47 protein-coding genes (2 of these 47 running past the window's edge) are annotated in these 57671 nt (G+C 59.9%); 37 read left to right on the top strand and 10 right to left on the bottom strand.

Annotated features, from left to right (window positions below; genetic code table 11):
• Together gdhA and MTP36_RS06520 are read right to left on the bottom strand one after the other, a co-directional pair.
• Nucleotides 1-1107: the 5' portion of an NADP-specific glutamate dehydrogenase gene (gene gdhA / locus MTP36_RS06515; RefSeq protein ID WP_249254200.1), read on the bottom strand. It extends 246 nt beyond the left edge of the window; 1107 of the gene's 1353 nt are visible here — the first part of the coding sequence; it begins with the start codon at nt 1105-1107; its stop codon lies off the left edge, out of view.
• Between the two features lie 393 nt (nt 1108-1500).
• A complete protein-coding gene (locus tag MTP36_RS06520) occupies nt 1501-2334 on the bottom strand; it encodes an Mrp/NBP35 family ATP-binding protein (protein WP_015537868.1) in 834 nt (277 codons plus the stop codon).
• Between the two features lie 209 nt (nt 2335-2543).
• Here MTP36_RS06520 and MTP36_RS06525 point away from each other — a divergent pair, with 209 nt between their 5' ends.
• The 4 genes from MTP36_RS06525 to MTP36_RS06540 all read left to right on the top strand — a co-directional run bounded on the left by MTP36_RS06525 (nt 2544) and on the right by MTP36_RS06540 (nt 7950).
• Nucleotides 2544-4109, top strand: a complete 1566-nt coding sequence (locus MTP36_RS06525) for an oligosaccharide flippase family protein (RefSeq protein ID WP_249254201.1) — start codon at nt 2544-2546, stop codon at nt 4107-4109.
• 147 nt (nt 4110-4256) lie between these two features.
• The gene (locus MTP36_RS06530; RefSeq protein WP_249254202.1) at nt 4257-6155 is read left to right on the top strand and encodes a polysaccharide biosynthesis protein; all 1899 of its coding nucleotides are present in this window, start codon (nt 4257-4259) and stop codon (nt 6153-6155) included.
• An 84-nt stretch (nt 6156-6239) separates the two neighbouring features.
• The gene (locus MTP36_RS06535) at nt 6240-7526 is read left to right on the top strand and encodes a diaminopimelate decarboxylase (RefSeq protein ID WP_249254203.1); all 1287 of its coding nucleotides are present in this window, start codon (nt 6240-6242) and stop codon (nt 7524-7526) included.
• Between the two features lie 25 nt (nt 7527-7551).
• Nucleotides 7552-7950 carry a hypothetical protein gene (locus tag MTP36_RS06540; RefSeq protein WP_249254204.1) on the top strand — a complete coding sequence of 133 codons (399 nt, stop codon included), beginning with the start codon at nt 7552-7554 and terminating at the stop codon, nt 7948-7950.
• 89 nt (nt 7951-8039) lie between these two features.
• Here MTP36_RS06540 and MTP36_RS06545 read toward each other — a convergent pair whose 3' ends face one another.
• From MTP36_RS06545 to MTP36_RS06560, 4 genes are all read right to left on the bottom strand, one after another.
• Nucleotides 8040-8945, bottom strand: a complete 906-nt coding sequence (locus MTP36_RS06545) for an SPFH domain-containing protein (protein ID WP_005923470.1) — start codon at nt 8943-8945, stop codon at nt 8040-8042.
• A gap of 15 nt (nt 8946-8960) precedes the next feature.
• Nucleotides 8961-9422 carry an NfeD family protein gene (locus MTP36_RS06550; protein WP_055185021.1) on the bottom strand — a complete coding sequence of 154 codons (462 nt, stop codon included), beginning with the start codon at nt 9420-9422 and terminating at the stop codon, nt 8961-8963.
• A gap of 171 nt (nt 9423-9593) precedes the next feature.
• Entirely contained in the window at nt 9594-11450 is a 1857-nt protein-coding gene (locus tag MTP36_RS06555) for a glycoside hydrolase family 13 protein (RefSeq protein ID WP_249254206.1), read from the bottom strand.
• 74 nt (nt 11451-11524) lie between these two features.
• Entirely contained in the window at nt 11525-13930 is a 2406-nt protein-coding gene (locus tag MTP36_RS06560) for a glycogen/starch/alpha-glucan phosphorylase (RefSeq protein WP_249254207.1), read from the bottom strand.
• Between the two features lie 426 nt (nt 13931-14356).
• On the opposite strand from MTP36_RS06560, the gene MTP36_RS06565 reads away from it, so the two are divergent.
• From MTP36_RS06565 to mgsA, 9 genes are all read left to right on the top strand, one after another.
• Nucleotides 14357-14821: a cell division protein ZapA gene (locus MTP36_RS06565; protein ID WP_055185026.1), complete on the top strand. Its 465-nt coding sequence runs from the start codon at nt 14357-14359 to the stop codon at nt 14819-14821.
• Nucleotides 14822-14857: 36 nt separating this feature from the next.
• Entirely contained in the window at nt 14858-16927 is a 2070-nt protein-coding gene (locus tag MTP36_RS06570) for a U32 family peptidase (RefSeq protein WP_249254208.1), read from the top strand.
• 24 nt (nt 16928-16951) lie between these two features.
• The gene (gene dut / locus MTP36_RS06575) at nt 16952-17398 is read left to right on the top strand and encodes a dUTP diphosphatase (protein ID WP_055185030.1); all 447 of its coding nucleotides are present in this window, start codon (nt 16952-16954) and stop codon (nt 17396-17398) included.
• A 19-nt stretch (nt 17399-17417) separates the two neighbouring features.
• The gene (locus MTP36_RS06580) at nt 17418-17981 is read left to right on the top strand and encodes a Maf family protein (RefSeq protein WP_249254209.1); all 564 of its coding nucleotides are present in this window, start codon (nt 17418-17420) and stop codon (nt 17979-17981) included.
• Between the two features lie 162 nt (nt 17982-18143).
• Complete coding sequence (locus MTP36_RS06585) at nt 18144-19166, top strand: rod shape-determining protein (RefSeq protein ID WP_118657372.1); 1023 nt, start codon at nt 18144-18146, stop codon at nt 19164-19166.
• Nucleotides 19167-19340: 174 nt separating this feature from the next.
• Nucleotides 19341-20171 carry a rod shape-determining protein MreC gene (gene mreC / locus MTP36_RS06590; RefSeq protein WP_249254210.1) on the top strand — a complete coding sequence of 277 codons (831 nt, stop codon included), beginning with the start codon at nt 19341-19343 and terminating at the stop codon, nt 20169-20171.
• 15 nt (nt 20172-20186) lie between these two features.
• Nucleotides 20187-20720, top strand: coding sequence for a rod shape-determining protein MreD (mreD, locus tag MTP36_RS06595; RefSeq protein ID WP_118657370.1), 534 nt, complete (start codon nt 20187-20189; stop codon nt 20718-20720).
• A 19-nt stretch (nt 20721-20739) separates the two neighbouring features.
• Nucleotides 20740-22977: a peptidoglycan D,D-transpeptidase FtsI family protein gene (locus tag MTP36_RS06600; RefSeq protein WP_249254211.1), complete on the top strand. Its 2238-nt coding sequence runs from the start codon at nt 20740-20742 to the stop codon at nt 22975-22977.
• A 157-nt stretch (nt 22978-23134) separates the two neighbouring features.
• Entirely contained in the window at nt 23135-23539 is a 405-nt protein-coding gene (mgsA, locus tag MTP36_RS06605; protein WP_005923510.1) for a methylglyoxal synthase, read from the top strand.
• Between the two features lie 88 nt (nt 23540-23627).
• Here mgsA and MTP36_RS06610 read toward each other — a convergent pair whose 3' ends face one another.
• Complete coding sequence (locus MTP36_RS06610; protein ID WP_249254212.1) at nt 23628-24170, bottom strand: hypothetical protein; 543 nt, start codon at nt 24168-24170, stop codon at nt 23628-23630.
• A complete protein-coding gene (gene rnhA / locus MTP36_RS06615; protein WP_015537876.1) occupies nt 24167-24631 on the bottom strand; it encodes a ribonuclease HI in 465 nt (154 codons plus the stop codon). Before rnhA ends, MTP36_RS06610 begins: the two co-directional genes overlap by 4 nt.
• 402 nt (nt 24632-25033) lie before the next feature.
• Here rnhA and MTP36_RS06620 point away from each other — a divergent pair, with 402 nt between their 5' ends.
• The 12 genes from MTP36_RS06620 (at nt 25034) to MTP36_RS06675 (ending at nt 40200) form a co-directional block, all read left to right on the top strand.
• Entirely contained in the window at nt 25034-26863 is a 1830-nt protein-coding gene (locus MTP36_RS06620; protein ID WP_249254213.1) for a ribonuclease J, read from the top strand.
• Between the two features lie 49 nt (nt 26864-26912).
• Entirely contained in the window at nt 26913-28910 is a 1998-nt protein-coding gene (locus MTP36_RS06625; RefSeq protein ID WP_199680536.1) for a DHH family phosphoesterase, read from the top strand.
• A gap of 3 nt (nt 28911-28913) precedes the next feature.
• Nucleotides 28914-30017: a UDP-galactopyranose mutase gene (glf, locus tag MTP36_RS06630; protein WP_055185047.1), complete on the top strand. Its 1104-nt coding sequence runs from the start codon at nt 28914-28916 to the stop codon at nt 30015-30017.
• A gap of 94 nt (nt 30018-30111) precedes the next feature.
• Complete coding sequence (gene rplI, locus MTP36_RS06635) at nt 30112-30567, top strand: 50S ribosomal protein L9 (protein ID WP_249254214.1); 456 nt, start codon at nt 30112-30114, stop codon at nt 30565-30567.
• 86 nt (nt 30568-30653) lie between these two features.
• The gene (gene dnaB, locus MTP36_RS06640) at nt 30654-32054 is read left to right on the top strand and encodes a replicative DNA helicase (RefSeq protein WP_055185048.1); all 1401 of its coding nucleotides are present in this window, start codon (nt 30654-30656) and stop codon (nt 32052-32054) included.
• Nucleotides 32054-33490: a tRNA lysidine(34) synthetase TilS gene (gene tilS / locus MTP36_RS06645; RefSeq protein WP_249254215.1), complete on the top strand. Its 1437-nt coding sequence runs from the start codon at nt 32054-32056 to the stop codon at nt 33488-33490. The genes dnaB and tilS overlap by 1 nt, the downstream gene beginning before the upstream one ends.
• Nucleotides 33474-34022, top strand: a complete 549-nt coding sequence (gene hpt, locus MTP36_RS06650) for a hypoxanthine phosphoribosyltransferase (protein WP_055185051.1) — start codon at nt 33474-33476, stop codon at nt 34020-34022. Before tilS ends, hpt begins: the two co-directional genes overlap by 17 nt.
• Nucleotides 34023-34052: 30 nt before the next feature.
• Nucleotides 34053-36197: an ATP-dependent zinc metalloprotease FtsH gene (ftsH, locus tag MTP36_RS06655; protein WP_249254217.1), complete on the top strand. Its 2145-nt coding sequence runs from the start codon at nt 34053-34055 to the stop codon at nt 36195-36197.
• Nucleotides 36198-36224: 27 nt separating this feature from the next.
• A complete protein-coding gene (locus MTP36_RS06660; protein ID WP_249254218.1) occupies nt 36225-37283 on the top strand; it encodes a hypothetical protein in 1059 nt (352 codons plus the stop codon).
• A 75-nt stretch (nt 37284-37358) separates the two neighbouring features.
• Nucleotides 37359-38156 carry a hypothetical protein gene (locus MTP36_RS06665; RefSeq protein WP_249254219.1) on the top strand — a complete coding sequence of 266 codons (798 nt, stop codon included), beginning with the start codon at nt 37359-37361 and terminating at the stop codon, nt 38154-38156.
• Between the two features lie 195 nt (nt 38157-38351).
• A complete protein-coding gene (locus MTP36_RS06670; protein ID WP_249254220.1) occupies nt 38352-39344 on the top strand; it encodes a LacI family DNA-binding transcriptional regulator in 993 nt (330 codons plus the stop codon).
• Nucleotides 39345-39357: 13 nt separating this feature from the next.
• The gene (locus MTP36_RS06675; protein WP_249254221.1) at nt 39358-40200 is read left to right on the top strand and encodes an HAD family hydrolase; all 843 of its coding nucleotides are present in this window, start codon (nt 39358-39360) and stop codon (nt 40198-40200) included.
• Between the two features lie 209 nt (nt 40201-40409).
• Here the strand turns inward: MTP36_RS06675 and MTP36_RS06680 are convergent, their stop codons facing one another.
• Both MTP36_RS06680 and pyk read right to left on the bottom strand, forming a co-directional pair.
• Complete coding sequence (locus MTP36_RS06680; RefSeq protein WP_249254223.1) at nt 40410-40862, bottom strand: S-ribosylhomocysteine lyase; 453 nt, start codon at nt 40860-40862, stop codon at nt 40410-40412.
• A 17-nt stretch (nt 40863-40879) separates the two neighbouring features.
• Entirely contained in the window at nt 40880-42631 is a 1752-nt protein-coding gene (gene pyk / locus MTP36_RS06685) for a pyruvate kinase (RefSeq protein WP_249254224.1), read from the bottom strand.
• A 72-nt stretch (nt 42632-42703) separates the two neighbouring features.
• Between pyk and MTP36_RS06690 the strand changes: the two genes are divergently transcribed.
• From MTP36_RS06690 to groL, 12 genes are all read left to right on the top strand, one after another.
• Nucleotides 42704-42910 carry a hypothetical protein gene (locus tag MTP36_RS06690; RefSeq protein ID WP_249254225.1) on the top strand — a complete coding sequence of 69 codons (207 nt, stop codon included), beginning with the start codon at nt 42704-42706 and terminating at the stop codon, nt 42908-42910.
• Between the two features lie 143 nt (nt 42911-43053).
• A complete protein-coding gene (locus MTP36_RS06695) occupies nt 43054-44232 on the top strand; it encodes a phosphopentomutase (RefSeq protein WP_249254227.1) in 1179 nt (392 codons plus the stop codon).
• Between the two features lie 38 nt (nt 44233-44270).
• The gene (locus tag MTP36_RS06700; protein WP_249254228.1) at nt 44271-45590 is read left to right on the top strand and encodes a thymidine phosphorylase; all 1320 of its coding nucleotides are present in this window, start codon (nt 44271-44273) and stop codon (nt 45588-45590) included.
• Nucleotides 45591-45811: 221 nt separating this feature from the next.
• Nucleotides 45812-47164 carry a Trk system potassium transporter TrkA gene (gene trkA / locus MTP36_RS06705; RefSeq protein ID WP_055185070.1) on the top strand — a complete coding sequence of 451 codons (1353 nt, stop codon included), beginning with the start codon at nt 45812-45814 and terminating at the stop codon, nt 47162-47164.
• 12 nt (nt 47165-47176) lie between these two features.
• Nucleotides 47177-48619, top strand: coding sequence for a TrkH family potassium uptake protein (locus MTP36_RS06710; protein ID WP_249254229.1), 1443 nt, complete (start codon nt 47177-47179; stop codon nt 48617-48619).
• 271 nt (nt 48620-48890) lie between these two features.
• Nucleotides 48891-50291: an SPFH domain-containing protein gene (locus MTP36_RS06715; protein ID WP_249254230.1), complete on the top strand. Its 1401-nt coding sequence runs from the start codon at nt 48891-48893 to the stop codon at nt 50289-50291.
• A gap of 98 nt (nt 50292-50389) precedes the next feature.
• Complete coding sequence (locus MTP36_RS06720; protein ID WP_249254231.1) at nt 50390-51481, top strand: hypothetical protein; 1092 nt, start codon at nt 50390-50392, stop codon at nt 51479-51481.
• 14 nt (nt 51482-51495) lie between these two features.
• A complete protein-coding gene (locus MTP36_RS06725; RefSeq protein WP_249254232.1) occupies nt 51496-52341 on the top strand; it encodes a TPM domain-containing protein in 846 nt (281 codons plus the stop codon).
• Nucleotides 52342-52526: 185 nt separating this feature from the next.
• Nucleotides 52527-54824, top strand: a complete 2298-nt coding sequence (locus MTP36_RS06730) for an ATP-dependent Clp protease ATP-binding subunit (protein ID WP_249254233.1) — start codon at nt 52527-52529, stop codon at nt 54822-54824.
• A gap of 79 nt (nt 54825-54903) precedes the next feature.
• Entirely contained in the window at nt 54904-55887 is a 984-nt protein-coding gene (locus MTP36_RS06735; RefSeq protein WP_249254236.1) for a diacylglycerol/lipid kinase family protein, read from the top strand.
• Between the two features lie 281 nt (nt 55888-56168).
• Nucleotides 56169-56456: a co-chaperone GroES gene (locus tag MTP36_RS06740; protein WP_005923585.1), complete on the top strand. Its 288-nt coding sequence runs from the start codon at nt 56169-56171 to the stop codon at nt 56454-56456.
• 46 nt (nt 56457-56502) lie between these two features.
• Nucleotides 56503-57671: the 5' portion of a chaperonin GroEL gene (groL, locus tag MTP36_RS06745; protein ID WP_118657353.1), read on the top strand. Its footprint extends 466 nt past the window's final position; the window shows 1169 of its 1635 coding nt (coding positions 1-1169); its start codon is at nt 56503-56505; its stop codon lies off the right edge, out of view.

Below are 57671 nucleotides of genomic sequence, written 5' to 3' on the forward strand. Positions count from 1 at the left end.
GGGTCCGTACAGGATGCCGTTGGACAGGTAGACCTCGATAGCCTCCGGGGTGCTGGGCATGTTAGCGCCCTCGCAGACCACGGTGCAGCCGCCCTTTACCAGAGCCTCGGCAGACTCCTTGTTGATCTCGTTCTGGGTAGCGCAGGGCAGGGCGATGTCGCAGGGGACAGTCCAAACCTTGCTGCAATCAGCCACATAGGTTACACCCTCGTGGGTCTCGGCGTACTCCTTGATACGGCCGCGGCGCACTTCCTTCAGATCCTTGACGTAAGCCAGATCGATGCCGTTGGGGTCGTAGACGTAGCCGTTGGAGTCGGACATGGTAACCACCTTGGCGCCCATCTGGGTCGCCTTTTCGCAGGCGTAGATGGCCACGTTGCCGGAGCCGGAGATGACCACGGTCTTGCCCTCGAGGCTGTCGTTCCGCATGCACTTCAGAGCCTCAGCGGTAAAGTAGCACAGGCCGTAGCCGGTAGCCTGAGTACGGGCCAGAGAACCACCAAAGGTCAGGCCCTTGCCGGTGAGCATACCGCCCTGGAAGCTGTTGGTCAGGCGCTTGTACTGGCCGAACAGATAGCCAACCTCACGACCGCCCACGCCGATATCACCGGCAGGGCAGTCCACGAACTGGCCGATGTGGCGGTACAGCTCGGTCATGAAGCTCTGGCAGAAGCGCATCACTTCCATGTCGCTCTTGCCGTGGGGGTCAAAGTCAGAGCCGCCCTTGCCGCCGCCCATGGGCAGGGTGGTCAGGCTGTTCTTGAAGGTCTGCTCGAAGCCCAGGAACTTCAGGATGCCCTGATTGACAGAGGGATGGAAGCGCAGGCCGCCCTTGTAGGGGCCGATGGCGCTGTTGAACTGCACGCGGTAGCCGCGGTTCACCTGCACCTTACCGGCATCGTCCACCCAGGGCACACGGAAGGTGATGATGCGCTCCGGCTCCACCAGGCGCTCGATCAGACCGGCCTTCTCGTACTCGGGGTGCTTTTCCACAACGGGCTGGATGCTCTCCAGCACCTCGCGCACAGCCTGCAAAAACTCGGGCTCGTTGGCGTTGCGCTTTTCCAGACCCTCGTAAACACGCTTCAGATATTCATTCGTCAGCATAATAGAATACTCCTTTTCCCAATTACTCTATAAATTTGAAAAAGCGGAAATGCCTTTGCCCGCCGCACAGCGGGGATATCCTTGCAGATGCCGGGCGCTTCCGGTTCTCCATGCTTGCACGGCACGCCCGCACAAGCGGGCAATGCTTACTTTATTATTATAAAGCTTTGTGGTGGGTTTTACAATAGCAAAAAGCAGAATTTGTTTAAAAAAACAGATAAAAAGTCACAGCTGCTTCACAAAACGAAAATTAAAAGCCGGAATGCGCCGCGAACCTTGTTTTTTAAAGTGCGCTGCCGCCCCAAAGCCGCACGGAAAAGAATGTCTTTTCCGCAGCAGCGGGCTTTGGTAAGCAAAAAGCCCTGTGTCACAACGGGCACAGGGCGGGGTGCATTACTTCTTCAGCAGCTTTTCGCAGGCGTCTGCGGCGCCTTCCAAAAATTCGCCGCCATAGGTCTCGATCATGCCGGCGTCGGAAAGTTCTGCCAGTTTGGGGTCGATGGGGCACTTGGCCAGCACAGGCAGATGATGCTTTGCGGCCACCTCGTCCACATGGCTGTTGCCAAACACATTGATGTGCTTGCCGCAGTCCGGGCAGACGATGTAGCTCATGTTCTCCACGATGCCCAGCATGGGCACCTTCATCATCTCGGCCATGTTCACGGCCTTTGCCACGATCATGCTTACCAGCTCCTGCGGGCTTGCCACCACAACGATGCCATCCACCGGCAGGCTCTGGAACACGGTCAGGGGCACATCACCGGTGCCCGGGGGCATATCCACGAACAGGAAATCCACGTCCTTCCAGACCACATCGGTCCAGAACTGCTTGACCGCGCCGGCAATGACCGGGCCGCGCCACACAACGGGGTCTTCCTCGTTCTCCACCAACAGGTTGATGCTCATTACATCAATGCCCATGCGGCTCTGGATAGGCCAGCAGCCCTTGTCGTCCGCCATGGCACGGCCATGAATGCCGAACAGCTTGGGGATGGACGGGCCGGTGATATCGGCATCCAGAATACCGCAGTGGTAGCCGCGGCGGGCCATGGCACAGGCCAGCAGGGCGCTGGTCATGCTTTTGCCCACGCCGCCCTTACCGGAAACAACGCCGATGACCTTTTTCACACTGCTGTTAGGGTTGGGGGCATCGTGCTGCGGAGCGGCATCGCGGGAAGAACAGGCTGCACTGCAATTAGAGCAGTCATGGGTACATTCTTCGCTCATTCTCTTTGTCGCGCACGGCAGGGGCAGGACCCGGGCGGTGCGCTTCCTCCTTGCTCAAAATACAGGCAGGGAGCTTGCGCCCTGCCTGACCACTGTTAACTATACCATAAAAAGTGCGCAGAAACAACCCATAGCGCCGCTCATGTTTTGCAATGCTGCCGCATAGGCTGAACCGTGAACGCCCGTTCCGGGGCAGGGGGAGGTGCAGGGTGCGGCAGAACTACTTTAAAAATGCGGCGCTGCTTACCGGTTCGGACGTGGTGCTGCGGCTGGCAGGCATGGGGCTGCGCATCTGGCTGGCAAACGCCTTGGGCGGGGCGGGTATGGGGCTGTACCAGCTGGTGCTGGCGGTTTACGGGCTGTTCGTCACGCTGGCTACGGCGGGCATCTCGGTGGCGGCTACCCGGCTGCTGACCGAGGAGCTCAGCCGGGATAAGGCCGCTGCGCGCGGGATGCTAGTGCGGCTGGTGCTGGCAGGGCTGGGGCTGGGCGGGTTTGCCATGCTTGTCCAGCTTGCCACCGCAGGCCTTGCGGCAAAATGGTGGCTGGGGGATATCCGCGCCGCTGCCGCGCTGCGCACCTCGGCGCTGGGGCTGCCGTGGATGGCTGTCTCGGCGGTGCTGCGCGGCTTTTTTCTGGCGCGGCGACGGGTAGAGCCCAACGTGCTCAGCCAGCTGGCTGAGCAGACGGTGCGCATTGCCGCCGTGGTGTGGGCGCTTACCCGCACGCAGGGCTGGCCGGACGGCAGCCGCTGTGCGCTGGTGCTGGCCGCCACCGCCCTGAGCGAGGCCGTATCCACTACCCTGATGGCACTGTTTTACCGGCGGGAGGCGGTACGCTGCTTCGGCAGCACAGCGCCGCGCCCGCCAAGAGAGGTGTCCCGGCGGCTGTGGGAGATATTATGGCCGGTGGAGGGCGGCAGGGCGCTTTCCAGCGCGCTGCACACCGCCGAGAATATGCTGGTGCCCGCCTGCCTTGCGGTGTATCTGGCGGCTTCTGGCGGGCGCACCGCTGCGCTGGAGCAGTACGGCACCTTAAAGGGCATGGCACTGCCGCTGCTCAATTTCCCCTTCGGGCTGCTGGGCAGTCTAGCGGTTTTGCTGATGCCGGAGATCACGCAGGCGCATATCGAGGGGCAGACCGCCCGGCTGAACGCCCTGCTGGACCGGATGCTGCGGCTTACGGGGTACTTCTCCGCGCTGGCGGGTACGCTGTTCTGGGTGTGGGGCAGGCCGCTGGCGCAGCTGCTCTACCACAGCCCGGAGGCGGGGTTCTATCTGGAGACCCTTGCCCCGGCTATGCCGCTGATGTATCTGGAAAGCATGGTGGACGGTGCCATGAAGGGCATCGGGGAGCAGAAGGCTGCCTTCCGGTACAGCGTGTGGGACGCGGTGCTGCGCATTGGCGGGGTGGCGGTGCTGCTGCCCCGGTACGGGATGCGGGGCTTTCTGGCGGTGATATTGCTTTCCAGCTTTTACACCTGCGCGGCCAACACCGGGCGGCTGCTGCTTTCCAGCGGCACAGGGCACGCTTTCCGGCGCTGGCTGGGTGCGCCGCTGTTGGCGGCTGCCGCCGCCGGTGCGGCAGGGCGGGGCGTGCGTCGGGCGCTGGCGGGCTTTCCGGCTCAAGGGTTACCGGGGCAGCTTGCCGTGCTGACGGCGGGCGGCACAGTGACGGTCCTCGTGTATTTACTGGCGGCGCTGCCGCTGGGGCTTTGGGAGGAAGTGCGGGCGCTGCTGCGGCAGGCAAAGACCGGGAAAAACAGGGGAAAGTGATAAAAACGTAAATTTTCTGGACACAGGCGGGGATTGTGAGTATAATACAAACGTGTAGTTGTATCCTTCCGGCATTGCCGGGGAACACTGCCGAAAAAGCAGCGCAGGGCAAACCCTTGGCGCTGAGAGGAAAAAAGAGGATCGTAAGTGAAAGATAAAACCAAGAATACCCCGCAGGTGCTGCTGCGCCGTGCGCTGCTGGTGCTGCTGGATGCAGCCATTGTGGCATTCAGCTTTTATTTTGCTCTGCTGCTGCGGGCAGACGGTGCCGTGGAGGCCGTGTGGTGGCCCCACAACCGCGCCCTGCTGTACGAAAATCTGCCGTGGATCGTGGCGGTGTATATCGTCTGCTTTCTGGCGGGCGGGCTGTACTCGGTGCTGTGGAAGTACGCCGGCGAGCGGGATCTGATCCGCCTTGCCGGGATGATCGCCGTGCCCACCGCCGTGGTGTATGTGGTGAACCGCTGCCTTATCCACGGTGTGCTGTTCAATTCCGCAAACTGCATGGCCTCGGTGCTCATCTTTTTGTTTATCGGCGGCAGCCGTCTGGCTTGGCGGCTGTTTTTGAACCACCCGCTGGGTGAGCAGCTGCGCAAGGTGCCCGCCAAAGACCCCAACCGCCCTGTAATGATCGTGGGCGCGGGCGAAGCCGGTGCATGGGCCATCAACGTGTGCAAATCCAACAAGGAATACGGTCACGCTGTGGTGGCGGTGGATGATGACCCCACAAAGCTGAACCAGACCATCCACGGCGTACCGGTCAAGGGCACGCTGGAGGATATCCCGGAGCTGTGCAATCGCTACGGCATCCACAGCATCATCATTGCCATCCCTACCTTAAAGGGCAGCAAGCTGAGCCATGTCATCGACCTGTGCGTTAGCACTCACTGCGCGGTGCAGGTGCTCAGCGACCCGCAGCTGGTGGGCAGCGGCGCACCCCAGCAGGAGGTGTTCCGCGAGCTGAACCCCGCCGACTTCCTCTCCCGCGAGGAGGTCACGCTGGATACCGACAAAATCTCCGGCTACCTCACCGGCAAAACGGTGCTGGTAACGGGCGGCGGCGGCTCTATCGGCAGTGAGCTGTGCCGTCAGGTCATGCGCTTCAAGCCCGGCAAGCTGCTGATCTTTGATATCTACGAAAACTGCGCCTACGAGCTGCAGATGGAACTGCAGCAGAAGTACGGCCGCGATATCCCGGTCACGGTGCTCATTGGCTCTATCCGGGATAAAAAGCGTCTGGACGAGGTTTTTGATACCTACCACCCCACGGTGGTGTTCCATGCTGCGGCGCATAAGCACGTCCCGCTGATGGAGGTAAGCCCTGCCGAGGCGGTAAAGAACAATGTGCTGGGCACCAAAAACCTGCTGGTCAGCGCCAGCGAGCACGGGGTAGAGCGCTTTGTGCAGCTTTCCACCGATAAGGCCGTGAATCCCACCAGCGTCATGGGCTGCACCAAGCGCATCTGCGAGATGCTTATCCAGACCTTTGCGGGCAACACGGACATGAAGTGTGTGGCAGTGCGGTTCGGCAACGTGCTGGGCAGCCACGGCAGTGTTATCCCGCTGTTTGAAGCCCAGATCAAAAAAGGCGGGCCGGTCACCCTGACCGACCCCAACATCGTGCGCTACTTTATGACCATCCCGGAGGCAGCACAGCTGGTGCTGCAGGCGGGTGCACTGGCAGAGAGCGGCAATATCTATGTGCTGGATATGGGCGAGCCGGTGCGCATTATGGACTTGGCCAAGCAGCTCATCCGCTTTTACGGCTACGAACCGGGCGTGAATATGGAGATCAAGATCGTGGGCCTGCGCCCCGGTGAGAAGCTTTACGAAGAGCTGATGATGGACGAGGAGCAGGACAAGATGCGCCGCACCCAGCACAACAAGATCTTTGTGGCAAGCCCCCGTACCATTGATCTGGCTGAGTTCTACGAGCAGCTGCAGGCGCTGGAAGCCGCTGCTGCCCACAACGACGAGGGCGTGGTGCGCCAGCTGGCGGCTATGATCCCCACCTTTACCCCCACCCGGGAGAACCTGAAACTATAACAGCTGGAACTGCGGCACTGGGCCGCATGGGATAGACCGCAGACCGGAACATGCCGGGCTGCGCAAAACGAGAGGGATGTTATTATGGAAAAGAAACCGTTTCTGACCGAGGCGATGGCACAGGAGATCATCGAGGATGTGCCCACGCCGTTCCACGTCTACGACGAGAAGGGCATCCGGGAGAATGTCCGCCGCATCAACAAGGCCTTCAGCTGGAACAATGGCTTCAAGGAGTATTTTGCGGTCAAGGCACTGCCGAACCCTGTCATCCTGCAGATCCTCAAGGAGGAGGGCTGCGGCGTGGATTGCTCCTCCCTGACCGAGCTGATGCTCAGCGAGGTCTGCGGCTTTACCGGCCACGATATCATGTTCTCCTCCAACCAGACCCCTGTGGAGGATATGCAGAAGGCCTACGAGCTGGGCGCCTACATCAATCTGGACGACGCCACCATGGTGGAGTTTCTGGAGCGGGTGGCCGGTGTGCCGCAGGAGATCTTCTGCCGCTATAACCCCGGCGGAACCTTCCAGCTGGGCGAGAGCGAAGAGGGCTTTCAGGTCATGGACAAGCCCGGCGATGCCAAGTACGGTATGACCGAGCAGCAGATGATCGACAGCTACAAAAAGCTGATGCAGAAGGGCGCAAAACAGTTCGGCATCCATGCCTTCTTGGCCTCCAACACCATCTCGGACGCCTACTACCCGGAGCTGGCAGGCATCCTGTTCCAGCTGGCTGTCCGTGTGCAGCAGGCTACCGGTGCGCATATCAGCTACATCAACCTGTCCGGCGGCGTGGGCATCCCGTACCGCCCGGAGCAGACCGAGAACGACATCATGGCCATTGGCGAGGGTGTACGCCAGAAGTTTGAGGAGATCCTTGTGCCCGCAGGCATGGGCGATGTGGCCATCTTCACCGAGATGGGCCGCTTTACCACCGGCCCCTACGGTGCGCTGGTGTCCACCGTCATCCACGAAAAGCACATCTATAAGGAGTACATCGGTCTGGACGCCTGCGCTGCAAACCTGATGCGCCCCGCCATGTACGGCGCTTACCACCACATCACCGTGCTGGGCAAGGAGAACGAGCCCTGCGACCACAAGTACGACGTGGTGGGCGGTCTGTGCGAGAACAACGACAAGTTTGCCGTTGACCGGATGCTGCCCAAGATCGACATCGGGGATATCCTTTATATTCACGATACCGGTGCACATGGCTCCGCTATGGGCTACAACTACAACGGTAAGCTGCACTGCGCCGAGGTGCTGCTGTGCGAGGATGGCTCTCACCGGCTGATCCGCCGCGCCCAGACCCCCCGCGATTACTTTGCAACGCTGGACTTTTTGCCCTTTATGAAGCCCCTGTTTGAGGACTGATTCTGATAAAAACGAGGTGTGACCCATGTTTTTTGGCTTTCAGCTTACCCTTGGCCTGATGATGGCCTTTTACGGTTTTTCGGTGATGAAAAATCCCCGCGTGTGGGGCGATCAGGGGCGCAGGGCGGTCAAGGCCGAAAACTTTGAGGAATACTGCCGCCAGAACGGCCAGTTCTTTTTAAAGGCGGGCTGTGTTGTGGCGGTGATCGGTGCACTGGATGCTCTGGTCACGCTGGATGCGCTGCTGTACGCGCTGCTGTACATTTTTGGCTTGGCCTTTGCCTTCTACCCCCTTACCCGCTGGTGCAAGCAGAACGAGGGCTTCTCCTGGCCGTGGCCCCACGTCCAGAGCGAGAAAAAGCGCATCAAAGAGCTGCGCCGCGAGCAGGAAGAACAGCAGAATGAGGAAAAAGGGGAGAAGTGATCTTCCTGAATAGATAGCAAAAGAACAGCTCCCGGTCACGCCGCTGACGTGACCGGGAGCTGTTTTACTGTTTGCGGATAAGCGGGTGCTTACTCGGCATCCTTCGGGTCGGTCATCAATTCCTTGATGCTGGGCACAACGCCGCCCAGATTCTGCAGCTCAGAGGGGATGATGATCTTGGTAGCCTTGCCGTTGGCGACTTTAGCCAGCGCTTCAAGGCTGCGGATGGCCAGCACCTTGTCGCTGGGCATGGCCTCGTTCAGCAGACGGATGGCATCGGCGTTGGCCTTCTGCACAGCCAGAATGGCCTGCGCTTCGCCCTCGGCCTCCAGAATGCGCTGCTGCTTCACGGCATCGGCGCGCAGAATGGCGGCTTCCTTTTCGCCCTCTGCGGCGGTAATGGCGGCCTGCTTTTCACCGTCTGCCTTCAGGATGACGGCGCGCTTCTCGCGCTCAGCCTTCATCTGCTTTTCCATGGCTTCCTGAATCTCCCGCGGCGGGATGATGTTCTTCACCTCCACGCGGTTCACCTTGATGCCCCACTTATCGGTGGCTTCGTCAAGGATGGCGGTGATCTTGCCGTTGATGACATCGCGGCTGGTCAGGGTGTGATCCAGTTCCATCTCACCGATGATGTTGCGCAGGGTGGTGGCAGAAAGGCTCTCGATGGCGGCAATGGGCTGGTTGACACCGTAGGTGTACAGCTTTGCGTCCATGACCTGAAAGAACACCACGGTGTCGATCTGCATGGTCACGTTATCGCGGGTGATCACAGGCTGAGGGGGAAAGTCTGCAACCTGCTCCTTCAGGCTTACCTTTTTGGCAATGCGCTCAATAAAGGGAATCTTGACGTGCAGGCCGGCAGTCCATGTATCGGAGTAGCTGCCCAGCCGCTCAATGACATATACCTTGGACTGCGGCACGATGACGATGTTGGAAACAATGACCAGCACCAGAACAAAAACAAGCGCAAGGATGACAAAAAACAGAACCATAGTGCATCTCCTTTGTCAGGTTGTTGTGTGGGGGTTACGGCTTTCGGTCAGAACAGGCTCTACGATGAGCAGGGTGCTGTGGATCTCGGTAACGCGGCAAAGCGCACCGGGGCCAAGGGTGTCGCCGGGGGTGGCGCAGCGGGCATTCCAGTCCACGCCGTCCAGCCGCACCCGGCCGGGGACTTCGGCGGTGACAGGGGAAAGCACGATGGCCTCTCGTCCCAGATTGCGGTCGCCGTTGGTGGCGGTATGCTTGAGCCGCAGCTTTGCCGCCAGCGGGCGGAAGGCTGCAAGGCACAGGATACTTACCACCAGAAAGACCACCGCCTGTACCCGGAACGACCCGGTGAACACACAGCACAGCAACGCGGCGGCAGAGCCGATGGCAAACCAGATGGAGGTCATATTAAAGGTACTGGCCTCCAGTGCCAGAAAGCCCACGGCTGCAGCCAGCCAGAGAATAGGGGAGATCTGCATGGTATGTTACCTCCTTATGCTGCTATTATACGGCATCCCCTTGGGGGAATGTCAAGAGCTTTTTACTGGAACGTTGCACAGAAAACAAAATATAGACAAAAATGGAAAAGAAAGGATGAAAATGGGACAGCAAAACACCCAAAAGGTATTTCGCTGTCCCGAAAAATTGATTTACTGGATATCGTAGTAGCTGTGGTTGGGGTTGTGACCGTTTTCCTCCACCACGATGGTAAAGCCCATGGGGTTTACCTCGGTGTGCTTGCCACTGGCCAGCGGCTCCACGATGATGTGCTCAGAGCGGTTCACGATGATCTCCGCAGTCTCGGTCTTACCGATGCGCTGGTAGTGCAAAATGCCGTCCTCAGCCCGCAGCACCCGCAGTTCACCGGTGCGGAAGGCCTCGCAGCTGTGGCGCAGCTGCGCCAGCTGTGCCAGCACCGGGCGCAGCCGCTCCTCGTGGCTGTCCCAGCAGAAGAAGGCGCGGTTGAAGGGGTCGCGGTAGCCCTGCATCCCGATCTCATCGCCGTAGTACAGGCATGGTACGCCGGGCAGGGTGTAGATGATGGCATACGCCATGCGCAGGCGCAGCATCCCTTCCTCGTAGGCTTCGCCGGTCACGCTGCGGCCGCTCTGCCACTCCCGGCCGCGTCCGTTGGCGGGCTCGTCCGCAATCACGGTCAGGGCACGCTCGGTGTCGTGGGTGGACAAAAAGTTCAGTGCCGTGTTGATGGCAGGGGCAGGGTAGTGCTCGCAGATGGAAAGGATCTCGTTGGCGGCCTGCTGGGCGGGCTTTCCCTTTACAAAATCCAGCACGGAGTTCTTGAAGGGGTAGTTCATCACGCTGTCCAGCCCCTTGCCCAGCAGGTAGGTGCGGCGGTGGTCAAAGCCGAACTTGGTTGTGGCGTCCTCCCATACCTCGCCCAGTAAAAACTTCTCCGGGCTTACCCGCTTGACGGCGGTGCGGATCTTCTCGATGAACGCGTCCGGCAGCTCATCGGCCACATCCAGCCGGAAACCGGCAGCACCCCGGCGCAGCCATGTGTCGATGACGCCGCCCTCGCCGGTGATGAACTCCACAAAGGAGGGGGTCTCCTCGTTGACCTCCGGCAGGGTCTCGAAGCCCCACCAGCTGCGGTAGCCGCCCTTGTACTTGGGGTCAAAGTCGTACCAACTGCGGTAGGGGGAGTTGGGGTCGCGGTAAGCGCCGCCCTCGCCGTAGCGTCCCTCGCGGTTGAAATACCGGCTGTCGGAGCCGGTGTGGCTGAACACACCGTCCAGTACGATGCCGATGCCGTACTTGGCGGCCTCGCGGCAGAGCACCTCAAACTCTTCGTTGGTTCCCAGCAGCGGATCCACGTTCAGGTAGTCGGCGGTGTTGTAGCGGTGGTTGGAGTGCGCTTCAAAGATGGGGTTCAGGTACAGGTAATCCACGCCCATCTCCCGCAGGTAGGGCAGCTTTATGCGGATGCCCTCTAAATCGCCGCCGAAGTAGTCCTCGTTCAGGTGGCCGCCGGTCTCGTTGGGCTGCCAGAAGGGTTCGGCGTGCTTATCGGCCTGATACAGCCGGTCCGGGAAGGGCATGGGCTTGTTCTCAATGCCTTCACAGAACCGATCCGGGAAGATCTGGTAGAACACCTTGCCCTTGATGCACTCCGGCGTCTGGAAATCCGGCTCGTAGACCGTGATCTGCCAGCTTTCGCCCTCCTGCCAGCTGACAACGCCGCAGTTGTCTGCCCCGCGCACGATGCGGCGGAAGTCAGTATACAGGTCAAAGTAATAAAAGTATAAGCCCGGGTCGCCCAGCATAACGTCCACCGAAAAATGGTTCTGATGGGGTGTCTGACCGTCAAATTTCATGCGGTAGTGCACGGGCACATCGTATTTGCCCTCCTTTTGCAGTACAAGGTGCGGGTCCACATAGCCCAGCTCCTCGGGAATGCACAGGGCCAGGTGCACGGTCTGCCCGGCGCGCACGGCACCAAAGGGCTGCTTAAAGTAGGGGTCGTAGCTGTTGAACAGACAAGACAAAAAAGATCGTCCTTTCTCAAAAAAGCCCCGGCGGGCGAAATGCCACCGGGGCTTTGCGGTTTTACAAAGGGAAATTACTTGCCCATGGGCACGGGGGAAGCGTACCAGATATCGCGGGCGTAGTCCAGCACGGCGCGGTCTGCGCTGAAGATGCCGCTGTTGGCAATGTTCTTCAGGCTCATGCGGGCCCAGGTCTCGCGGTCAGCATACAGCTTCTGCAGGTCGGCCTGTGCACGGCGGTAGTCCTTGAAGTCGGCCATGACCATGTACGGGTCGCTGCTGCGCAGGTTCTCGGTGACCTCGTGGAAGTTCTCGCCGTTCCAGCCGCGCTCCAGGAAGTTCAGGGCGCTGTTGGCCACATCGTCGCCCATGATAAAGGCGTTGGGGTGGTAGCCCACCTGCTTCAGGTTGTTCACCTCGGGGGTCAGCATACCGAAGATCAGCTCGTTCTCCTTGCCGGCAGCATCGGCGATCTCCACGTTTGCACCGTCCAGAGTGCCCAGCGTGATGGCGCCGTTCAGCATGAACTTCATGTTGCCGGTACCGGAAGCCTCGGTGCCTGCCAGAGAGATCTGCTCAGAGACCTCAGCGGCGGGCATCAGATGCTCGCTCAGGGAGACGCAGTACTCCTCCAGATAGACCACGCGCAGCTTGTCGCGCACAGCGGGGTCGTTGTTGATCAGATCGCCCAGCTTGCAGATCATGCGGATCATCTGCTTTGCCATGTAGTAGCCGGGAGCAGCCTTTGCGCCGAAGATGTAGGTCTTGGGGATAAAGTCGGCGTTGGGGTTCTCCTTCAGGTACAGGTACTGTGCAGCGATGTTCAGCGCATTCAGGTGCTGGCGCTTGTACTCGTGCATACGCTTGACCTGACAGTCAAAGATGGAATTGGGGTCGATGACCTGACCGGTGCTCTTTGCCAGATAGCTTGCAAAATCCTTCTTGTTGGCCAGCTTGATCTCGTTCAGCTTCTTCAGCACGGTCTTGTCGTCAGCGTACTTGTTCAGCTTGGTCAGATCGGAAGCATCGTGCTTGTAGCCGTCGCCGATGGTCTCGTCCAGCAGCTTGCACAGGCCGGGGTTAGAGGCCAGCAGCCAGCGGCGGTATGCAATGCCGTTGGTCACGTTCTTGAAGGCGTTGGGCTTGAACAGGTAGTAATCGTGGAAAACGCTCTCCTTGATGATCTCGCTGTGCAGCTTGGAAACGCCGTTGATGCTGTTGGCAGTGTAGGCGCAGATATTGGCCATGCGCACCTGATTGTCGCCGATCAGTGCCATGTAGTCGATCTTGCCCTGATCGCCGGGGAAGGCCTTTGCCAGCTCCTCGCGGGCGCGGCGGTCCATCTCCACCACGATCTGGTAGATGCGGGGCAGGGTCATCTTGAAGATGTCCACGTTCCACTTTTCCAGAGCTTCGGCCATAACGGTGTGGTTGGTGTAGGAGAACACCTTCTGGCAGATGCTGAAGGCCTTGTCCCAGTCAAAGCCGCACTCGTCCAGCAGGATGCGCATCATTTCGGGGATGGCCAGGGTGGGGTGGGTGTCGTTCAGCTGGATGGCGACCTTGTCGGGCAGGTTCTCCAGCGTAGCGTAGCTGGACAGATGGTTCTGCACGATATCACCGATAGAAGCAGCGGACAGGAAGTACTGCTGGCGCAGGCGCAGGATCTTGCCCTCAACATGGTTGTCGTTGGGGTACAGCACCTTGGAGATGAGCTCGGCGTTGGCGTTCTTGCTCATAGCGGTGTTGTAGTTGCCCAGAGAGAAGCTGGACATATCAAAGTCCGGGGCCTTTGCCTGCCACAGACGCAGCTTTGCAACGCCCTTTCCATCGTAGCCCTGCACATACATATCGGAGGGAATGGCCATGACGCTGTTGTAGTTGGTGTGCTGGATGTAGTGGAAGCCGTTGTCCCAGTTCTCGTGGATCTCGCCGTCAAAACGGATCTCCACAGCCTGATCCGGGTGGCTCTTCAGCCACACCTGACCGCCGGGCAGCCAGGTGTCGGCGCGCTCCTGCTGCCAGCCGTCCACGATCTTCTGCTTGAAGATGCCGTACTCGTACAGGATGGAGTAGCCGGTGCCGCAGATATCGGTGGTGGCCATGCCGTCCAGATAGCAGGCTGCCAGACGGCCCAGACCGCCGTTGCCAAGGCCTGCATCGGGCTCTTCCTCAAAAATGCTGTCCAGATTGATGTCGGCGTCAGCCAGTGCCTTCTTGGCAACCTCGTCCAGACCCAGATTGAACAGGCTCATCTTCAGGCTGCGGCCCATCAAAAACTCCATGCAGAGGTAGTAGACCTGCTTGGTGCCGGTGCCGATGGCCTTGGACTGGAACTTTTTGTGGTTCTCGCTCATCATCTGACGGCAGATCAGAGCCAGAGAACGGTAGATCTGCTGGTTGGATGCAACATTCAGCTCCACACCGTACTCACTGGTGAGCTTGTCCTGAAGAATTTTGCCAAATTCTTTTGATGTCATAGTGTGCTCCTATCCGCATAAGCGTTTGCTTTGCTAAAATAATTGAGTAGATAATAGCAGCAGAAACGTTCCCTCTTTCGCCCGGCTGCCAACATAACAACGTTATTATAATATGAACGATTTATAAATGCAAGGAAACAGGCGCTTTTTTTCCGTAACTGCTATTTTTTTAGACCACTTTCTGACAAATATGCCGAAATTTCAAAAATTCCACTTTTTCTTGCGGCGTATTTATATTATAATAGAAGGCAGAACTGAGTAGCGAAACTTTTTTCGGGGAGTAATTCCGGCAGTAATGGCACAGGAAACTCCATCGAAACGTTTTCAAATGCCGAAACGTTACCGGGAACGGTACCAAATCCCGGCAAAAAACAGAACAAACGGCCTTGCGCCGTACAGATACAGGATAAAAAAGGGGAAAACACTATGGTAAACAAGGTAAGGGTCAACATCGCGGGCACACCGTATGCCATCGCCACCACAGATTCGGAAAAGTACATCCTGGGTCTTGCCAAAAAGCTGGACGAGGATATCACAAAGCTGCTGGACACCAACGACAACCTCTCGGTGACCAAGGCGGCGGTGTTCTGCGCGATGGATTATCTGGATGAATACCGCAAGAGCACCGGCAGCGCCGAGAATATGCGCAGTCAGATTCAGGACTACATCGCAGATGCAGCCCGGGCAAAGCTGGCCGAGGATAAGGCGCTGGCCGAGAATGCCGTGCTGCGCCGGGAAGCTGCCGCTCTGCGGGAGCAGCTGGCCAAGGAGCGCCAGCGCGAGACCCGCCGGGAGGAGCGCGCCGCCCGCGCTGCGGCAGAGACTGCACAGGAGCAGCCCGCCCCGGAAGCCCCGGCGGCAGACAGTGCGCAGGCAGACGAGACCAACTGAATGTACCTTATATAAATAGAAGTCAGAAGGAGAACTATGGCAAGGATCGAGATCTTAGCCCCGGTGGGCAGTGAAGAAATGCTCCGCGCGGCGGTGTTCAGCGGCGCAGACGCAGTATATCTGGGTTTTTCGGGTTTCAACGCCCGCACGGGTGCCGGCAACTTTGACGCAGACAGTCTGCAGGAAGCCGTGCGCTTCTGCCACGCCCGGGGCGTGGCGGTGCACGTTGCGCTGAATACGACCGTGTACGGCACCGAACTGTCAGCGCTGGAACAGGCTATCCGGGCGGTAGCAGCCAGCGGTGCGGATGCAGTCATCTGTCAGGATCTGGCAGTGGCTACTTTAATTGGTAAAATTGCCCCGCAGCTGCCCCGGCACGGCTCTACCCAGATGAGCGTCCACACCCTGCAAGGCGCACTGGAACTGAAGGAGCTGGGCTTTACCCGGGTGGTGCTGGCGCGTGAGCTGAGCCTGCCCGAGGTGGAGCACATCACAAAGCACTGCGGCATCGAGACCGAGTGCTTCATCCACGGTGCGCTGTGCATGAGCGTGAGCGGCCAGTGCTATATGTCCGCCTTTCTGGGCGGGCGCAGCGGCAACCGGGGCTCCTGTGCGGGCCCCTGCCGCCTGCCCTTTGAAGCCAACGCCCTGCCGGAGGGCAAGCCCGGACGGCTGCATCACCTCTCCCTTAAGGATAACTCCGCCATCGACAAGCTGGACAAGCTGCAGGCGCTTGGCGTAGCATCGGCAAAGATCGAGGGACGTCTGCGCACGCCGGAGTATGTGGCGGCGGCGGTCAGCGCTTGTCTGGCAGGCCGCGAGGGCCGCGCCTACGACCGCGACCTGCTGAAGAACGCCTTCAGCCGCTCCGGTTTCACCTCTGGCTATTTGGACGGAAAAATCGACGGCACCATGTTCGGTGTGCGCAGCGAAGCTGACGCCGAGCTGACCAAAAAGACCCTGCCCATGCTGCGCGAACTTTACCGCCGCGAGCGCTCCCGCGTGCCGGTGCAGATGAAGCTGGAAATCGAGGAAGGCGGCGAAAAGCTGACCGTCACCGATGCCGATGGCAACAAGGCCTTTGCCTATGGAGATGCCGAGCCGCAGCCTGCCCGCACCGACCCCACCGAGAGCCTGAACCGCAGCTTGGCCAAGACCGGCGGCACGCCCTTTGCGGCAGAGAAGATCACGGTGGAAATGGACGGCGGGCCGTGGTTCATCCCCGGCAGTGCCGTGAACGAGCTGCGTCGGGAAGCACTGGACGCCCTGCTCAAAAAGCGGGAGGTGCTGCGACCCTGGCCTACCTCCGAGGAGCACGTTGCCGCCCTGCCGCAGCGCACCCTGCCGCCCCGCCGCACCCTGCGCGCCCGGTTCGAGCGCTGGGAGCAGGTGCCGGAACGGGCGCTTGACGGGGTGGAGTACCTCATTCTGCCCATTGCGCAGGCCGACCGTGTGCCCCGGGAATGGCGGGCAAAGACCCTTCTGGAGCTGCCCCGGGTCATGTTCGGTGCGCTGGAGCAGGACACCGCCCGCCGCATCGCAGCCACGCAGGACGCGGGCTTTGCCGGGTACGAGGTCAGCAACATCGCCCACCTGCGCCTGTGCCGTGGCTTGCCTATGACCGGCGGCTTCGGGCTGAACATCACCAACAACGTGGCGGCGCAGTTCTATGCGGAGCAGGGGCTTTCCAGTCTGCTCATCCTGCCGGAGGTGAAGGACAGCGATATTGCGTCCATTGCGCCCACCCGGAACGGTAAGCCTGTGCCCACCGGCGTAATGATCTACGGCCATATGCCACTGATGCTTACCCGCGCTTGCCCGCTGCAAAATATCCACGACTGTGCCCACTGCGACAAGACCGGTGTGCTGACCGACCGCAAGGCCAAAAAGTTCCCAGTGCGGTGCGGCCTTGGGGTGCGCACCATCTATAACCCGGTGCCCATCTATATGGGCGATAAGCCCGGCGCACTGGCGGTGGACTATGGCGTGGCCTACTTTACACTGGAATCCTGCGAGGAGGCGGCGCAGATTCTGGACAGCATCCGCACCCACGCCCCCTTTGAGGGCGAGTTTACCCGCGGCCTGTATTTTAAAGGAACGAACTAACAAAAAATGAAACGAGGTTATACGATGGAACCCATCACTGTAAAATATAAGGTACTGGATGCCCGGGCAAAGGTGCCCGCCTATGCCACCCCCGGCGCAGCTGCCGCCGACCTGTGCGCTGTGCTGGACGCACCGCTGACCGTTGCCCCCATGCAGCGGGTGCTGGTGCCCACCGGCCTTGCCATCGAGCTGCCGGGTGCCCATAGCGTGGCGCTGGTGTACGCCCGCAGCGGCCTGTCCATCAAGCACGGCCTGTGCATGGCAAACGGCGTGGGCGTGGTGGACAGCGATTACCGCGGCGAGCTGAAGGTGCCCATGGTCAATCTGGGAGCCGAGGCTTATACCATCCAGCCCGGCGAGCGGGTGGCGCAGCTGTGCATCGCTCCGGTATACACCGCCGCCTTTGTGCCCGCCGAGGAGCTGGGCGACACCCAGCGCGGTGCGGGCGGCTTTGGCTCTACTGGCCGCTAAAGAAGGGAACACGGAGAAAATGAAGGAAAATAATCTGATCTTAGCCTCTGGCAGCCCCCGCAGACGGGAGTTGCTCTCCCTGTATACCACTGATTTCACCGTCTGCGTCAGCGATTTTGACGAGAGCGCTGTTACCGCCCCCACCCCGGCGCAGCTGGTAGAGCAGCTGGCTATCGGTAAGTGCCTCGCGGTGGCAAAGCAGCACCCGGATGCCGTGGTCATCGGCTGCGACACGGTGGTGGATGTGGACGGCACCGTGTTCGGCAAGCCCCACGATGCCGAGGATGCCAAGCGGATGCTGCGCGCTCTCTCCGGCAAGACCCATCAGGTACACACCGGTGTGTGCATTGCAAAAGGGGACAGGGCAGAGCATTTTGTGGACAGCTGCAAGGTGACCTTTTTCCCGCTGGGGGAGGAGGAAATCGCATTTTATACCGCTACCCCGGAACCTTACGATAAGGCCGGTGCCTATGCCATTCAGGGGCGCGCGGCTCTGTGGCTGGACCGCATCGAGGGCGACTACTACACCATTATGGGGCTGCCGGTCAGCCGCACCGTACAGCTGCTGGAGCATTTTTTGTGAGAAAAATGGAAAAATGATAGAAAACTTGCCGAAACGCTTGAGAAATGAAGCACTTGCGGCTATAATAGAACCGTGTTATTCTGCGCAGGAGGGTCTGTTTACCGCAGACTGTCCGGCATTCTGGGATAGATTTAAGGAACGATCGTAAGGAGAATTGAAACAATGAGTTTTCTGTCAAAGGACGTTGGCATTGATCTGGGTACTGCCAATACTCTGGTCTACATGAAGGGCAAGGGCATCATCATGCGTGAGCCCTCGGTCGTGGCGGTGGACACCAAGACCGACGAAGTGCGCTGCGTGGGCGGCGAGGCAAAGGCTGTCATCGGCCGTACCCCCGGCAGCATTGTGGCAGTGCGTCCCCTGAAAGACGGCGTCATCGCCGATTTCGACATCACGGCCAATATGCTGGAGAACTTCCTCAAAAAGGCCTGCGGCAACAGCATGTTCTCCCGTCCCCGGGTGGTCATCTGCATCCCCTCCGGTGTTACCGAAGTGGAGCGCCGCGCAGTGCGCGAGGCTACCCTGAAGGCCGGTGCCCGTCAGGTGTCTGTCATTGAAGAGCCCATGGCTGCTGCCATCGGTGCAGGTCTGCCCATCAGCGAGCCCACCGGCAGCATGATCGTGGATATCGGCGGCGGCACGGCGGAGATCGCTGTCATCTCTCTGGGCGGTATCGTGGCTTCCCGCAGCGTGCGCATGGCCGGTGATATGTTCGATCAGGCTATCATTGCTTTCATTAAGCGCAAGTACAACCTGCTCATCGGTGAGCGCACCGCCGAGCAGATCAAGATCGAGATCGGCTCTGCCTATGCGCTGGACCCGGAGCTGACCATGGAGATCAAGGGTCGCAACCTTGTGGACGGCCTGCCCAAGAACATCGTGGTGCACTCTGAGGATGTGCGCGGCGCGCTGCTGGAGTGTCTGGTCAAGATCACCACTGCCATCAAGGAGACGCTGGAGCGCACCCCGCCGGAACTGAGCGCAGATATCATTGACCGCGGCATCACCCTGACCGGCGGCGGCGCTCTGCTGCGCGGTCTGGATCAGCTGATCCAGAGTGAGACCGGCATTGACGTGCATATTGCGGATGACCCGCTGGATTGCGTGGCCAAGGGTGCCGGTGCGGTGCTGGATCATGTGGATGTGCTGCATGATGTGCTGGACACCGATGGAGGACATATGTAAGAGCGGCTCTCTGCGGAGAGTACTGCTTTAAATGCGGAAAAGTTTCAGACACAGCAGCTGTGCGTTTTTCCGCTGCAAACACTGCATCTTGCGCGGATGGCACGGCTGTCCGCGCTTTTTTCATGCAAAGGCCTGCGGTAGAGCGCGGGCACCCCGACAGGAGGGAAGGACCCTTTGAAAGATTTTTTTGATACCTGGAAATTCAAGATCCTTGTGGCCGTAGCAGTATTTCTGGTGGGCATCATGGCCTACGCCGGAGCCAACGGCCGTCTGACCGCCGCCCCGCAGGAACTGCTGGGCGTGATCCTGACCCCTTTCCAGAAGGCGGCGGCTGTGGTCAGCGGCGGCGTGGGTGCGGTGTGGGAAAAATACACCAGCATCGATGAAGTCATGGAGCAGAACGAGCAGCTGGAAGCGGAAAACGCCGAGCTGCGCCAGCAGATGGTGGACTACGACCGCATCAAGGCCGAGAACGATGCCTACAAGGCGCTGGCGAACATTCAGAAAAAGAACAGTAATGCCACCTATGTGTCCGGCTTTGTCATCGGCCGCGACCCGCTGGACGAGTTCGGCGGCTTCACGCTGGACAAGGGCACCGCAGATGGCGTAGCGGTGAACGATGCGGTCATCAGTGACCGGGGCTATCTGCTGGGCATGGTGGTGGAAGCCGACCCGACCAGCTGCAAGGTAATGACCATCCTGCACCCCAGCTTCAACGCGGCGGGCGTTGTTTCCCGTACCCGGGAAAACGGTATCCTGAACGGCAATACTACCTACGCGGCGGATGGCCTGTGTACTCTGACCAATCTGGAGCGCAGCACCGAGACCCGCGCGGGTGATCAGGTCATCACCACCGGTCTGGGCGGGGTGTTCCCGCCGGATCTGCTGGTGGGAACAGTGCAGGACGTGGTGCCGGAGGCCAGCGGCAAATCCTCCATTGCGGTGGTGCGCCCCGGTGTCGACCCCCGCACCGCCAAGCACGTTTTTATCATTACTGCGTACTAAGGAGGGCACACTGCTATGGAATCTCGCCGCAAGCGCAGCCGCAGCCAGCTGCTGAAGTGGGGCTGCTATGTGCTGGCGCTGTTTGTGTGCGCCGCTTTGCAGACTACGCCCGGGCTGTTTCAGCTGGGGCAGGCAAAGCCGCTGCTGGTGCTGCCGCTATGTCTGGCGGTGGCAGTATTTGAGGGAGAGTTTGCCGGAGCACTGCTGGGCACGGTGGGCGGCCTTTTGTGGGACTACGCCGCCGGGCGCACGGTGGGTATGCTGGCGCTGGAACTGCTGCTGCTCTGCTTTGGGGTATCGGTGCTGGTGCAGCTGTATTTACAGGTGAACTTTGGCAACTTTGCCGCAGTAAGCACCACAACGGCGCTGGTGGTACTCTCGCTGGACTGGCTGTTTTTCTATTATATGCCGGGCTATGCCGGCGCTGCGCTGCGGTACATTGCCTTTGTACTGCCTAGTGCAGTGCTGACCATCCCGGCGGCGCTGCTGGCCTTCTGGCTGGTGCAGCGCATCCATGACGGGTTTGGGATCGACAACGGTGTGGTCTAACCCGTAAAAGGAGAACCAGATGAACGAAAATGAACGCAAGGTCGTGGTGCGGCGGATGCTGCTGCTCATTGCAGTGGCCTGTATCATCATGGGGCTGTATACCTTCCGGCTGATTTTTTTGCAGCTGGTCAACGGAGACAGCTTCAAGGCAAAAGCCACCACCACCACGGATTATAAGTTCACGGTCACCGCCGCGCGCGGCAATATCGTGGACAGCACCGGCAAGCGCATCGCCACCACCAGCACCGGCTATAATGTGGTGCTGAACAAGCTGCAGATGGGGGATCAGGATCTGGACACCATGCTGCAGCAGATCGTGGAACTTTTGCGCAAGAACGATGAAAAATGGCTGGACACCCTGCTCATCAGCGAGCCGGATGCCGCCGGGAACTATACCTTTACGGACAGCGCCGACAGCACCAGCGACCAGAAAACGCTGGCAGACATGAAGGAGACGCTGGGCCTGCAGCAGTACGCCACCGCCAACGATGTGATGGAGATGCTGGTGGAGAAGAACCATCTGGAAAGCTTTTCTCTGCCGTGGCAGCGGGTGCTGGCGGGCATCCATTATGAGATGGACCGGCAGGCCTTTTCCAACGTGAACAACTTCATCATGGCAGAAAACGTCAGTCAGGTGACGGTTGCTGCCATCAAGGAACATTCCCTCACTTTGCCGGGCGTGGAGATCGTGGAGACCAGCACCCGCAGCTATGAGCAGGGCGATATTCTCCCCGCTGTGCTGGGGCGTGTGGGCAAGATCACCGCCGAAAAGTGGAAGGTGACCGACGAAAACGGTCAGGTGACCTATCCGCTCAAGGAAAAAGGCTATAACATGAACGATGTGATCGGCATCTCAGGCCTTGAATCCGTGTACGAGGACGAGCTGCGCGGCAAGGACGGTGTGGAGACTATCACCCGCAATTCGGACGGCGTGATCGTGGATACCAAGATCACCACTGTGCCGGAGCCGGGGCATACCGTGCAGTTGACCATCAACAGCGACTTTCAGCGGGCGGTAGACAAGGCCCTTGCCAATAACATCGATATGATCAACCGGGTGTACAACACCGGTGATATGAAAGCCGCCGCCGGTGCTGCGGTGGTGCTGGATGTGAAGGACGGCAGCGTGCTGGCGGCTGCGAACTACCCCAGCTTTGACCAGAACCTGTACGCCACCAACTATTCCGAGTACAGCGCTGACCCCAGTCTGCCCCTGTTCAACCGGGCGCTGCAAGGCCTGTACACGCCCGGCTCCACCTTTAAACCTGCTGTGGCAGTGGCGGCGCTGGACAGCGGCCTGATCAACCAGTACTCCACCGTCAACTGCACCGGCGTGTACACCTATTATAAGGATTACCACCCCCGCTGCACCCGCCACGGCCACAGCGGCAACATTGATGTAGTCACTGCCATCAAGTGGAGCTGCAACATCTTCTTCTACGATGTGGGCCGCCGCCTGACCAGTGATGTCTACGATGCCTACGCCTACAAGCTGGGTCTTGGGCAGCGCACCGGCGTGGAGGTCAACGAGGCTGTGGGACGCCTGACCAAAAAGACGGACAAAAACTACACCTCCTCGCTGGATATTCAGGCCGCCATCGGACAGGGCAACACGGTGGTAAGCCCCATCCAGCTGGCTACCTACGCCGCCACGCTGGCCAACAACGGTGTGCGCTATCGCACCCACTTTGTCAAGGCGATTCTGGATACCAACACCGGCGAGGTGCTCAGCGAGACCCAGCCGGAGGTGATGGATATCATCGAGGGCAACGGCAACACCTTTGATCTGGTGCGGCAGGGCATGACACTGGTGCCCAGCACCATCAGCGGCAAGATCTCCAGCTACCCCATTGCCATCGCCTGCAAGACCGGCACCCCCCAGCGCAGCGAGACCTACGCCTCTGGCAAGCACTACCTGAACGCCATGATGATCGCTTACCTTCCGGCAGACGACCCGGAGATCGCCATCGGCATTACGGTAGAGTACGGCGGCTACGGTGCCCGCACCGGTGATCTGGTGGTGGATATCGCCAATGCCTACTTTGCCATGAAGGACGGCACGCTGGAGGTGGACCCCTATGTGGATCCGCGCACCGTGGTGCAGGAGGATGCCGCGGCATCGGATACCGCTGCCCAGACCGCCCCGGATGCTGCGAATGATGCACAGACCGATGCGGCCGCCGCAGAACCGCAGCAGACGACCGCGCCTGCAGGGGTGACAGAGGAGGAAAACAACGATGCAATGCTTGCGCAGTAAAGCGCAGCTGCGTGCAAAGTGCTGAACTTGAACGAAAATTTGAATATTGTGTCCAAAAACCTGTTGTAAATGAGTTGCGTTTGTGATATCATGTATAACAAAGGAAATTTATCAAGCGTTTTATATACAAATGTTTCAATAGAGGAGAGATCTACAGATGACGATTGCCCTGATTGCGCATGACTCCAAAAAGGAGCTGATGGTTCAGTTCTGCACGGCATACTGCCGTATTCTGAGCCAGCATAAATTGGTGGCGACCGGCACGACCGGCAAACTGATTTCCGAGGCCACCGGCCTGCAGGTACAGCGTTTTCTGGCCGGTGTGCAGGGCGGTGACCAGCAGATCGCGTCCCGCATTGCCTGCAATGAGATCGACCTGCTGCTGTTCTTCCGCGACCCCATCAATGCAAAGCCCAGCGAGCCGAACGAGATGACCCTGCTGCGCCTGTGCGATGTGCACAACATCCCCATGGCTACCAACATTGCTACTGCTGAGGTACTGATCCACGGACTTGAGCGCGGAGATCTGGACTGGCGCGATATCGTGCACCCGCAAAACTAAGATGTGCAAAAAAGAAGCGCTGCATCATACAGATGTGGCGCTTCTTTTTGCTTTGCCGGTAAAAATGCAATGCGTGTTTGCCGTGGTGTCAGACCGTTCCGTTCACTTTAAAATCCTGTGCCATCTCCTGCACGTCGGCGGCGGTAAACTCGCCCAAGGGCAGCAGCAGCCGGGCAAGGGTGTCCTGCGGCAGCGCCGCCAGTGCGGCGCTCTCGTCCAGTGCAGCATCCACGGCGGGGCAGACGGTGTGCACACCATCGCTGCCCAGCTCTACCCGGGCGTGATGCCCGGTGGCAACGTACTGGATGCCCAGCTTGTCGGCAGCAGTCAGCAGGGCGGCAAAACGTGCATCGTTGCCGCTGCCCAGCACTTCGGCGGGCTGGGCTGCCAGTGCTTCTGCCTTCAGTACGATGCACTCAATGCCAAGAGCCTCGGCAGCCTGCCGTGCGGCTGCGGCCCAAGCGCTCTGGTCAGCGGCCAGCTGCACCACAGCCCCGGCTACGCCGAAGCCCTGCTGCTGCAAAATGCGCACCACAACGCCGCAATCTACGGTGCCGTCCATACTGACAAGCACTTTGTCCTGTGTTTCGTAGGTGTCGAACCCGTTGCCGGGCAAAAATGCGTCGCTCATGTTCCTTGCCTCCCGCCATGTGCTTTGCTTTGTGCTACGGCCAGCTGGTCGCAGCGTTCGTTTTCCGGGTGGCCTGCATGGCCCTTTACCCAGACATAGGTGATTTTGTGCCGTGCCTCCTGCTCCAGTGCCTGTGCCCATAAGTCCGGATTCAGGGCAGGGGAGCCGTCGGCTTTTTTCCAGCCCCGGCGCTTCCAGCCCTTGGCCCAGCCCTTTTCCAGCCCGTTGATGACGTACTGACTGTCGGAGCACAGCCGCACCTCGCAGGGCTCCTTGAGCTGGCGCAGCGCCTCGATAAAGGCCGTCAGCTCCATGCGGTTGTTGGTGGTGCTGGCGTCGCCGCCGCTCAGTTCCTTTTCGTACACCTTGCCGTCAAAGCGGTAGCGCAGCACCGCACCCCAGCCGCCCGGGCCGGGATTGCCGCTGCAAGCGCCATCTGTGTACACCTCTACCTGTTTCATGGGGTTCTCCTTATAGAATAGAATACCTTTATTTAGCGCTATTTTGCCCGGGATGTCAAGAGCCAATGTATACGCCGGCCCGGTTTTGCCAAACCTTGGAATTGACAAAACCGGTGCGAGATACTATACTTAGCGTAACAAAATGCGTATAGGGGTGCACCAAAGGCGTGCGCCCGGCTGTTCCGGCAGAAACGCCACGGTCGCATCGAACAGATGGACTTACCTGGCCAAGAATCTCTTGCGGAACCAACAGCGCTGCTGCAAAAAGCACGCTGAACGATAAATTCTATACGATGCATCAACCGGAAGCCGATGCAGTTTCAGGTGCTTCCCCTGTGCAAGGTGCGGCTGCTCTCCCCGGCGGAGCGCGGTCTGGCTTGCAATTGAATCTGGAGGTAAAGAATGGCTCAAGCAAAAGAAAATAACCCCGCATCCCGCGCAAAAGCTCCGGCAGCGCCCAAGGCAGCCGCCGCAAACGGCACTGCTCCCGCAGGGGAAAAGCGCACCCGTCCCACTACCCGCCGCCCCTACTATAACCGCCGCCCGCGCCGTGCGCAGCAGCCCAAGGAGGCAGCGACCCCCATCCATATCTACCCGCTGGGCGGTCTGGGCGAGGTCGGCAAGAACATGACCGTCTACGAGTGCAACGGCGATATGATCATCGTGGACTGCGGTCTGGTGTTCCCGGACAGCGAGATGTTCGGCGTGGACATGGTCATCCCGGACTTCACCTTTGTGGTGCAGAACAAGGACAAGATTAAGGGTCTGCTCATCACCCACGGCCACGAGGACCACATTGGCAGCATTCCCTATCTGCTGCAAAAGATCAGCCTGCCGGTGTATGGCACCCGCCTGACCTGCGGCCTGATCAAGAACAAGCTGGAGGAGTTCGGCCTTGCCGGCAAGACCAAGTTTGTGGAGATCGTGCCCCGTCAGAAGATCAAGCTGGGCTGCTTTACCGTGGAGCCTATCCATGTGAACCACTCCATCCCGGATGCTGTGGCTTTTGCCATCGACAGCCCCGCCGGTACCATCATCCAGACCGGCGACTTTAAGATCGACTACACCCCGCTGGCCTGCGGCGTGACCGACCTGTCCACCCTGTCTGAGTACGGGCAGCGCGGTGTGCTGGCTTTGCTGAGCGACTCCACCAACGCGGAGCGCCCGGGCTTTACCGCCACCGAGCAGAAGGTGGCCGCCGGTGTGCGCAGCCTGTTTGCCCGCGCCCGCAACAAGCGCATCATCATTGCGACCTTTGCGTCCAACATCTACCGCGTGCAGCAGATCATTGATCTGGCTGTGGAGGATGGCCGCAAGGTGGCCTTCAGCGGCCGCAGCATGGTCAACAACACCGCCATGGCGCAGGAGCTGGGCTATATGCACATCCCGGAGGGCACCCTGATCAGCGTAGACGAGCTGAACCAGTACCCGCCGGAGCAGGTGGTGCTGGTGACTACCGGCAGTCAGGGCGAGCCCTTGAGCGCGCTGAGCCGTATGGCCTCCTGCAGCCACCGTCAGGTGCGGGTAGGCCCCGGCGACTTCATCATCATCTCCGCAAACCCCATCCCTGGCAACGAAAAGAGCGTGACCAAGATCGTCAACGGTCTGCTGCTGCTGGGCGCAGAGGTCATCTACGAGAGCATGTACGATGTGCATGTTTCCGGTCACGCCTGTCAGGAGGAGCAGAAGCTGATGCTCACCCTGACCAAGCCCAAGTACTTCCTGCCCGTGCACGGCGAGTATAAGCAGCTGAAAAAGCACGCCCTCACCGCTGCAAGTCTGGGCATTCCCACCAGCAATATCCTCATTGCAGAAAACGGCTCCAACGTTATCCTCTCGCAGGACGAGATGAAGCTGGGCGAGCCGGTGACCGCCGGCGCCGTTATGGTGGACGGCCTTGGCGTGGGCGATGTGGGCAACGTGGTGCTGCGGGACCGCAAGCACCTCTCCGAGGACGGTCTTGTTATCATCGTGGCTACCGTGGACAGCAAGACCGGCAAGGTGCTGGCCGGGCCGGATCTGGTAAGCCGGGGCTTCGTGTATGTGCGCGAGAACGAGAGCCTGATGGACGGTGCCCAGAGCATTGTGGAAAATGCACTGGAGCGCTGTGTGGACGAGCACGTCCGGGACTGGAACAGCGTAAAGACCCGTGTGCGTGAGGCGCTGAGCAGTTATATCTACCGGCGCACCAAGCGCAGCCCGATGATTCTACCGATCCTGATGGAGGTCTGACCCGGGCGCACCGCAAGGCGGTGCAGCGTCTGAGGAGGCAAAAAAACCAATGAAACGTAAACCAAGATGGACACTGGAAATGCTCACGGCCAGTCTGGCGGTGCTGTGCGGCCTTTTGCTGCTGGCGCTGCTGGTGCAGCGCCCCATGGCATGGCCGCTGCTGGCTGTGCTGGTGGTGCTGTGGGGCATAGGGGCAACCCTGTTCCGCTGCAAGCTGCGCAGCTGGGTGGTGCGCTGGACAAGCGGCACCACCTTTGAAAAATCCAAGGTGCAGTTCAGTCTGGAGCCCCTTTCCCAGCCTGCGGCGCTGCTTTCCGGCGAGACGGTGCTGTGGTACAACAGCCAGTTCCGCACCCGTCTGCTGGGCGGGCAGGATGTGCTGGCCAGCCGGGTGCAGAAGCTGCTGCCCGGGCTGGATCTGCAGCTGTGCCGCAAGCGTGAGGGACAGCTGCTGACCCTTGCCGACGGCTACTGGAGCGTGCACAGCTCCACCGTGCCCGGCGAAGCCGAAAGCATGACCCTGCTGGTGCTGAACGAGGAGACCGAGCTGCGCCGCATCGAGGCAGAGTACAAGGCCAGCCGTCCGGGGTATCTTGCCTTTCAGCTGGATGGCTACGATGATGTGTTCGGGGACCTGATGGACAGCGAGCGCGCCCGCCTGCTGGAGGGCGTCAACCGCATTCTGGAGGATATGATCGGGCGCGGCAGCGGCTTTCTGCGCCGGGTAGGCAGCGGCGGACGCTACATTGCAGTGGTGGAGGAGCGCCAGCTGGAGCAGTTCGCCAACCGCGGCTACGATGTGCTGGATAAGATCCGCGCACTGGACCCCGGCGTGAGCCTTTCGATGTCCATTGGTATCGGACGCGGTGCACGCACCCTGCGGGAAGCGCAGGATATGGCCGAGCACGCGTTGGATATGGCGCAGGGACGCGGCGGCGATCAGGCCGCTGAGATGACGCTGGATGGCTTTACCTTCTACGGCGGCGTGAGCCATGGTGTGGAAAAGCGCAGCAAGGTGCGCAGCCGCCTTGTGGCCGACCAGCTGGTCAAACTGATCAAAGAAGCCGACCATGTGGTCATCATGGGTCACCGCATGAGCGATCTGGATGCTATCGGCGCAGCCGAGGGCGTGCTGCGCATTTGTAAGATCTGCGATGTGCCGGCGGTCATCGCCGTCCGGCGGGACGCTACACTGGCGGCCAGCCTGATTGATGCGCTGTGCAAGGCGGGGCAGAAGGATGACTTCATTGACCCCAAGGACGCCCTGCCCATCATTTCTAAGCGTACCCTGTGTATCGTGGTGGATACATATCAGGTGGGCCTTGTGGAAAGCAAGGACATTCTGGAAAAATGCGGCAAGGTTGCTGTCATCGACCACCACCGCAAGGGTGTGGGCTACATTGAGAACCCGGCGCTGGTCTGCCACGAGCCCTATTCTTCCTCGGCCAGCGAGCTGGTCACCGAGCTTTTGCAGTATGTGGGCGAGCGGGACGACAAGCCCAATCGCATTGAAGCCGAAGGTCTGCTTGCCGGTATTTTGCTGGATACGCAGGACTTTACCTTGCACACCGGTGTGCGTACTTTTGAAGCCGCCGCTGCACTGCGCCGCTACGGCGCAGAGACCGAGCGGGTGCGCAGGCTGTTCGATGTGACCATGGTGGAGTACAACGCCAAGGCCGATCTGGTGGAAAAGGCGCAGATGTACAAAAACTGTGCCATCTCCATTGGCGGCGAGGTCGCCCCGGAAGCCCGGGTCGCCATTGCGCAGGCCGCCAACGACCTGCTGCGCATTCAGGGCGTGGACGCCAGCTTTGTGGCAGTGCAGGTGGGCAACGGCGTAAACATCTCTGCCCGCAGCATGGGTGCCGTGAATGTGCAGGTGATCATGGAGTCGCTGGGCGGCGGCGGTCATCAGACCATGGCAGCAGCCCAGCTGAAGCATATCACCCCGCAGGCGGCCCGCAGCCGCATTCAGGATGCCATCGACCAATATTATCTCTCCCAGAAAAAGACTACGCCGGAAGCACGACCGGCAAAAGGGGAATAAAACATGAAACAGTACGATTATCTCATCGTTGGTGCCGGTCTGTTCGGTGCCGTGTTTGCCCACGAGGCAAAAAAAGCAGGCAAAAAGTGTCTGGTCATTGATAAGCGCGACCATATCGCGGGCAATATCTACACCGAGAATGTGGAGGGCATCAATGTGCACCGCTACGGCGCGCATATCTTCCACACCAACAACAAGGCCGTGTGGCAGTATGTAAACCAGTTTGCAGAGTTCAACCGCTATACCAACAGCCCGGTGGCCAACTACCACGGCCAGATCTACAATCTGCCCTTCAACATGAACACCTTCAACAAGATGTGGGGTGTTGTGACTCCTGCCGAAGCAAAGGCCAAGATCGAAGAGCAGAAGGCCGCTGCCGGCATCACCGACCCGCAGAACCTCGAAGAGCAGGCCATCAGCCTTGTGGGCACCGATATCTACGAAAAGCTCATCAAGGGCTACACCGGCAAGCAGTGGGGACGACCCTGCACCGAGCTGCCCGCCTTTATCATCAAGCGCCTGCCGGTGCGCTTTACCTACGACGACAACTACTTCAACGCCCTGTATCAGGGCATCCCCAATGGCGGATACACCGCCATGGTGGAAAAGATGCTGGCTGGTACCGAGGTGCGCCTGAATGTGGATTATCTGGCCGACAAGGCTGCGCTGGACGCACTGGCTGAAAAGGTGGTCTACACCGGCCCGGTGGACGCCTACTTCGGCTACCGTCTGGGCGCGCTGCAGTACCGCAGCGTCCGCTTTGAGACTGAGGTGCTGGATACCGACAACTATCAAGGCAACGCGGTGGTCAACTACACCGATGCTGAGACCCCCTATACCCGCATCATCGAGCACAAGCACTTCGAGTTCGGCACCCAGCCCAAGACCGTTATCAGCCGGGAGTACAGCGCCGAGTGGAAAAAGGGCGACGAGCCCTACTATCCCGTCAACGATGAGAAGAACGGTGCCCTGTATGCGCAGTACAAGGCGCTGGCCGATGCCGAGCCGGGTGTGATCTTCGGCGGTCGTCTGGGCGAGTATAAGTACTACGACATGGACAAGGTCATCGAGGTAGCGCTGGACGTGGCCGCAAAGGAACTGGCGTAAATGCCCCGCTTCCTCTTGCCCAAAAACGACAAATGCGCTATACTATTACCATAAGACTGCACCGGTTTTCCGGTGAGAAGTGAGGGATACTATCATGAAAGTGATTCTGAAGCAGGATATCAAGGGCATCGGTAAGAAGGACGAGATCCACGAGGTCTCCGACGGCTACGCCCGCAACTACCTGTTCCCGCGCAAGCTGGCCGCTGTGGCGGATGCCAGCGCTGTGAACATGGCCCGCGGCAAGGAGGCCGCAGCCGATTTCCACGAGGCTGAGAACGTGGCAGCCGCCAAGGCTCTGGCTGCCAAGATCGAGGGCAAGACCGTGACCATCAAGGCCAAGGGCGGCGCATCCGGCCGTCTGCACGGCAAGGTGACCGGCAAGGAAGTTGCCGAGGCACTGGCTGCGCTGGCAGGTGCACCCATCGACAAAAAGAAGATCGAGCTGGAGACCAAGGACATCAAGGATGCCGGCGTGTTCAACGGCAAGGTCCGTCTGTACGTTGGCGTCGTGGCTTCCTTCAGGATCCAGGTGGAAGTGGAACAGGCCTGATCTGTGTGCCGTTTGCGCCCCCTCACAGCAGGGGGCGCTTTTTGGCTTTACAGGAAGCTTTGGATTTTGGATAAGGATAAACTACTATGCCGAACGAACGACGTTATTCCAATGAACTGAATCTGGAGAGCGTGGGCATCAATCTGCCCTACAATATGCAGGCAGAGCAGAGCGTGCTGGGCGCGGTGCTGCTCAAGCCCGACACCCTGACCGATCTTGTGGAGATCCTCAAGCCGGAAATGTTCTACACCCGGCAGAACGCCCAGATCTGGACCGAGATGCTGCGCCTGTTCACCAACGACCAGACCATTGATTTTGTCACCCTGCTGGATGCGGTGGTGTCCGATGGCGTGTTCCCCAGTGCAGACGAGGCCAAGATCTACCTGACCGGTCTGGCGGAAACGGTGCCCAGCATCTCCAACGTAAAGGCCTATGCCCAGATCGTGCAGGAAAAATATCTGGTGCGTCAGCTGATGGGGGTCGCCAAGGACATCTTGCAGGACGCCGGGGACGAGCCGGACGCCGACCTTCTGCTGGAAAACGCCGAGCAGCGCATCTACGAGATCCGCTCTGGCCGCGATTCCAGCGCCTTGACCCCGCTTTCGTCCAGCATGGTGGAAACGCTGACCAACCTGCAAAAGATCAGCGGCCCGGATGCGGATAAGTACAAGGGCATCCCCACCGGGTTCCGGCTGCTGGATACCGTGCTTACCGGCCTTGGCCGCGGCGATCTGGTCATTCTGGCAGCCCGTCCCGGTATGGGCAAAACCAGCTTTGCGCTGAACATCGCCACCCGCGTGGCCATGCAGCAAAAGGTGCCGGTGGCCATTTTCAGTCTGGAAATGACCAAGGAGCAGCTGACCAACCGTATCCTCTCGTCGGAGGCCGGTATCGACAGTCAGGCCTTCCGTACCGGTGCGCTGCGTGCCGAGGACTGGGAGTATCTGGCGCTGGCCACCGAAAAGCTGCACGATGCACCGATCTATATGGACGATACCTCCGGCATCACCATCACCGAGATGAAGGCCAAGATCCGCCGGGTGAATCAGGACCCTGCCCGCCCCAACGTGGGCCTGATCGTCATCGACTATCTGCAGCTGATGACCACCGGCCAGCGCAGCGAGAACCGCGTGCAGGAGATCAGCTCCATCACCCGTAACCTGAAGATCATGGCCAAGGAGCTGAACGTGCCCATCATCGCGTTGAGCCAGCTGTCCCGTGCGGTGGAAAAGCAGGGCAACAACTCCAGCCATCGCCCGCAGCTTTCTGACCTGCGCGACTCCGGTTCCATCGAGCAGGACGCAGACTGCGTTCTGTTTTTGTACCGCGATTCCTACTACGCCAGCCAGAACCCGGACGGCGCTGAGGTGGATGCTGATACCGCCGAGTGTATCGTGGCAAAGAACCGTCACGGCGAGACCAGCACTGTGCCGCTGGGCTGGGATGGTGCCCACACCCGCTTTATGGATGTGGACTTCAAACGCTGATGGATGCCGCGATCCTTGCCCGGGTGGAGGATTTCTGCACCCGGGAGGGGCTTTTGCAGCCCGGCGCACCGCAGCATCTGGCAGCAGCAGTCTCCGGCGGGGCGGACAGCATGGCGCTGCTGCTCTTGCTGCGGCAATTGCAGCCGAGGTTCGGCTATACGCTTTCTGCCTGCCATGTGAACCACGGTCTGCGCGGGCAGAGCGCCGACCGGGACGAGGCCTTTGTGCGGGCAGAATGCGCCCGTCTGGGCGTGCCGCTGCGGGTGTTCCATGCGGCAGAGCTGACCCCGCCCCCGGCACACGCCGGGGAGGACTGGGCGCGCCGTCTGCGCTACACGGCCTTTGCACAGCTGCAAGGGCAGGGGATAGATGCCATCGCTACGGCCCATACTGCAAATGACCAAGCCGAAACGCTGCTGCTGCGGCTGGCACGCGGTACCGGGCTGCACGGTGCGGGCGGCATCCGGCCAAGGCGCGGGTGCTACCTGCGCCCGCTGCTCTGCCTGAGCCGCGCCGAGACCGAGGCTGTCTGTCGGGCAGCAGGACAGCCGTGGGTCACCGACGAGACCAACGACACCGATGCCTACGCCCGCAATCGGCTGCGCCACAGCGCCCTGCCTGCGCTGGAAAGCACCAACGCGGCAGCGGTGCAGAATCTGGCACGGTTCTGTGAAAAGGCCGCGCGGGCAGATGCCTACCTTGCCGCCGGGGCTGCAAAGCTTCTGGCGGCGGCACGCCTGCCCGGCGCAGAACCGGCGTGGCAGCTGGCACCTTTGCAGTCGGCAGACCCATTGCTGCTGGAGACCGCGCTGCATAGCCTTGTGGCTCCGGTGCGGGACGCAGAGGAAAAATATGTGCAGCTGCTGTGCGCCGTGGTGCGGCAGGGCAGCGGCGCAGTACAGCTGACTGGACAGGTACGCTTTTGCGCCGGGAACGGCTGTCTGCGGCAGGAAACGCTGCCGGACGCGCTGCCCGAGCAGCCGGAGAACCTGCCGCCGCAGCTGCCCTTTTTGCCCCAAAAACAGCCGGAATTCCGGCTGCGCGGGGGCTGGAAAGGGAAAGCAGAGCTGTTAAAAGCCGATTTTGAAGAAAAAATACAAGTCGTTCATAAAAAAGACTTAAAAAATCGGGCGGATTATGCTAGAATAACTACGTTGTACACTGGCCTTGTGCTGCGTGCCCGACAGCCGGGAGACCGCTTCCGGCCTGCGGGGCGGGGCTTGAGCAAGCCGCTGCGTAAGTGGATGAACGAGGCCGGTGTCCCGAACGAACTGCGGGATACGCTGCCGCTGCTTGCCAGCGGAAGCGAAATTTTATGGGTGTGTGGAGAAGGCTTTGCCGATGGCCTTGCACCGGACACGGAAAGCAGATGGATCCTGCACTTGGATGCAGAGATCGAAACACAGGAGGAAAAAACAAATGAGTATGCACGATGATATCAAGACCGTTCTGGTCAGCGAAGAGCAGCTGAAGGCCAAGGTGGCAGAGCTGGGTGCTCAGATCAGCCGGGACTATGCCGGTAAAAATCTGGTGCTGGTGTCCATCCTCAAGGGCTCGGTGGTCTTTATGGCCGACCTGATGCGGGCTGTGAGCATCCCCTGCAATATCGACTTTATGGTGGTCTCCAGCTACGGCGGCAGCAACACCACCTCCAGCGGTCTGGTCAAGATCATCAAGGATCTGGACGGTGATCTGTCCGGCAAGGATGTGCTGATCGTGGAGGACATTCTGGACACCGGTGTCACTCTGTCCAACCTTGTGCCCATGCTCAAGATGCGCAACCCGAACTCCGTTAAGATCTGCACCATCCTTGATAAGCCCAGCCGCCGCAAGGCCGACATCCAGCCGGATTACGAGGGTTTTCAGGTGCCGGACGAGTTCGTGGTGGGCTACGGTCTGGACTACGATGAAAAATACCGCAACCTGCCCTATGTCGGCGTGCTGAAACCCGAGGTCTACACGAAGTAACGTGTCCATTATAAAAATCCAGAACTGGAGTTGATTTTTTTGCAACCGAAGAAACCCCGTTTCAATCCGCTGGTGATCGCCATTGTGCTGGCAGCCGTGCTGATGGTGTGGTCGGTGCTGGGCGGCACCGGCGGCAGCGCCAGCGGCTCCTCTATGGCATATTCCACGGTGGTACACTATTTTGAGAGCAATCAGGTCACCAAATTCTCGCTGGATCTGAACACCGGCGTGATCACCATGACCCTGAAGGAGGGCGCACAGGAGCTGCCCAACGCTGCCGAGCAGAGCACTGCCCAGTCCACGGGCGGGCTGCTTTCCGGTCTGCTGTCCTCCTCTTCCTCTGCCCCCACCGGGGTAAAGAAGAACGAGGACGGCACCGAGACAGTCAGTTATAAGCTGCCCTACGCCCGGATGTTCGTGGACCATGTGTCGGACTACATCGCCCAGTACGATGCAGCCAACCCCGATGCGCCCATGGTGTACGACTATGTGCCCGCCAAGGAGACCATCCCCTGGATGGAAATCCTGTTCTATCTGGCTATGCTGGGCTGCACCGGCTTTTTGCTGTTCTCCATGATGCGCGGCGGTGCTGGTGGCGGCGGCATCATGAACGTGGGCAAGGCCAAGGTAAAGGACGAGCACGAGAACAAAAAGACTGCCACCTTTGCCGATGTGGCCGGTGAGGACGAGGAAAAAGAGGAGCTCAAGGAAGTTGTGGAGTTCCTCAAGAGCCCGGATAAGTTCAATACGCTGGGTGCCCGCATCCCGCATGGCGTGCTGCTGGTGGGCCCTCCGGGTACCGGTAAGACCCTGCTGGCGCGTGCCTGTGCAGGTGAGGCCGGGGTGCCCTTCTACTCCATCTCCGGCTCTGACTTTGTGGAAATGTATGTCGGCGTGGGCGCATCCCGTGTGCGTGACCTGTTCGATAAGGCCAAAAAGACCATGCCTTGCATCATCTTTATTGATGAGATCGATGCCGTGGGTCGTCAGCGCGGCGCAGGTCTGGGCGGCGGTCACGATGAGCGCGAGCAGACTTTGAACCAGCTGTTGGTGGAGATGGACGGCTTTGAAGCCAACGACGGCATCATCGTCATGGCTGCCACCAACCGTGCTGATATTCTGGATAAGGCACTGCTGCGTCCCGGCCGCTTTGACCGTCAGGTCTATGTGGGTCTGCCAGATGTCAGGGGACGCGAGGAGATCCTGAAGGTGCATACCCGCAACAAGCCCCTTGCACCGGACGTCTCCCTGAAGGTCATTGCCCAGCGCACTGCCGGTTTTGCCGGTGCAGACCTTGAGAACCTTGTCAACGAAGCCGCGCTGCTGGCTGCCCGCCGCAACCGCAAGGCCATTACCATGGAGGATATCGAGGAAGCTTCCATGAAGGTGATGGCAGGCCCTGAGAAGAAGAGCCGCGTGGTCACCCCGGAGGAGAAAAAACTCACCGCCTACCACGAGGCCGGTCACGCAGTAGCAGGCTTCTACTGCAAGCACCACCCCCGCGTGCACGAGATCACCATCATCCCGCGCGGTCAGGCTGGCGGCTATACCATGTATCTGCCCGAGAAGGACCGCAGCTATGTGACCAAGGGCGAGATGTTTGAGGACATCGTGTCCAGCTTGGGCGGCCGCGTGGCCGAGCAGCTGATCTTGGAGGACATCTCCACCGGTGCCTCCAACGACCTGCAGCAGGCTACCAACATCGCACGCCAGATGATCACCCGCTACGGCTTCTCCGAGCGTCTGGGCCCTGTGGTCTACGGTACCTCGCAGGAGGAGACCTTCCTTGGCCGCGACTTTGGTCAGGGCAAGGGTTACAGCGAGACCACCGCTGCCGAGATCGACAGCGAGACCCGTGATATCATCGATGAGGCTTACGAGACCTGCCGCCGCACCCTGACGGAGCACATCGACCAGCTCCATGCGCTGGCCAAGGCTCTGATGGAGCGCGAAAAGCTCAACGAGGAGCAGTTCAACACCATTATGGCCGGCGGCACTCTGCCCCCCTGCGAGGATGCAAAGCCTGAGCAGGCGCAGCCCGACCAGACCGTGCAGCCTGCCCCGGTGCAGCCCGCAGAGCCTGCGGAAACTGCTGAGCGTGCCGAACCCGCCGAGCAGGCCGAGCCTGCCCAGCCGGAAGCGCCGCAGCCAGACGCCCCGGAGCAGCAGGACTAAGCTTTTTTAAGAAAAGGAGCGAACATCGTGGAGGAAAATTTTAACCCGGTCGCCCAGACCCGCGCAAACTACTATACCCCCGGCAGCCCGGTGCAGTTCGTCTGCGTGGAGCTGCTCAAGGGGGACGTCAGCGGCGAGCACGCTGTCTGCCTGACCTTCAAGAATATTTCCCGCGTGACCCTGACCGCACTGGAGATCCACTTCAAATGCAAAGGCGTGGACGGTGTGATCCTGTGCGAGGATAAGTTCGAGTATCGGGATCTTCAGGTAAAGCCCGGCGAGCTGTTCGGGCAGGACGATGCCGTGTTCATCACGGCAAAGGCCATCACCAGCGTGGATGTTTCGCTGTGCAATGTGTACAACGGCAAGCGTGTGGTGCATCTGGACGGTATCAAGCGTGTGCGCCTGCCCGCACCCCGCCGTCTGGCTCCAGAGCTGCAAAAGACGCTGGAAGCCCGCATGAACCGTACCGGGCTCAAGTATCAGCCGCAGGTGTTTGAAAACGGCTGGTACTGTGCCTGCGGTGCCTTCCACCCCACTGAGGAGGACACCGTTTACTGCTCGGAGTGCGGCTGCGACCGCATTCTGCTGCAGAATGCGCTGAATACCCTGTTGCAGCCCGCCGCTCCGGCAGACGAGATGGAAATGCCCCTCAGCGCCCCGGCGGCGCCCGCAGCGGACGCTGCGGTGGAGGAGCCTACCCGCATCGTGGGTGCAGCCCCCATCGCCCCGGCAGCGCCCGTAGAGGAGCCCACCCGGGTCATGGGCGCAGCGGCTTACCAGCCGAAGGCTGCCCCCGTCCAGCCCATCTCGGAGCCTACCCGTGTGCTGGACGCCGCTGCCCGCGCACCGATTTCCGACGTTGCTGCGGCAGACGAGGGCACCCGCGTGATGCCCGCCGCTGCCCGCCGTCCGGCACCGGCTCCGGTGCGTCAGCCCGCGCCTGTGGAGGACGATGACGAGGAGTACGAGGACAGCCGGGACAGCGTGGCAGAAGCGCTGATCCGCTGGGTGCCGCCCATTACGGCCATCCTGTGTGCAGCTATCGCACTGTGCGGCTTTGTGTACTACCAGTTCGTGCTGTAAAATAAGATTCATCCCGGCGGAGGGGGCAGCGTGCCTTCTCCGCCTTTTGTGTGCATTGCACAGAAAGGAAATGCCATGCCGGAACAAGCTTTACAGGTGGCTTTTGAAATCAAGACCGTCTGCGATGAGATCAGCCGCCGCCTGCTGCGCTGGCACTGGGAGCGCAAGCCTGGGGCGCACAGTCTGGACGCGCTGCTGGAGCATATTGCCGCCCGCAAGCAGGAAAGCCCGGATTATTATGACCGTATGCCGGATCTTACCGGCAAGACCAGCTGGCAGCAGCTGGACACTACCCTGTGTATGCGGGTGCTGCTGGACCCGGAGACTGATGCCGCCCGCCCGCTGGACTTGCTGGGCAACACGGCGCACCCCTCTGCCGCCCGCCATGCCTGCAACGCCATCCGCACCGCCCGCAACGAAGCTGCCCACGCGGCAGTTGCAGCAGACGGCGCACAGGCGGCGCTGCTGTTCAACGAAGCCATCGAGGCGCTGGAAGAGGGCTACGCCGGTACCGCCTTTAAGGAGAACGAGCTGGCGCAGTATTACCGCGAGGCAGAGGACTACCTGAACCGCTGCAGCGAGGGCAAACCCCTCAAAGTGCGTCAGAGCAGCCCGCAGAACGCACAGCAGGGAAAAGCCGCCGCCCGCACAAAGCCCCGCAATCCCCAGACTGTCCGCAGCACCAAAAGCACTGGCGGGCGGCAGAGCACCTCTGCCCGCAGCCGCAGCACCGGTACAAAGCAGAGCCGCGGCACAGCCTCCCGCAGCAAAAAGCAGCAGACCGGCGGCGAGAGCAGGGTGGCACTGGGCATTATTCTGGCAGCGCTGGTGCTGGGGCTTATCGCACGCGCCATCAGCATGGGTTTGCTGTAAATGCAACATTTTTTGCAAATCTGGAGGTAAATTGGAAAGCGAAAACGGCTGCGTTGTACAAAACAACCAAAAAAGTAGCGGATAGCCACGCAGAAAAACGGTCATTGCACCTCTTGCGGGAAATATGAAACGGATTTATAATAAGCATGAAAACGTTTACACATTACCGCAGGAGAGGGAACGGAGAAAAACCCTATGACCATCAGTGATATTGCAAAGCTGGCAGGCGTTTCCAGTGCTGCGGTCAGCCGCTATTTGAACGGCGGCCCTCTCAGCGAGCAGAAGCGTGCCGTGATACAAGCCGTAGTGGAGCAGACCGGTTACAGCCCGGACACTGCCGCCCAGACCCTGCGCACCGGCAAGGTGCGTCAGGTGGGGGTCATTGTGCCCAGCATCAGCTCCCAGTCGGTGGGGCAGATCACCAGCGGCATTGCAACCGAGCTGGGCGCAAGCCGCTACCTGATGCTGCTGGCTGACACCCAGCTGGACGAGCAGATGGAGCTGGAATATCTTACAGCATTGCAGCGCAACCACGTGGCCGGGATCATTCTGCTGGGCTACGATTCCAGCCCGCAGCTGTGCAAGGCGCTGAAAGACTGCCGTGTGCCTGTGGTAGTAACAGGGCAGCGCTTTGCAGACCTGCCCTGCGTTTATAACGACGACCGCTCTGCTGCCCGCGACCTGACCCGGAAGATGCTGGAGCATGGCCGCAAAAATATCGTGTACATCGGCGGCAGCGAGCAGGACGCCGCCACCGGCATTGCCCGCCGTCAGGGTGTGCAGGATGCACTGCGGGAGGCCGGACTGAACGCAGATGGTCTGCCCCGCGCTTACTGCGCCGCCTTTTCCATGGAAGAGGGACACCGCTGCATGGAGGAGCTGTTGGCGCGCTGCCCGCAGCTGGACGGTGTGATCTGTGTGACCGACACCGTGGCCTTTGGCGCTTTGCAGGTGCTGCGCGCTGCCGGGCGCAGGGTAGGGGAGGATGTCGGCCTTGCAGGCATCGGAGATAACTGGGCGAGCAAGGTAGTGCAGCCCGGCTTGACCACCATCCGCTTCTACCAAAAGCAGGTAGGGCAGGAGGCCGCCCGGATGCTGCTGCAAAGCCTGGAGCATACCGGGCCGGACGCTGCGCCGGTGCGCCAGACCACGCTGGGCTATACGCTGGTAGAGCGCGGCTCGCTGTAAAAAAGAGGAACAAATGAAACAAAAACTGATCTTTTTAGATATCGATGGCACTCTGCTGCCCCCGGGCGAGATGCTGATCCCCCAAAGCACGGTGGAAGCGCTGCGCAAGGCACACGCCAACGGCCATAAACTGTTTTTGTGCACCGGACGCAACCTGCGCATGACCCAGCCATTGCTGGACTATGGCTTTGATGGCGCGGTATGCAGTGCCGGCGGTTATGTGTTCTGCGGGGATAAGGTGCTGGTAGACCTGCCTATGGAGCCGCAGCTGGCAAAGGACGTGCGCAGCGCCATGGAGCGCCACGGTGTAGAATGTACGCTGGAAGCGCGGGACGCCACCTACGGCAGCCTGAAGATGATAGAGCGCTGGAGCTTTACCCACCGGGATGCAGGCCCTCTGAACAGCGAAGCCGCCCGCTGGCGCAAGGCCATGGAGGACGGCATGACCATCAGTCCACTGGCTGATTACAAGGGTGAACCGCTGTATAAGATCGTGTATATTGCGGAGCACAGCAAGGACTTGGACGAGGCCAAGCGCCTGTACGAGGACAGATTCGTGTTCTGCGAGAGCAAGCTGGACAGTTTGGACGGCGGCTATGTGAATGGTGAACTCATCAACCGTAAATTTGACAAAGGACGCGGCATCAAGGCCGTCTGCGACTATCTCGGTGTGCCCCTGCAGGACAGCATCGGCTTTGGCGACAGCGACAACGATCTGCAAATGACCGATGTGGTCGGCATCAGTGTCTGTATGGCCGACGGCTCTGCAAGCCTGAAGCAGCGCTGCGACCGCATTGCTCCCTCGGTGTATGAGGACGGCATTGCTAAGGAGTTTGCAGCCTTGGGGCTGATTTGATCGTTTTAGATATAGAAGCCATTTCCAATTGAAACCCTTTTCCTGTGAAAGAACAATCCCGAAAAGTCCGCAGACTTTCCGGGATTGTTCTTTAATAATAAAATTCCTATTGACATGGCCAGAGCGGAAGCGGAGGCCATTCAAAATCGTTTTGCAATGAAAAGGAGCACCGCACAAAAAACTGTGCGGTGCTCCTTTTGGTTCATAAATCAGTAGTGCAGATCCTCTGCGGTCAGCGCTTCCAGCACGGGCAGCATAGCAGCGGCCTCGGCCTTGGCAGTGGGCAGATCCATATCGCGGTAGTTGCCGCACTCCACCTCGCTGGCACCGGGCACAGCGCCCTCAAAATCGGCCATAAAGCGGTAGGCGTCCACCGTCAGCTGCAATGCCTGCGCCGGGGTCAGCCCCCGGGTCAGCAGGTAAAAACCGGTGCGGCAGCCCATGGGGCCAACATAGATCACCCCGTCCTTCACGGCACTGTTGCGTGCATAGGTTGCAAACAGGTGCTCCAGCGTGTGGGCAGCGGCGGTGCTCAGGTAATCGCCCTGATTGGGCTTTTTCATGCGGATGTCCCAGGTGAGCACATCGCCGTCCTGACGGCTCAGGTACATTCCGCGCTCCAGCCGGGTGTGATCTACGCAAAAGCTTGCGATACGTTCCATACTACAGTTCTCCTTTATCAGCCCTGCAGGCGCTGCACACTGCCGTGTGCGCAGTCCACAGCCACCATCAGACCATCGCGGATGTGGCTGGTAGCACCGGCGGCACCCACAACGGTGGGCTTCAGCAGTGCCTTGCCGGCAATAGCGGCGTGGCTGTTCAGGCCGGGCTCCTCTACCACCAGAGCGGCAGCATCGCGTACAAAGCTCAGCATCTCGTTGCTGGTGGAGGGCACCACCAGCACCATGCCGGGCTTGAACTTGGCACGCACCTCGTCCATGGTGCGGCAGACGCAGGCCTTGCCGCTGGCAACATCGTTGTTCTCGGGGCCGACACCCACGCCGGTAGCCAGACAGTTGCCCACCATGTGGATCTTGATCATGTTGGTGGTGCCGGAAACGCCAACGGGCACGCCTGCGGTCACAACAGCCAGCTCGCCGTTGTGCAGGTAGCCGTTCTCCTTGGCCAGAGCAGTGGACATCTCGATCAGCTCATCGGTGCTGTGTGCCAGAGACATCATCAGCGGAGTGATGCCCCAACTCAGGGACAGCTGACGCTGCACCTGCTCGCGCATGACGCAGGCAATAATGGGCTGCTGCGGGCGGTACTTGCTCAGCAGGCGGGCGGTAGTGCCGGACTCGGACACGGTAACGATGGCGGCGGCGTTCACATCCCGTGCGGTCAGGCAGGCAGCATGGGCGGTAGCGTCAGAGACGCTGATCTTGCCGGGGTTGGAATCCATCATGCGGCCGCGCAGATGGAAACCTTCCTGCTCGGTGCGCTCAGCAATGGCGGACATGGTCTTGAGTGCCTCCACGGGGTAGGCACCGGCAGCGGTCTCACCGGACAGCATAATGGCAGAGGTGCCGTCGTAGATGGCGTTTGCCACGTCCGAGATCTCGGCGCGGGTGGGGCGGGGGTTCACTATCATGCTGTCCAGCATCTGGGTAGCGGTGACGATGGGCTTGCCGAAGGAGAAGGAGCGGTCGATAATAGTCTTCTGGATGCCGGGCAGCTCGGTGAAGTCGATCTCCACGCCCAGATCGCCACGGGCCACCATCACGGCGTCGGCAGCAGCCAGAATGCTGTCGATGTTGTTCACGCCCTCGCGGTTCTCGATCTTTGCAATGATGCGGATGTTGGAATCGTACTGGTTCAGCAGGTTGCGGATATCGTACACGTCCTGTGCGGTGCGCACAAAGGAGGCGGCGATGAAATCGTAACCCTGCTGGATGCCGAAGATGATGTCATCCTTATCGCGCTGGCTCATATACGGCATAGACAGGTGCACGCCGGGCACGTTGACGCCCTTCTTGTTCTTGATCTTGCCGCTATTCAGTACGGTGCAGACGATGTCGGTGTCGTTCACGGTCTGGATCTGCAGCTTGATCAGACCGTCGTCCAGCATGATGGTGCCGTTCGGCTCCACGTCCATGGGCAGATCTTTGTAGGTGATGGAGCAGATCTCGTTGGTGCCCTCCACATCGCGGGTGGTCAGGGTAAAGGTCTGGCCGGCAACCAGATTCTCAACGCCGTTCTTGAAGTCCTTCAGGCGAATCTCGGGGCCCTTGGTGTCCAGCAGTGCAGCCACGGGCTTGCCCAGCTCCTCGCGCAGAGCCTTCAGCTTTTCAAGGCGGCCCAGATGCTCCTCGTGGGAACCGTGGGAAAAATTGAAGCGGGCCACGTTCATGCCGTTGGCAATCAGATCGCGCAGCACGCCTTCCTTATCGGTGGAAGGGCCAAGGGTGCAAATAATTTTCGTCTTTCTCATGCAATATACCTCCGTCAACTCTCTCTTACCTATATCCGGCACAGCATCCCTGCAGGCTGCTGTGTATGACCAATGGGAGTAAAAACTCCCGGTACAGCGGGTCGGTTTATATGGCAGAGTGGGAAAACCCAAAACTCTACCACCTATTATTATAATCATTCCGGTGCAAGAGAGCAAGAGGAATTTTTGCTTGAATACAAGTTTTTGCATCTGCTGATGCCCAAAGAAAAGATTGTAAAACTTTTAACGATGCGCCGCAGCTTTCTGCGTGCTGTCTGACAGGAAAAACTGCTGCAAAACGCAAAAACTGATAAGACCGCACAAGGCCGCTGCCCCTTGCATCCGAGAGGCTTTTTGCTTATAATAAGGGTAATAAAGTAGTACTGTTCCGGGGTGCGCCCCGGAGAAATGGAGTGACCATTATGGAAAAACGCGTTTTTCTGATCGTTCTGGACAGCTTTGGCATTGGCGCAGAGCCGGACGCCGCTGCCTTTGGCGATGCAGGCACCAACACCCTGGGTGCCATTGCGAACCACCCCAATTTCAATTGCCCCAATCTGCGCAAGCTGGGTCTGTTCAACATTGACGGCGTGACCGCAGGGGAGAGAACGGATGCCCCGGCGGCTGCCTTTGCCCGCCTGCAGGAGCAGAGCATGGGCAAGGATACCACCATCGGCCACTGGGAGATCGCCGGTGTAGTCAGCCCGGAGCCGCTGCCCACCTTCCCCAAGGGCTTTCCGGAGGAGCTGATCCGGGAGTACGAGCAAAAAACCGGCCATAAGGTACTGTGCAACAAGCCCTATTCCGGCACGCAGGTACTGAAGGACTACGGCGAGCAGGCCATGCGGGAAAACGCCCTCATCGTCTATACCAGCGCTGACAGCGTTTTTCAGGTGGCTGCCAACGAAGAACTGGTGCCGGTGCACGAGCTGTACCGCTACTGTGAGATCGCCCGGGAAATGCTCAAGGGCAAGTACGGCGTGGGTCGTGTGATCGCCCGCCCCTTCCTTGGCAACAGCGCCGACACCTTTTACCGCACCACCAACCGTCACGACCTGAGCCTGAAGCCGCCCCGCGCCACCATGCTGGATCTGTTAAAGGATGCCGGTAAGGACGTGATCGCTGTGGGCAAGATCTACGATATTTTTGACGGCGAGGGCGTGACCGAAAAGATCAAAACCACCGGCAACACCAATGGCATAGCCTTTACCAAGGCTTTGCAGACCCGGGATTTTGAGGGTCTGGCTTTCGTGAATCTGGTAGACTTTGATATGCTCTACGGCCACCGCCGCGACGTGGCAGGCTACGCTGCCGCCGCCACCGAGTTCGACCATTTTCTGGCCGACTTCCTGCCGGGAATGCGGGAGGGTGATCTGCTTATGATCACCGCCGACCACGGCTGCGACCCCTCCTACACCAAGACCACCGACCATACCCGCGAGTATGTGCCGTATCTGGTCTGTGGCAAGGGCGTAAAGGCGGGTATGGATCTGGGCACCAAGCTGTGCTTCGGCACCATTGCCCAGACCATCTGCGAGTATCTGGAAGTGGACGCTTCCACGCTGGACGGCAAGAGCGTATGGCAGGAAATCCGGGCATAAAACGCCCCCAAAAACAGTAAGAACAGGAGCGTGAAACGATGCGTATTTATGATCTGATCGCAAAAAAGCGGGATGGCGGCACCCACACCCGGGAGGAACTGGAGGCCATTGTCAACGGCTTTGTCAGTGGGGAAGTGGCTGACTACCAGATGGCCGCATGGATGATGGCGGTGTATCTGCGCGGCATGACCAATGAGGAGACCGCCGAACTGACTGATGTGATGGCGCACAGCGGTGTGATGGTAGACCTTTCGCCCATTCCGGGCATCAAGGTGGACAAGCACTCCACCGGCGGCGTGGGCGACAAAACCACGCTGGTCATCGCACCCATCGTGGCAGCCTGCGGGGTGAAGATCGCCAAAATGAGCGGCCGGGGCCTCGGCCACACCGGCGGCACCATCGACAAGATGGAGAGCGTGCCAGGCACAAAGACCGCTCTCTCGCAGGAGGAGTTTTTTGCACAGGTGAACCAGATCGGTCTGTCGGTCATCGGACAGAGCGAGGGTATCGCTGTGGCGGATAAAAAGATGTACGCCCTGCGGGACGTTACCGCTACTGTCAGCTGCATCCCGCTGATTGCGTCCAGCATCATGTCTAAAAAGCTGGCCTCCGGTTCGGACGCCATCCTGCTGGACGTCACCACCGGCACCGGTGCTTTTATGAAAACTGTTGACCAGAGCATTGAGCTGGCGCAGCTGATGGTCGCCATCGGCACCCATCATGGCCGCCAGGTAGCTGCCATGATCACCGATATGGACACCCCGCTGGGGCACAACATCGGCAACAGTCTGGAAGTCATGGAGAGTATGGACGTGCTCAAGGGTCACGGCCCGGCAGACCTGACCGAGGTGTGCCTGCAATTGGCGGCCAACATGCTGGTACTGGCAGGCAAGGGCGATGCCGCCCACTGCCGCGCCATGGCCGAAGCTGTCATTGCGGACGGCTCTGCCTTTGAAAAGTGCAAGGAAATGTTTGCCGCACAGGGCGGCGACATCCGGGTTCTGGATGATTACAGCCTGTTTGCACAGCCCGCCGCCAGCTATGAACTGCTGGCTGAACAGGACGGCTACATCGTGGCCAACGATGCGGAAAAGATCGGTTCTGCCAGTGTGCTGCTGGGTGCAGGCCGCCAGAAAAAGGGCGACCCGCTGGATTTTGCCGCCGGCATCACTCTGCACAAAAAGCGCGGCGACTATGTGCATAAGGGCGAGAGCCTTGCCACCTTCTACGGCGCTGCGGACAAGTTTGAAGCTGCTGCCGCCGAGTACCGCAGCGGTCTTGTGTACGGCGCTGAAAAGCCGGAGGAAGCTCCGCTGGTGTACGCCCTTGTCACCAAGGACGGCGTAGAGCGGTACTGAATCTTATAGAACCTCCAAGGGGACTGCTGCACAAAGCTGTGCGGCAGTCCCTTTTTGCGTTTTCACGCTGCAATTGGCCTTTTGCACAAAAGAACTGTCGTTTTTTAAGCAATTCGCTGTATTTGCGGGGCAAACGGTAGAACTTTGCATCGGGATATGATATACTATGCTGTACTTGTATGCCCCGGAAAAAGGGGCTGCCAAAGGAGAAAGGACTTTTTATGAAGATCATTCTGGTGGGCGGCGGCAAGGTCGGCACGGCTCTGGCGCGCCAGCTCAGCGAGGAAGGCCACAACGTGACTGTGGTGGACACCAACAAAGCGCGCGTGGAGCACCTGACCGAAAGCTATGACGTGCTGGGCATCGTGGGCAATGGCTCGTCCATCACCACCCTGTCCGAGGCGGGCATTGAGGATGCGGATGTGTTCATTGCGGTCACCGGCTCGGACGAACTGAACCTGCTTTGCTGCATGTTTGCCAAAAAGGCGGGTCACTGCCACGGTATTGCCCGTGTGCGCAACCCGTCCTACAGCCACGAGTTGGACTTTATCAAAAAGCAGATTGGCATTTCCGCCATCATCAACCCGGAAATGGCAGCGGCAAAGGAGATCTCCCATCTGCTGCGGTTCCCCGGTGCCAGCAAGATCGATACCTTTGCGGACGGCCGTGTGCGGCTGATCAAGTTTGCGCTGCCCGATGCACTGGACGGCGTAGCCATTCGCGAGATCCCCACCCGGCTCAAGAGCGATATTCTGGTATGCGCGGTGGAGCGTGAGGGCGGGGTCATCATCCCCAACGGTAACTTTGTGCTGCAAAAGGGCGATCAGGTCACCTTCCTTGCTACGCAGGAAAAGGCGCACGCCTTCTTCCAGCAGCTGCATCTGCCCGTGCAGCCGGTGCGCAACGCCCTCATCGTGGGCGGCGGTGCCATTGCCTACTACCTCAGTCAGGAACTGCTGGAAAACCATGTGCGGGTGCGCATCGTGGAGCGGGACGCCGCCCGCTGCGTGGAACTGGCCGAGCAGCTGCCCGGCGCACAGATCCTGAATGAGGACGGCTCCAACCGCGAGTTTTTGCTTTCCGAGGGTCTGGAATCTACCGAGGCCTTTGTGGCGCTGACCAACATTGACGAAGAGAACGTGCTGCTGACCCTGTTTGCCAAAAAGCACTCCAACGGCAAACTGGTGACCAAGGTCAACCGTCTGGAATTTGACGATATTCTGGCCGGGTTGGATCTGGGCAGCGTGGTCTACCCCAAGTACATGACCTGTGACTACATCGTGCAGTACGTCCGCGCCCTGCAAAACGAGGCGGGCAACAACATCAAGACGCTGTACCGCATACTGGACGACCGCGTGGAGGCACTGGAATTTACGGTGCACGAGGAGAGCGCCGCTACCGGTGTGCCCCTGAGCCAGCTGCACCTGAAAAAGAACCTGCTGCTGTGCTGCATTACCCGCGGCAGCAAGATTTTGATCCCCCGCGGCGGCGACCAGATCCAAGTGGGCGACAACGTCATCGTGGTCACGCTGGAGCATGGTCTGCACGATCTGCGCGATATTGTGGAGCACTGACGGAGGCAGACTATGAATTATGCAATCGTTTTCCGTCTGCTGGGCTATGTGCTGATGATCGAGGGCGCGTTGCTGCTGCTGCCCGCTGCTGCCAGCTTAGTGTATGGCGAGTGGATGGTGCTGGGCGTGTTTCTGCTCACAGCTGCGGTCAGCGCCGGCATCGGCTACGCCCTGCATACCATCAAACCCCGCAGTAAGGTGTTCTATATGCGCGAAGGCTTTGCGGCTACCTCGCTGTGCTGGGTGTTCATCTCGGTGATAGGCGCGGTGCCCTTTGTGCTCACTGGCTGCATCCCGAACCCCGTGGATGCCCTGTTTGAGACAGTCTCCGGCTTTACCACCACCGGTGCCAGCATTCTGCCCGCCGTGGAGGGGCTGCCCAACGGTATTCTGTTCTGGCGCAGCTTCACCCACTGGATCGGCGGTATGGGCGTTCTGGTGTTTCTGCTCTCGCTGCTGCCGCTGACCGGCGGCTCCCACGTTAACCTGATGAAGGCGGAAAGCCCCGGCCCGCAGGTGGACAAGCTGGTACCCAAGGTGCAGTCCACCGCTAAGATCCTGTACGGCATCTACTTTGCCCTCACCGTGCTGGAGCTGGTATTCCTGCTGGTGGGCAGAATGCCCCTGTTCGAAGCCATGCTCACTGCCTTTGGTACGGCGGGCACCGGTGGCTTCGGCTTCCGCAACGACAGTTTTGCCAGCTTTTCGCCCTACATCCAGTGGGTCGTGACCATCTTCATGATCCTGTTCGGCGTCAACTTCAACGCCTACTTCCTGCTGCTCATGCGCAAGTTCCGCCGCGCTGCTGCCAGCGAGGAGGTGCGGGGCTACTTTGTGGTCATTGCGGTGGCAGTGGGTATCATCACTGCCAATATTTATAGTATGTACAACAGCTTTGGCGAGGCGCTGCGGCAGGCCGCTTTTCAGGTGGGCTCCATCATCACCACCACTGGCTTCTCCAGCTGCGATTTTGACCTGTGGCCCACCCTCTCTAAAGAGATTCTGGTCATGCTCATGTTCATTGGCGCCTGCGCGGGCAGCACCGGCGGCGGCATCAAGGTGAGCCGTTTCCTTATTCTTGGAAAGACCTTAGTTAAGGAACTCAAGACCGCTCTGCACCCGCAGGTGGTGGCACCCGCCCGCATGGACGGCAAGCTGCTGAACCACGAGACTATCCGCACCACCAACGTGTTCATTGCAGCGTATATCTTTATCTTTGCGGCCTCCTTCTTCCTCATCAGCCTGAACGGCTTTGATATGGTGACGAACTTTACCGCCGTGGCTGCTACCCTGAACAACATCGGCCCGGGCTTGGAAATGGCAGGCCCAATGCAGAACTTCGGCTGCTTTGCAGACCCCGCAAAGCTGGTGCTCATCTTTGATATGCTGGCCGGACGTCTGGAGATCTTCCCCATGCTGGTGCTGTTTATGCCGGATACATGGCGGCGGTTCTAAGCCTTTTTGGCGCGAAACAAGAAAGAAAATTATTATTTCAGAACACCGGAGCTTCTATGGACGCTCCGGTGTTCTTTTTTATGAAAGAAGCTGCAAAGGCAGGTGGCAACGGTTAGAAATGCCTTGCGTTCAGTGCCGCATTGCAGTATGATTATAATATTAATTATCTGACCCTTACCCCTGAGCAGGCAGAACCTTTTTACAAACGAAATCGTTCTGCATGATAAAAAAGAAGAAAGCAAAACAATAAAACGTACAGGAGGAAATTACTATGGGTTTGATCAAAGCAGGTATGAGCGCACTGGGCGGAACTCTTGCAGACCAGTGGAAGGAATTTTTCTATTGCGATTCTCTGGACAAAGATGTGCTGATGGTCAAGGGCCAAAAGCGCACCTCCCGCCGCAGCTCCAACCACGGCGAGGATAACATCATCACCAACGGCAGCGGCATCGCCGTGGCCGATGGTCAGTGTATGCTCATCGTGGAGCAGGGCAAGGTGGTGGAGGTGTGCGCCGAGCCGGGCGAGTATACCTTTGATTCCTCTACCGAGCCCAGCGTGTTCACCGGCAACTTTGGCGATAGTCTGGCTGCTACCTTCCAGACCGTAGCCAAGCGCTTTACCTACGGCGGCGACACCGGCAAGGATCAGCGCGTATACTACATCAACACCAAGGAACTGGGCGAGATCCTGTACGGCACCGCGACGCCCATCCCGTTCCGGGTGGTGGTCAGCGAGGAGCGGGGCTATAAGCTCTCGGTGAATATCCGCTGCAACGGCAGCTTTACTTACCGCATCTGCGATCCGCTGCTGTTCTACACCAACGTGTGCAGCAATGTTTCCAACCAGTACGATGCCTCGGAGCTGGCTCCCCGCCTGAAGAGTGAGCTGATGAACGCTTTGCAGCCTGCGCTGGCCACCCTTTCTGCCAACAAGGTGCAGTATTATGAGATCCCCGCCCACACGCTGGAAATCTCCGAGGCGCTCAACGAGCAGCTGTCAAATGTCTGGCGCAAAAAGCGCGGCATTGAGGTATTCTCCTTCAACATCAACTCCCTGTCCATCCCGGAAGAGCAGCAGAAAAAGATCACCGAGTGGGAAGAGAACGCCATGACCACCGATCCCACCACCGCCGCAGCCCGTCTGGTGGGCGGTCAGATCGACGCCATGAAGACCGCCGCAGGGAACACCGCCGGTGCTATGACCGGCTTTATGGGCATGGGCATGGCAGCCGGTGCAAACGGCATGAACGCCCAGAGCCTGTTCGCCATGGGGCAGCAGCCTGCAGCACCCCAGCAGCAGACTTCTGCCGCCGACAGCTGGAAGTGCAGCTGCGGCGCTATCGCCACCGGCAAGTTCTGCCCGGAATGCGGCAGCAAAAAGCCGGAGCCGAAGCCTGCTGCTAACAGCTGGACCTGCAGCTGCGGTGCCACCGTCACCGGCAAATTCTGCCCGGAGTGCGGCAAGCCCCGCCCGGCGGCAGCAGAGGGCTGGACCTGCAGCTGCGGCGCGGTGAATAAGGGCAAATTCTGCTCTGAGTGCGGCAAGCCTCGTCCTGCCGCTGCACCCAAGTATAAGTGCGATAAATGCGGCTGGGAGCCGGCAGACCCCGCACATCCGCCCAAGTTCTGCCCGGAGTGCGGTGACCCCTTTGACGACAACGACCGCAGCTAAGTCCGGCGCACAGCCCGCCGCACAATAACCGATCACGCTGCGGGGCAGGGCAGAAAAGCAAATAAGCCCTTGCCCCGCAGACTACAGGAGGAAACACTATGGCAGGAATGCTGGAATATAAGTGCCCCTGCTGCGATGGTGCCATCCGGTTCGACAGCACCACCCAGAAGATGAAATGCCCCTACTGCGACACCGAGTTTGAGGTGGACGCGCTGAAGGGCTACGATGAGGATCTGAAAGACCAAAAGCCCAGCAAGATGAACTGGACCACCCCCGGCGGCAGCTGGGCAGAGGGCGAGACCGCCGGTCTGCATACTTACGTCTGCAAGAGCTGTGGCGGTGAGATCGTGGGCGATGACACCATGGCCGCTTCGGCCTGCCCCTTCTGCGGCAACCCCATCGTGCTGACCGGACAGTTTGCCGGAGACCTGCGCCCCGACCTCATCATACCCTTCAAGCTGGACAAAAAAGCTGCCAAGACAAAATTGCAGGAGCACCTCAAGGGTAAGACCCTGCTGCCCAAGGTGTTCCGCAGCCAGAACCATATCGACGAGATCAAGGGTGTGTATGTGCCCTTCTGGCTGTACGACAGCGACGCCGACGCCCAGCTGCGCTTTACCGCCACCCGCACCCGCTTTTGGTCGGATGACGACTACGATTACACCGAGACCAGCTACTACTCTGTGCGCCGGGATGGCGTGCTTGGCTTTGACGCGGTTCCGGTGGACGGCTCTTCCAAGATGGAGGACGACCTGATGGAATCCATCGAGCCCTTTGCCATGCAGGACGCAGTGCCCTTCAAGACCGCGTATCTGGCAGGCTATGTGGCCGATAAGTACGATGTGGACGCCCAAAAGAGCATCAAGCGCGCCAACGAGCGTATCCGGCAGTCCACTGAGGACGCCTTTACCCAGACCGTTACCGGCTACGACTCCGTGAAAATGGAGAACAGCAGCATCCAGCTGCACGGCGGCAAGGCAAAGTATGCCCTGTTCCCGGTGTGGGTGCTGAGCACCAGCTGGCAAGGCAACAACTACATTTTTGCCATGAACGGCCAGACCGGCAAGTTTGTTGGCAACCTGCCGGTGGATAAGGCCGCTGCCCGCAAGTGGACGCTGGGCCTTACAGCAGCCGTCGGTGCTGCATCCTATGCGGTGATGTGGCTGCTGTGGCTGGCCGGTATTCTGTAAAGGAGGGACGGAAGATGAAAAACACTGCTACCCGACTGCGCTCCCTCTGCGCTGCGCTGGCCGCACTGGTGCTTTTGCTGGCGCTGGCTGTACCGGCCTTTGCCGCAGACGGCTTTGCCGACCTGTATTACCGCATGAACGACAGCGCGGAAGTCCTGACCGAGGATGAGGACAGCGAGCTGGAAGCTTCACTGGAGGAGCTGAGCGTCCGTCAGAGCTTTGATGTGGTCATTGCCACTATCGACTCGCTGGAAAGCGAGGGCTGCACCAGCATGGAGGAATATGCCGATGACCTGTATGATTACTGCCAGTTCGGCTACGGTGAAAACCGGGACGGCGTGCTGCTGCTGGTAAGCATAGGCGACCGCAAATGGCATATCTCTACCTGCGGCTACGGCATTACCGCCTTTACGGATGCCGGTATCCAGTACCTTGGCGAGCAGATGACTCCCGACATGGCAGACGGCGATTACGCCGCCGCCTTCCGCACCTTTATCCAGTGGACGGACGCATATATCACCGCCGCCCGCGAAGGCCACCCCTACGATGTGGACAACATGCCCAAGGAGCCGTTCTCCATCCTGTATCTGGGTCTGGCGCTGGTCATTGGTCTGGTGACTGCACTGATCGTGACCGGCGTGATGAAGAGCCGGCTCAAGAGCGTGGCACCGCAGCGGGACGCAACCAGCTATGTGCGGCAGGGCAGCATGAAGCTGACCAACCAGCGGGATCTGTTCCTGTACCGTGACGTGCACCGCACCGAGCGGCCGAAGGAGTCCAGCTCCAGCGATTCCGGCGGCAGCTCCACCCACACCTCCTCCAGCGGCACTACCCACGGCGGCGGTGGTGGTTCGTTCTGAAAACGTTCCCCGCAAGATAAAATCTCAAAAACCGATCCGCAGCAGCCGGACGCACCCGCGCCCCGGCAACCACTGCGGATCGTTTTTTACTTTTCTGCCGCCCGACACAAACGACTGATTTTTTCTGCGCCTTTAGGGCTATACTTCCAGTGCAGACGATTTTATATGCAGCAAGGAGCAGACACATGGGCATTTGGGAAAATCTGGGCATGGGCGGTTACCGGGGCTTTTCGCGCCCGGCGGCGCGGCTGTTGCAGCAGGCGGTGCAGCTGGCGGGGGATTTGGGCTGTGAGCAGGCGGATACCAGCCACCTTTTGCTGGCAATGCTGCGGCAGCAGGGTGCTGCGGCGCAGTTTCTCACCCGGAAAAACATCACCGAGCCAGAGGTGCGCCGCCAGCTGGCGCAGCGGCGCAGCGCCCCGGTACAGCGGCTGACCCGGCAGTCCATGGCACCGGACCTGCGCCGCACCATGGACTACGCGCTCATTGGGGCGCAGAACGCCCACGTCAGCCGGGCAGAGCCGGAGCACCTGCTCTGCGCCATGCTGGAAGATGACGGCTGCGCCGCCGGGCTGCTGCTGGCGGAGATGGGGCTTTCGCTCACCGAGGCAGTGCGGGAGTGCCGCCAGCTGAGCGGACAGTTTGTGCTGCCCGCCCAGCCCCGGGTGTCGGCCAGCATCCCCCGGGGCAGCCGCGCCAGCGATAAATATTGCCGCGATTTGACCCGCCGCGCCGCCGAAGGGGAGTTGGACCCGGTGTTCTGCCGGGAAGCGGAGCTGGACCGCATGGTGGAGATCCTGTGCCGCCGCCAGAAAAACGATCCCTGTCTGATTGGGGAGCCGGGCGTGGGCAAAACGGCGCTGGCTGAGGGTCTGGCGCTGCGCATTGCCGCCGGGCAGGTGCCCAGAGCGCTGCAAGGGCGACGGCTGCTGGCGCTGGATATGGCAAGTCTTGTGGCGGGCACCAAGTACCGGGGCGATTTTGAGGAGCGTCTGAAAAACCTGCTGGAAGAGCTGGTGCGGGACGGCACTGCCATCCTGTTCATCGACGAGTTCCACACCATCGTGGGAGCCGGTGCCGCCGAGGGTGCTATTGACGCTGCCAGCATCTTAAAACCGGTGCTTGCCCGGGGCGAGTTGCAGCTCATCGGCGCCACCACCAATCAGGAGTTTCGCACCCACATCCAGAAGGATGCCGCGCTGGAGCGCCGCTTTGGCCGGGTGCAGGTGGAAGAACCCACCCCCGCGCAGGCGGTGGAGATCCTCAACGGCCTTGCGCCCCGCTACGAGCGGTATCATGGCGTGCGACTGCCGCCGCAGACCCTGCAGGCGGCGGTGGAGCTTTCGGTGCGGTATCTGCCCGGGCGCTGCCTGCCGGATAAGGCCATCGACCTTGTGGACGAAGCCTGTGCGGCGGCGCGCATCCTTGCCGAAAAGGAGCAGCGCACCCAGCCGGTGCTCAGCCCGGAGGACATCGCCCGGGTAGTGGCAGCAGCCAGCGGCGTGCCCGCCCAGCGGGTGGGCGAACAGGAACGGGAGCGGCTGGATAAGCTGGAAAGCCGCCTGAATGCCGAGATCGTCGGTCAGCAGCGTGCGGTGGCTGCGGTGGCGGGGGCCATCCGGCGCAGCCGCACCGGTCTGGGTGAGCCGGGGCGGCCCATCGGTGCTATGCTGTTTTTGGGGCCTACCGGCGTGGGCAAGACCGCACTGGCACGAGCGCTTGCGGTCAGCTGGTTCGGCAGCGAGAAAGCACTGCTCAAATTTGATATGTCGGAGTATCAGGAGCAGCACACCGCCGCCCGGCTGCTGGGTGCGCCGCCGGGCTACCTCGGCCACGACGAGGGCGGGCAGCTGACCGAGGCCGTGCGCCGCCGCCCGTACAGCGTTGTGCTGTTTGACGAGATCGAAAAGGCGCACCCGGATATCCAGAATATCCTGTTGCAAATTTTGGAGGACGGTCAGCTGACCGATGCCATGGGGCGCAAGGCAGATTTCCGCAACAGCATCGTGCTGCTCACGTCAAATTTGGGCGCACGCTTCTTAGCGGGGCAGAACGCGCCGCTGGGCTTTGCCGCCGGGGCAGAAGCAGTGTTTGAAAAGCAGTCCGCACAGGCTGTGGAGGAAGCCAAAAAGTGGTTCCGGCCGGAACTGCTGGGGCGGCTGGACGAGGTAATCGTGTTCCGCCCGCTGGCAGAAGAAAACCTTTGCGCCATTGCAGAAAAAATGCTCTGTCAGCTGGAGCAGCGCGCCGCCCGCAGCGGCTACCGGCTGCGCCACACCCCGCAGGTGGGGGCGGCACTGGCTGCCCGGGCGCAATCGGCCTATGGTGCGCGGGAGCTGCGCCGTCAGGTGGACAGGGCAGTGGAGCAGGCGCTTGCAAACCGCATTGCCGCCGGGACTGCCTGCGCAGGACAGCACTGGACGGCAGACTGCGCCGCCGATGGCAGCATTGTTTTGCGGGAGGATGAGACCATAACCCTATAAGAAAATAGCGTTTTTGCTTGCAACCGGCACGGTTTTCGACTATTATAGAGGAAATAGAGCTACAACAGGGAGGACCCCGATGCACACGCTGTTTCTTCTGAACCCCGCAGCCGGAAAGGCCGACTGTACCCGCACCCTGCCGCAGCAGATCGCGGCAGCGGCTGCCGGTGCCGGGCTTGCCCCGGAGGACTACACCATCCGCGTCACCACCCACGCTGGCCACGCCCGGGAACTGTCCCGCGCTGCCGCCGCTGCCGCTCAGAAGGCCGGGGTGGAGCTGCGCATTTTTACCGCCGGTGGTGACGGCACCTTCAACGAGGCGCTCACCGGTGCCCACGGCTTTGATAAGACCGCCGTGGGCTGTCTGCCCTATGGCAGCGGCAACGACTTTCTGCGCACCTACGGTACAAAGGAAGAGTTTCTGGATCTGGACGCCCAGCTGGCCGGCGGGGCGGTGCCCATCGACCTGATGCGCACCAGTCTGGGGCTTTCTGCCACCATCTGCGCCGCCGGTCTGGATGCGCAGGTGGCCTACGGCATCCCCAAGTTCCGGCGCATCCCGCTGTGCGGCGGCGAAGCAGCCTATGCGCTGTCCATTGTCCAGCAGCTGTGCGGGCATATCGGCCGCAGGGTGGAGTATGTCATTGACGGCGAGGTGCTGACCGTGGACTGCCTGATGTGCGCAGTGTGCAACGGCCGCGCCTACGGCGGCGGCTTCATGGCAGGGCCGGAGGCACAGCCGGATGACGGCTGGCTGGATGTGTTCATCGTGCGCAAGGTCAGCCGTCGGGTCATTGCAAAGCTGCTGATGTTGTACAAAAACGGCCAGCATTTTAAAAATGGCCAGCTCACCGAGGCTGCAAAGCCCTACTTTATCTACCGCCGCGCAAAATCGGTCAGTCTGCGGGCAGCAGATGACCGTGGGCCCATCATTGCCACCGTAGACGGCGAGTGTGCCCCCTGCAAGCAGGTGTCGGTGCAGGTGCAGCCGCTGACAGGCCGCGTGCTGCTGCCGCTGCCCGCCTACCAGCGCTTTACCGCCAAAAAAGCAGGCATAAGATAAAAAGCACTGCCGCAAACCTTACCATCGGAACAGAACGCAGCCGCTGTGCAAAAATTGTGCAGCGGCTGCGTCTTTTTTACGTGGCAGGGTACGATTTTTGGCCGTCATAAATTCTTAACAAAGAAAAATTGCAAAACCCCTTGATTTTTCAGGGCAAGATGAGTACAATACACTTAGCACTCAGAGAAAAAGAGTGCTAAACTACTGCGGAGCATACACGAAGCCCCCGCAGGACACAACAAAGTTTCAAATAAATTCAATATAATTGGAGGGCAAGAATTATGAAGATCATTCCTCTTGCAGACCGTGTTGTCATTAAGACTGTTGAAGTCGAGGAGACCACCAAGGGTGGCTTGATCCTGACCGGCAGCGCCAAAGAGAAGCCGCAGGTCGCACAGGTCATCGCGGTTGGCCCCGGCGGTGTCGTGGACGGCAAGGAAGTCAAGATGACCGTTAAGGTCGGCGACAAGGTCCTCACCAGCAAGTACTCCGGCACTGAGGTCAAGGTGGACGGCGAAGAGTGCACCATCGTGCGTCAGAGCGATATTCTGGCTGTTGTGGAAGACTAAGCTTTCCCTTTTCAATTGAGTTTGCATTATAAAGGAGCGATTTATTATGGCAAAGCAGATCAAGCAGGGCGAGGACGCCCGCAAGGCACTGTGCGCTGGTATTGATACCCTGGCTAACACCGTCAAGATCACCCTCGGCCCCAAGGGCCGCAATGTGGTGCTGGGCAAAAAGTTCGGCGCACCGGTCATCACCAACGATGGCGTGACCATTGCTAAGGAGATCGAGCTGAAGGACGAGTTCGAGAACATGGGCGCACAGCTGGTGCGTGAAGTTGCAACCAAGACCAACGATGCCGCAGGCGATGGCACCACCACCGCTACCGTGCTGGCACAGGCCATGGTCAACGAGGGTATGAAGAATGTTACCGCCGGTGCCAACCCCATGGATATCCGCCGCGGCATGAGCAAGGCTGTTACCACCGCTGTGGAAACCATCAAGGCTCACAGCCAGAAGGTGAAGGACAGCAACGATATCGCCCGTGTCGGCACCATCTCTGCCGGCGACCCCGAGATCGGCCGTCTGATCGCTGAGGCTATGGAAAAGGTCACCTCTGACGGCGTTATCACCATCGAGGAGAACAAGACCACCGCCGAGACCTACAACGAGATCGTGGAAGGTATGCAGTTCGACCGCGGCTACCTGACCCCCTATATGGTCACCGATACCGACAAGATGGTGGCCGATCTGGACAACGCTGCTGTCCTGATCACCGATAAGAAGATCAGCGTCATTCAGGATCTGGTGCCCCTGCTGGAGCAGGTGATGCAGAACGGTATGAAGCTGCTGATCGTGGCTGAGGATATCGAGGGCGAGGCTCTGTCCACCCTGATCGTCAACCGTCTGCGCGGCACCCTGAACGTCGTGGCCGTCAAGGCTCCCGGCTTCGGTGATCGCCGCAAGGAGATGCTGCAGGATATCGCTATCCTGACCGGCGGCACCGTGATCTCCTCTGATCTGGGCTATGAGCTGAAAGACGCTACCGTCCAGATGCTGGGCCATGCCCGTCAGGTGAAGGTGACCAAGGAGAACACCACCATTGTGGGCGGCGCAGGCGACAAGGACGCCATTGCAGCCCGCATTGCTCAGATCCGCAGCCAGATTGAGGCCGCTACCAGCGACTTTGACCGCGAGAAGCTGCAGGAGCGTCTGGCTAAGCTGGCCGGCGGCGTGGCTGTCATCAAGGTCGGTGCTGCTACCGAAGTTGAGATGAAGGA

Source organism: Faecalibacterium sp. I4-1-79, from assembly GCF_023347235.1.
GTDB classification, from domain to species: Bacteria; Bacillota; Clostridia; order Oscillospirales; family Ruminococcaceae; genus Faecalibacterium; species Faecalibacterium tardum.

Bases quoted from the DNA above. Each gene is read 5' to 3' on its own strand.
- MTP36_RS06680 (WP_249254223.1), bottom strand. From the start codon at position 40,862: ATGGAACGTATCGCAAGCTTTTGCGTAGATCACACCCGGCTGGAGCGC.
- MTP36_RS06720 (WP_249254231.1), top strand. From the start codon at position 50,390: ATGGCAGGAATGCTGGAATATAAGTGCCCCTGCTGCGATGGTGCCATC.
- trkA (WP_055185070.1), top strand. From the start codon at position 45,812: ATGAAGATCATTCTGGTGGGCGGCGGCAAGGTCGGCACGGCTCTGGCG.
- MTP36_RS06670 (WP_249254220.1), top strand. From the start codon at position 38,352: ATGACCATCAGTGATATTGCAAAGCTGGCAGGCGTTTCCAGTGCTGCG.
- rplI (WP_249254214.1), top strand. From the start codon at position 30,112: ATGAAAGTGATTCTGAAGCAGGATATCAAGGGCATCGGTAAGAAGGAC.
- MTP36_RS06715 (WP_249254230.1), top strand. From the start codon at position 48,891: ATGGGTTTGATCAAAGCAGGTATGAGCGCACTGGGCGGAACTCTTGCA.
- glf (WP_055185047.1), top strand. From the start codon at position 28,914: ATGAAACAGTACGATTATCTCATCGTTGGTGCCGGTCTGTTCGGTGCC.
- MTP36_RS06625 (WP_199680536.1), top strand. From the start codon at position 26,913: ATGAAACGTAAACCAAGATGGACACTGGAAATGCTCACGGCCAGTCTG.
- MTP36_RS06560 (WP_249254207.1), bottom strand. From the start codon at position 13,930: ATGACATCAAAAGAATTTGGCAAAATTCTTCAGGACAAGCTCACCAGT.
- mreD (WP_118657370.1), top strand. From the start codon at position 20,187: ATGGAATCTCGCCGCAAGCGCAGCCGCAGCCAGCTGCTGAAGTGGGGC.
- MTP36_RS06565 (WP_055185026.1), top strand. From the start codon at position 14,357: ATGGTAAACAAGGTAAGGGTCAACATCGCGGGCACACCGTATGCCATC.
- MTP36_RS06675 (WP_249254221.1), top strand. From the start codon at position 39,358: ATGAAACAAAAACTGATCTTTTTAGATATCGATGGCACTCTGCTGCCC.
- MTP36_RS06610 (WP_249254212.1), bottom strand. From the start codon at position 24,170: ATGAGCGACGCATTTTTGCCCGGCAACGGGTTCGACACCTACGAAACA.
- MTP36_RS06550 (WP_055185021.1), bottom strand. From the start codon at position 9,422: ATGCAGATCTCCCCTATTCTCTGGCTGGCTGCAGCCGTGGGCTTTCTG.
- MTP36_RS06735 (WP_249254236.1), top strand. From the start codon at position 54,904: ATGCACACGCTGTTTCTTCTGAACCCCGCAGCCGGAAAGGCCGACTGT.
- MTP36_RS06730 (WP_249254233.1), top strand. From the start codon at position 52,527: ATGGGCATTTGGGAAAATCTGGGCATGGGCGGTTACCGGGGCTTTTCG.
- MTP36_RS06725 (WP_249254232.1), top strand. From the start codon at position 51,496: ATGAAAAACACTGCTACCCGACTGCGCTCCCTCTGCGCTGCGCTGGCC.
- pyk (WP_249254224.1), bottom strand. From the start codon at position 42,631: ATGAGAAAGACGAAAATTATTTGCACCCTTGGCCCTTCCACCGATAAG.
- MTP36_RS06600 (WP_249254211.1), top strand. From the start codon at position 20,740: ATGAACGAAAATGAACGCAAGGTCGTGGTGCGGCGGATGCTGCTGCTC.
- MTP36_RS06695 (WP_249254227.1), top strand. From the start codon at position 43,054: ATGGAAAAACGCGTTTTTCTGATCGTTCTGGACAGCTTTGGCATTGGC.
- MTP36_RS06540 (WP_249254204.1), top strand. From the start codon at position 7,552: ATGTTTTTTGGCTTTCAGCTTACCCTTGGCCTGATGATGGCCTTTTAC.
- hpt (WP_055185051.1), top strand. From the start codon at position 33,474: ATGAGTATGCACGATGATATCAAGACCGTTCTGGTCAGCGAAGAGCAG.
- MTP36_RS06585 (WP_118657372.1), top strand. From the start codon at position 18,144: ATGAGTTTTCTGTCAAAGGACGTTGGCATTGATCTGGGTACTGCCAAT.
- MTP36_RS06545 (WP_005923470.1), bottom strand. From the start codon at position 8,945: ATGGTTCTGTTTTTTGTCATCCTTGCGCTTGTTTTTGTTCTGGTGCTG.
- tilS (WP_249254215.1), top strand. From the start codon at position 32,054: ATGGATGCCGCGATCCTTGCCCGGGTGGAGGATTTCTGCACCCGGGAG.
- MTP36_RS06740 (WP_005923585.1), top strand. From the start codon at position 56,169: ATGAAGATCATTCCTCTTGCAGACCGTGTTGTCATTAAGACTGTTGAA.
- MTP36_RS06710 (WP_249254229.1), top strand. From the start codon at position 47,177: ATGAATTATGCAATCGTTTTCCGTCTGCTGGGCTATGTGCTGATGATC.
- mgsA (WP_005923510.1), top strand. From the start codon at position 23,135: ATGACGATTGCCCTGATTGCGCATGACTCCAAAAAGGAGCTGATGGTT.
- MTP36_RS06665 (WP_249254219.1), top strand. From the start codon at position 37,359: ATGCCGGAACAAGCTTTACAGGTGGCTTTTGAAATCAAGACCGTCTGC.
- MTP36_RS06700 (WP_249254228.1), top strand. From the start codon at position 44,271: ATGCGTATTTATGATCTGATCGCAAAAAAGCGGGATGGCGGCACCCAC.
- MTP36_RS06520 (WP_015537868.1), bottom strand. From the start codon at position 2,334: ATGAGCGAAGAATGTACCCATGACTGCTCTAATTGCAGTGCAGCCTGT.
- dut (WP_055185030.1), top strand. From the start codon at position 16,952: ATGGAACCCATCACTGTAAAATATAAGGTACTGGATGCCCGGGCAAAG.
- MTP36_RS06620 (WP_249254213.1), top strand. From the start codon at position 25,034: ATGGCTCAAGCAAAAGAAAATAACCCCGCATCCCGCGCAAAAGCTCCG.
- rnhA (WP_015537876.1), bottom strand. From the start codon at position 24,631: ATGAAACAGGTAGAGGTGTACACAGATGGCGCTTGCAGCGGCAATCCC.
- MTP36_RS06535 (WP_249254203.1), top strand. From the start codon at position 6,240: ATGGAAAAGAAACCGTTTCTGACCGAGGCGATGGCACAGGAGATCATC.
- MTP36_RS06580 (WP_249254209.1), top strand. From the start codon at position 17,418: ATGAAGGAAAATAATCTGATCTTAGCCTCTGGCAGCCCCCGCAGACGG.
- MTP36_RS06690 (WP_249254225.1), top strand. From the start codon at position 42,704: ATGGGAGTAAAAACTCCCGGTACAGCGGGTCGGTTTATATGGCAGAGT.
- dnaB (WP_055185048.1), top strand. From the start codon at position 30,654: ATGCCGAACGAACGACGTTATTCCAATGAACTGAATCTGGAGAGCGTG.
- MTP36_RS06570 (WP_249254208.1), top strand. From the start codon at position 14,858: ATGGCAAGGATCGAGATCTTAGCCCCGGTGGGCAGTGAAGAAATGCTC.